This is a genomic window from Streptococcus parasanguinis (genome assembly GCF_001073155.1).
Classification (GTDB): domain Bacteria; phylum Bacillota; class Bacilli; order Lactobacillales; family Streptococcaceae; genus Streptococcus; species Streptococcus parasanguinis_D.
Window position 1 is genome coordinate 1 of the sequence record NZ_JVEE01000038.1, and the last position, 44,885, is coordinate 44,885.

General features: G+C 39.7%; 36 protein-coding genes and 2 pseudogenes. 7 read left to right on the top strand and 31 right to left on the bottom strand.

Annotation, left to right across the window (positions count from 1 at the left end; genetic code table 11):
• Positions 1-1,198 precede the first annotated feature (1,198 nt).
• The 7 genes from ADH92_RS06525 (at position 1,199) to xerS (ending at position 9,897) form a co-directional block, all read left to right on the top strand.
• The gene (locus tag ADH92_RS06525) at positions 1,199-2,467 is read left to right on the top strand and encodes a site-specific integrase (protein ID WP_049497855.1); all 1,269 of its coding nucleotides are present in this window, start codon (positions 1,199-1,201) and stop codon (positions 2,465-2,467) included.
• 3 nt (positions 2,468-2,470) lie between these two features.
• Positions 2,471-4,321 (top strand): hypothetical protein, encoded by a 1,851-nt coding sequence (locus ADH92_RS06530; protein ID WP_009731043.1) that lies wholly within the window; start codon positions 2,471-2,473, stop codon positions 4,319-4,321.
• Complete coding sequence (locus ADH92_RS06535; protein ID WP_049497856.1) at positions 4,318-5,988, top strand: hypothetical protein; 1,671 nt, start codon at positions 4,318-4,320, stop codon at positions 5,986-5,988. The genes ADH92_RS06530 and ADH92_RS06535 overlap by 4 nt, the downstream gene beginning before the upstream one ends.
• On the top strand, positions 5,981-6,694 hold the full coding sequence (locus ADH92_RS06540) for a hypothetical protein (protein WP_049497857.1): 714 nt from the start codon (positions 5,981-5,983) through the stop codon (positions 6,692-6,694). Before ADH92_RS06535 ends, ADH92_RS06540 begins: the two co-directional genes overlap by 8 nt.
• 8 nt (positions 6,695-6,702) lie before the next feature.
• Positions 6,703-7,401: a zinc-ribbon domain-containing protein gene (locus ADH92_RS11420; protein WP_239681855.1), complete on the top strand. Its 699-nt coding sequence runs from the start codon at positions 6,703-6,705 to the stop codon at positions 7,399-7,401.
• Positions 7,382-8,551: a zinc-ribbon domain-containing protein gene (locus ADH92_RS11425; RefSeq protein WP_239681856.1), complete on the top strand. Its 1,170-nt coding sequence runs from the start codon at positions 7,382-7,384 to the stop codon at positions 8,549-8,551. The genes ADH92_RS11420 and ADH92_RS11425 overlap by 20 nt, the downstream gene beginning before the upstream one ends.
• Before the next feature lie 275 nt (positions 8,552-8,826).
• Positions 8,827-9,897 (top strand): tyrosine recombinase XerS, encoded by a 1,071-nt coding sequence (gene xerS, locus ADH92_RS06550; RefSeq protein WP_003001539.1) that lies wholly within the window; start codon positions 8,827-8,829, stop codon positions 9,895-9,897.
• A gap of 87 nt (positions 9,898-9,984) precedes the next feature.
• Here the strand turns inward: xerS and ADH92_RS06555 are convergent, their stop codons facing one another.
• The 31 genes and pseudogenes from ADH92_RS06555 to ADH92_RS06700 form a co-directional block, all read right to left on the bottom strand.
• Positions 9,985-10,626, bottom strand: coding sequence for a hypothetical protein (locus ADH92_RS06555; RefSeq protein ID WP_049497858.1), 642 nt, complete (start codon positions 10,624-10,626; stop codon positions 9,985-9,987).
• Positions 10,627-10,740: 114 nt separating this feature from the next.
• Positions 10,741-11,631, bottom strand: a complete 891-nt coding sequence (locus ADH92_RS06560) for a C39 family peptidase (protein ID WP_049497859.1) — start codon at positions 11,629-11,631, stop codon at positions 10,741-10,743.
• Positions 11,632-11,645: 14 nt separating this feature from the next.
• Positions 11,646-12,776: a DUF5050 domain-containing protein gene (locus ADH92_RS06565; protein WP_239681857.1), complete on the bottom strand. Its 1,131-nt coding sequence runs from the start codon at positions 12,774-12,776 to the stop codon at positions 11,646-11,648.
• A gap of 66 nt (positions 12,777-12,842) precedes the next feature.
• Complete coding sequence (locus tag ADH92_RS06570; RefSeq protein ID WP_049497861.1) at positions 12,843-13,469, bottom strand: putative bacteriocin export ABC transporter; 627 nt, start codon at positions 13,467-13,469, stop codon at positions 12,843-12,845.
• A gap of 1 nt (position 13,470) precedes the next feature.
• The gene (locus ADH92_RS06575) at positions 13,471-15,480 is read right to left on the bottom strand and encodes a DUF1430 domain-containing protein (protein WP_049497862.1); all 2,010 of its coding nucleotides are present in this window, start codon (positions 15,478-15,480) and stop codon (positions 13,471-13,473) included.
• Positions 15,481-15,698: 218 nt separating this feature from the next.
• Complete coding sequence (lplA, locus tag ADH92_RS06580; RefSeq protein WP_014713327.1) at positions 15,699-16,688, bottom strand: lipoate--protein ligase; 990 nt, start codon at positions 16,686-16,688, stop codon at positions 15,699-15,701.
• Between the two features lie 375 nt (positions 16,689-17,063).
• Positions 17,064-18,770, bottom strand: coding sequence for a dihydrolipoyl dehydrogenase (lpdA, locus tag ADH92_RS06585; RefSeq protein ID WP_049497863.1), 1,707 nt, complete (start codon positions 18,768-18,770; stop codon positions 17,064-17,066).
• A 41-nt stretch (positions 18,771-18,811) separates the two neighbouring features.
• Entirely contained in the window at positions 18,812-19,855 is a 1,044-nt protein-coding gene (locus ADH92_RS06590; protein WP_049497864.1) for a dihydrolipoamide acetyltransferase, read from the bottom strand.
• Positions 19,856-20,074: 219 nt separating this feature from the next.
• Positions 20,075-21,067 (bottom strand): alpha-ketoacid dehydrogenase subunit beta, encoded by a 993-nt coding sequence (locus ADH92_RS06595; RefSeq protein WP_049497865.1) that lies wholly within the window; start codon positions 21,065-21,067, stop codon positions 20,075-20,077.
• A gap of 16 nt (positions 21,068-21,083) precedes the next feature.
• A complete protein-coding gene (locus ADH92_RS06600) occupies positions 21,084-22,052 on the bottom strand; it encodes a thiamine pyrophosphate-dependent dehydrogenase E1 component subunit alpha (RefSeq protein WP_049497866.1) in 969 nt (322 codons plus the stop codon).
• Positions 22,053-22,271: 219 nt separating this feature from the next.
• A complete protein-coding gene (locus tag ADH92_RS06605) occupies positions 22,272-23,438 on the bottom strand; it encodes an ATP-grasp domain-containing protein (RefSeq protein ID WP_049497867.1) in 1,167 nt (388 codons plus the stop codon).
• 21 nt (positions 23,439-23,459) lie between these two features.
• Positions 23,460-24,200 carry an esterase family protein gene (locus tag ADH92_RS06610; RefSeq protein ID WP_049497868.1) on the bottom strand — a complete coding sequence of 247 codons (741 nt, stop codon included), beginning with the start codon at positions 24,198-24,200 and terminating at the stop codon, positions 23,460-23,462.
• A 38-nt stretch (positions 24,201-24,238) separates the two neighbouring features.
• Entirely contained in the window at positions 24,239-25,066 is an 828-nt protein-coding gene (locus tag ADH92_RS06615; RefSeq protein ID WP_049497869.1) for an alpha/beta hydrolase, read from the bottom strand.
• Between the two features lie 93 nt (positions 25,067-25,159).
• Complete coding sequence (gene trmFO, locus ADH92_RS06620; RefSeq protein ID WP_049497870.1) at positions 25,160-26,494, bottom strand: methylenetetrahydrofolate--tRNA-(uracil(54)-C(5))-methyltransferase (FADH(2)-oxidizing) TrmFO; 1,335 nt, start codon at positions 26,492-26,494, stop codon at positions 25,160-25,162.
• Positions 26,495-26,663: 169 nt separating this feature from the next.
• The gene (locus ADH92_RS06625) at positions 26,664-27,371 is read right to left on the bottom strand and encodes a DUF3307 domain-containing protein (RefSeq protein WP_049497871.1); all 708 of its coding nucleotides are present in this window, start codon (positions 27,369-27,371) and stop codon (positions 26,664-26,666) included.
• The gene (locus ADH92_RS06630; RefSeq protein ID WP_049497872.1) at positions 27,355-28,032 is read right to left on the bottom strand and encodes a SatD family protein; all 678 of its coding nucleotides are present in this window, start codon (positions 28,030-28,032) and stop codon (positions 27,355-27,357) included. Before ADH92_RS06630 ends, ADH92_RS06625 begins: the two co-directional genes overlap by 17 nt.
• 106 nt (positions 28,033-28,138) lie before the next feature.
• Positions 28,139-30,220 carry a type I DNA topoisomerase gene (topA, locus tag ADH92_RS06635; RefSeq protein WP_049497873.1) on the bottom strand — a complete coding sequence of 694 codons (2,082 nt, stop codon included), beginning with the start codon at positions 30,218-30,220 and terminating at the stop codon, positions 28,139-28,141.
• Positions 30,221-30,306: 86 nt separating this feature from the next.
• Positions 30,307-31,155 (bottom strand): DNA-processing protein DprA, encoded by an 849-nt coding sequence (gene dprA, locus ADH92_RS06640; RefSeq protein ID WP_049497874.1) that lies wholly within the window; start codon positions 31,153-31,155, stop codon positions 30,307-30,309.
• Between the two features lie 60 nt (positions 31,156-31,215).
• Positions 31,216-32,145, bottom strand: a complete 930-nt coding sequence (locus ADH92_RS06645; RefSeq protein ID WP_049497875.1) for an ROK family protein — start codon at positions 32,143-32,145, stop codon at positions 31,216-31,218.
• Between the two features lie 3 nt (positions 32,146-32,148).
• Positions 32,149-32,916 (bottom strand): ribonuclease HII, encoded by a 768-nt coding sequence (locus ADH92_RS06650; protein ID WP_049497876.1) that lies wholly within the window; start codon positions 32,914-32,916, stop codon positions 32,149-32,151.
• The gene (ylqF, locus tag ADH92_RS06655) at positions 32,903-33,754 is read right to left on the bottom strand and encodes a ribosome biogenesis GTPase YlqF (RefSeq protein WP_049473186.1); all 852 of its coding nucleotides are present in this window, start codon (positions 33,752-33,754) and stop codon (positions 32,903-32,905) included. The genes ADH92_RS06650 and ylqF overlap by 14 nt, the downstream gene beginning before the upstream one ends.
• Before the next feature lie 113 nt (positions 33,755-33,867).
• Positions 33,868-34,206 (bottom strand): ATP cone domain-containing protein, encoded by a 339-nt coding sequence (locus ADH92_RS06660; protein WP_003001449.1) that lies wholly within the window; start codon positions 34,204-34,206, stop codon positions 33,868-33,870.
• 176 nt (positions 34,207-34,382) lie between these two features.
• Positions 34,383-35,318, bottom strand: coding sequence for a 4-hydroxy-tetrahydrodipicolinate synthase (gene dapA / locus ADH92_RS06665; protein ID WP_049497877.1), 936 nt, complete (start codon positions 35,316-35,318; stop codon positions 34,383-34,385).
• 252 nt (positions 35,319-35,570) lie between these two features.
• The gene (locus tag ADH92_RS06670; protein ID WP_049473189.1) at positions 35,571-36,647 is read right to left on the bottom strand and encodes an aspartate-semialdehyde dehydrogenase; all 1,077 of its coding nucleotides are present in this window, start codon (positions 36,645-36,647) and stop codon (positions 35,571-35,573) included.
• Between the two features lie 269 nt (positions 36,648-36,916).
• A complete protein-coding gene (locus ADH92_RS06675) occupies positions 36,917-37,576 on the bottom strand; it encodes a DNA alkylation repair protein (protein WP_049497878.1) in 660 nt (219 codons plus the stop codon).
• Entirely contained in the window at positions 37,566-38,096 is a 531-nt protein-coding gene (locus ADH92_RS06680) for a GNAT family N-acetyltransferase (protein ID WP_049497879.1), read from the bottom strand. Before ADH92_RS06680 ends, ADH92_RS06675 begins: the two co-directional genes overlap by 11 nt.
• A gap of 481 nt (positions 38,097-38,577) precedes the next feature.
• Positions 38,578-40,038: pseudogene (locus ADH92_RS06685) on the bottom strand (glycosyl hydrolase family 28-related protein); the annotation flags it as partial.
• 117 nt (positions 40,039-40,155) lie between these two features.
• A pseudogene (locus ADH92_RS11560) lies at positions 40,156-40,236 on the bottom strand (YSIRK-type signal peptide-containing protein); the annotation flags it as partial.
• A gap of 189 nt (positions 40,237-40,425) precedes the next feature.
• Positions 40,426-42,204, bottom strand: coding sequence for an ABC transporter ATP-binding protein (locus ADH92_RS06690; protein ID WP_049497880.1), 1,779 nt, complete (start codon positions 42,202-42,204; stop codon positions 40,426-40,428).
• A 13-nt stretch (positions 42,205-42,217) separates the two neighbouring features.
• Complete coding sequence (locus ADH92_RS06695; protein ID WP_049497882.1) at positions 42,218-43,954, bottom strand: ABC transporter ATP-binding protein; 1,737 nt, start codon at positions 43,952-43,954, stop codon at positions 42,218-42,220.
• A gap of 332 nt (positions 43,955-44,286) precedes the next feature.
• The gene (locus tag ADH92_RS06700) at positions 44,287-44,736 is read right to left on the bottom strand and encodes a hypothetical protein (protein WP_049497881.1); all 450 of its coding nucleotides are present in this window, start codon (positions 44,734-44,736) and stop codon (positions 44,287-44,289) included.
• Positions 44,737-44,885: the final 149 nt, after the last annotated feature.

The window sequence follows — 44,885 nt, forward strand, 5'->3', positions numbered from 1 at the left end:
CGAGCTATTCAATCATATTATTTAAAAAATATGTTACTATTGAAGTTTGATATTAATAAAAATTTTTTTAATAGAATTGGCAAGTAAGTGTTGCAAAAAGTTGCTGGTTATGATAGAATAATATAGTTATATTTTAGTGCCACGACGGCGTGAAATCCTTGAAAGAGGTTTTCAAAAAGTCATAAGGGGGAAGGTTAATAAACTTTCCTCCTTATTTTATTTATTTAGATAAGTTGAAAATAGTGTTGAAGATGTTTGATTTCTGAAGTACCTTGAATTGTATAGAGTTTACATGCAGTTTAGAATTTCTGATTTATTATCCAGAGGATAGAACCGCTTATTGAAGATATTTTAGAAAGTTAGTCATTACCAAAGTTAATATTTATTTCTACAGTATAATTCTAAAATCACTTTTTTTCTCTTTCGTCTATTAGTATAGAAAAAAGCTAACACTACATGTGGAGTGTGTGAGTTTGTTAGTGAAACGAAACTAATCCTCAAAAGGTTTCCCAAAACTTTTGAGTCCCACAGACGCATCATGAGGAGAAATCATGAGGGATATTATCAGTTGAATAAGTAAGAGTATAATCTACATCTCCAAAGTAGGAGTGGCTAGTTCCAGCAGAAAGACCTTCATAGGTTTTATAACTGAATAGATCGACTTACTTTGTTGTCGAATTTTTCCTGTTCTTCAAGTAATTCTGAGGAATAGACGACAACTTTAAAATCAAATAAGCTAAAAACGCTCTAAAATCATTAAATTGATATTAAAGTGTTTTTTATTGTCAAAATATACAATTGAAAAAATTTCCAGCTTTTTTAAAATCACTATCTCAGATGACAATTTAATCAAAATATGATATAATACAGAAAAAGTAAAAATAACAAAAGTAACTTACAAAAGTAAAAGAAAAAAAGTAAATAGATAGCCACGGCGGATATTCCTTTCATCGTTTAGAAGGAGTTGCTGTGGTTATCGTTGTTGCTGAGCTAATTAATTGCTCTTATTACTTTGATGAAGTTACTTTTATTATTGAATTAATTTAAATAATAATAACGATCAATGAAAGTACTCATCGATATTCCCTTTATGCAGTTTAGAGCACAAAGGAAAATGGTACTGATTTGATCGTTTTTTTGTGTATTGACATCCTAAACCCCAGTCAGAACCTTCAGTCATATTAAACAAGGAGATAACATGAGATTTGTTGTATATAAACATTCACTGGTTTTAGGTGATAACAACATCGTGACAAAGCAATTTATCGTTCTGAAACACGATGACGGCAACTTACAATTTACTGATTTTCATCGTTATGTTAAATCTACTTCAAGAATCAAGTCGATTTCAGATGATGGGAATAAACGCTTTTCTTACGTTGTTAAGTTTCTTAATTTCATATTTGGTACTCTTGGACTTAAAAGTGTAGATCAACTTACACTTGAGATGGTCAGAGAGTTTTTTACGCTTTATGGATTATCTCAGTTACCTGAAGATAGCGGGAAAAGAAAGAAAAGCACTGTTGAAAAATGCGTAAATGCAATTCTCGACTTCTTAACTCTTTATTTAAGTGAGCGAGAGGGAAAGGCTAAGTTAAAAGCAGAAGAATTGTATACTACGACAACTTTTACGAATAGTAGAGGACGGGTTATAAAGCGTAAAGAACCAAATTTTGAAATCTACGTGGATGATAGCAACACTGAGAAAGCTATTTTTCGCGATATGCCAAATAGTGCTTTTGAGATGTTATTTTCTCACATTGCACACTATCATAAGGATTTACTCATGGTTGTGGCCTTGGGGGCCTTTGTTGGCTTAAGACCATCAGAAGCATGTAACGTAAGACGTGAAGATAGTCCTCTAGGACCAGGTATTTTATTTCACCAAAGTGATGGTCAAGTATTTAAGATTGAGATCGATCTACGAAAAGAAATACCTCTTAGAAGCGATTTAAAGCCGACTGGACGGATTAAAAAGGAAAGACTTCAAGCAGTACCTTATATCTTCTTGGAGGTCTTTTTAGACACTTATAACGACTATATGAGTTATCTGGAAGGTAAGAAGTATGAGAAGGACTATGGGCCATTAAATCTTAACAGACGAGGAAAAGCATTATCATACGATGTATACTATCAACGTTTTCGTAAGATTATTCGTGAAGAGATGATCCCAATCTTCTTAAAGTCCGATGATGCAGAGGTTGTTTTCTTCGGTCAACTTTTACAGGAACATAATATTTCCCCACATATTTTCAGACACTGGTACACGACACAGTTAGTCTTATCTGGGGTTTCTGAGATTAGTGAACTCATGTCTGCAAGAGGTGATAAATCTCCTGAGAGTGCTTGGGTTTACCTGCAAAATAAAGGTGAAATCGCAAAACAATATGGTCAAGTTAACAATGGCGTTTTTGACTATATGAATTGGCAAGCAAATGAACTTTTTGGTGATAAGTTAGAAAGGTAATGTATGACTTATTCAATTAAATCTTTGATTGAAAATCTGTTAAGTGAACTCGGAAAAAACGATATACAGTATAAAGGCAAAATTAGTAAGTTTTTAGTTGATAACAATTGGTTTAACATAGAAATTGATTTGGATAACTATTCTATCTCAGATAAAGAGGCTCAATTATTAATAGAAAAAATAACCAATTATCTTCTTGGACCAACTGGTTTAGCAGGAATTCAGCCTATATTTAAACAAAAATTCCCATTAACTTACAAATATTTTCAGCAATACTCAGAAGATAGCAACTTATCTAAAGAAAACATCTTTTATGTTCAAGATTTTCTTGCTTATTATCTAAAAAGAGATTTATTCCTCTGTAATGATAATGAAATTGAATTGTTGGTTGAAGAAGCAGTATATGCACTTGAAAAGCAAAAAGGCGAAGTTTTTATTGATTTTTTAAAGTGGTTAATGAATAAAACGAGATGTAACTATCACAAAAGATATGAATTTACACCTCGATACACATTAGAACAGGAGACTAACGCTTATGAGTTAGACGAATATTTAGAATTACTGTATTTTCTTTTTAATGACGATTACATTAGAAAAGAAGATATGCTTTATAAAGCAGCAATCTCAAAAGACTACGCAGATACATGGCTATTTCTAGCACTTCATTTTATATGTGCGCTACGTGGAACAGATTTAGAACAACTTGGGCATCCACAACTTCCTAGAACACCAAAAGAAGTTCTAAAATCAGTTAGAAGTGGGGATTGGAGTAGCAGTGAGGCAAGAAGAACTCTTTTAAGTATTACAACTCGTTTAACTTATTTAAATATTACTCCAAACAAAACAAAGGGAACTAAAAATATTAGTCAGATTAAATTTCAGGTCCCTGAGAGCTGTCAGGTATTGATTGGAACGTTGTTGGCTATCTGTGAAGCTCATTATCAGTTGAATAAAGATAATAATAATGAACCTTTAATTCGACAAATAAAAGAATATAAACGAATTAGCCGATATATGGGGAAAGAAATTGGAGACTTATTTCTTGAAAGGAATTTTAGTTCTAGATCTGCAAATAAATCCTATCTTCAAACTGTTGCCATGTTAGCAGATGATGTTTTGCAAGAAAAATCTGAGTTAAATATTAAAGGCTATTTTTTAGCTGCATTAGCCCGTAGCCATAAAGGTTCATTCGATGAATTTGCTCAAACCACAACAACGTACCTAAAAGATGCCCAACTAAGTCAGCTTAAACCAGAAATGGTTGCGAGAGAACTATTTGAACGAGGTGTTTTATCTATGATTCCATCAATGCTCCTGACGATTGTTACCAGAGGAAAGTATAAAGAATTAAGTCCTAGTCAACAAACTCAGATGATTAAACAGTTAGATTTGACACCAAATGAGATCGAAAAAACATTGGCTTTAAGTATTCAGGCAGAAGTGAAATCGCAAAAGGCATTAAAGATTTTGGTAGAAGAAGAAGCAGAGCCTAATCAACTTCTTACTATTTGTCATCGTATAGGAAACGGTGAAGCCTTCTCAAAACAAGGTGAAAGCATGTGTCTTTTGTCTGCACTTGGAAAGATTTGTCCATATGACGATAGACAACATTGCATCGGTTGTCATTATGAACTACAAACTAAATCTACTTTATTGTTATTAGTAGGAGAATTCAATCGTTTGAACAAACAATACTCTAGAGTTCGAACTGATTTAGAAAAAGGTAAAATTCGGAGTATTTTAGAAGAACAAATAAAACCTTGTTTAACTGAAATGTTGCAAGCTTTATGCGAGCAATATGGGGATGACGTGTTGCATGATTACGAAGAAATAATAAAGGAGTTAATAAATTGAACAATCAAGCTAAACTTTTTAAAACTGAAAATTATTTTGAACCATTTAACTGTGATTGTGTTCTGCGAGCAAAAGAAGTTTTCGATGATTATTTTGAAAAAGGAATTATTCTAAGTTACGATTTTGATCATAAGAAATGGGAAACTACAAATGAATATGCCAATATTAGCCTGTTTTTTAACATTCCTGAGTTTCAATATAGGAGATTTTATCAATCAATTTTTCAGTTGCCTTATAAGGAATTTATCGATTACTTAAAAAGTTTTATTGTTTTCTCAATGAAACAACATGTTTTAGAAACTTTGCAGCTATTTCTAAGAGATATTAAACGTATCATTAAAAACACAACCAAAGATACGTTTTTAGATTTAGAAAATATCTCTGTAATATTTCCTGGTTTATGTATTGACTTTTTCTCAAATCTTCCCTGTTCAGATGATAGTCAACTAAATCAACTATTGGAGCAATTGGATAATATATTAACTATCAACCTTCAAAAAAGGCAGAAGTCAAAACAGCAAAGACAATTAGCGCAATTTCAATCCTATTTTACCTTTAATGACATTTTAAATGATTATTGGTCTCAAACATTATCTAAGAAAGAACGTCTATTTTATTATCCATTGTATCTCTGGTGGCAGATTACAGCGATTTTACCTTTAAGGCCAAGAGAATTTCTTTTAATACAAAGAAACTGTTTGACCGAGAAAGATGGAAAATATTTTCTTACATTAAGGAGAAATGTAATCAAAGGAAGGGATCGACTTGTTGCACATAAAATTTCTGAAGATTATATTTTGAATACTTATGAGATTACTAATTCATTAGCTTCTGAAATAAAGACTTACCTCAAACTTACTGAAAATGATCGTTCTACTAAATTAGAGACATTATTTGTGACTGATCCTCATTATAACCGTTGGGGTCGTCGAACAGGTGTTAATAACCGATTTTTAACTTACACTAATCTCAATACTATTTTGAGGTATTTTTTTAATGAGATCATTTCTCAAAAATACGGTTATCAAGTTAATTATTTTAGTTTCCCAGGTAGATTAGATGAAAACGAGATTAATTTGATTCATATTGGGGATACTAGACATATTGCAATGATCAATTTAATTGCAGAAGGGGCTAGTCCTGTTACAGCTATGCTTTTAGCTGGTCATGAAGATGTGACAACTTCATCTCACTATTTTTCAAATTTAAGCCAATTTATTGAATGTCGTAGTTATCAAATGTATCGTAAACTAACGAGTAAAAATACGAATTACGCCATTAGTAAGAGACAGCCATTTTATACAGCACAAGGACAATACATCACTTTAGAAAATAAAGGACGGTGTTACTCACCCCGCTTTGCGAAAGGTGATTATTCAGATTGTTTAAAGGTTATTAGTGAGCATGCAGAACTAGGTGCTTGTACGAGCTGCCCTTTTTACCGTAAAGCAGGCAAAGATTATTTTTCAATGGATAAAACATTTAAAAAGTCAGTTGATGAAAAAGCCATGGTTGTAAATGAAGCGATTAGAAAAGTTAGACAAGGGAAAGGTCATATTGAAGATATTGGAGAAGCTTTGTTGAAATTAAAAACAGTTAGCAATACCTATCAAGATTACTTAAATGCTAAACAACTATCTTTAGAGGAGAACAAGTCTAATGGCTAGAAAGAAATCAATTTCTGATGATGAATTGATTCATTTGTTTGAACAGTATTTAATTTCCCAGTGTTCCTGTGATTTAAGCTTGGTAAAAATTCCTCGGTTTGGTGACTATGTTAGGAATCATGGCTATCAAAATGTTGCGGATACAACCATTAGACGTAATAAAAGATTTAGGGATTTTTTAAAAGAAAGTGAAATTAAATACCAAGATGAAAATTATGAGGCTGTGATTACTTACAAGACCATAGATCCTGACAATTTTATGGCAAAAAATCGTGCTCCAGGCGCTATGAAAAGAGCATTGGTGGAAATTAGCCAATACTATAAGAAGATAGCAAACATTGCGGCTAGCTATAAACAAGAAGCAGATAAGTTACGTGGCTTAAATTCTGAACTACAGTCAACTAATGAAGATTTAAAACAGAAGCTACAAAGAGAAAATGAGTTAATTGATGAGAATCAAAAACTATTACAAATAATCAAAACAAGTGTCTATCCAGAAATTGCGAATGAGCTTTTAAAAGAAGAAGGATTGTTAAAATATTCTCAAAAGGTTATCAGTGAGGATTTCCTAGCAGACAATATCATTACCGCTGATTCAGAAATAGATTTTCATTCTGGTGGTCTTATTGAACAAGAAAACTCTCAAAAATCAACTAAAGTGGTTTCTATTAAAAACTTACTGGACAGCAAAACTAATTATAAATGAGGAAAGAAATGAACAAGAAAGTTAAAGATAATCCAGCTATTTACATGTACTGGGATCAAAAACGAAATGTTCTTGACCCAAAAAAATTTTCGTCAAATAGTTTAAAATATGCCTATTGGTCTTGCCCTTATTGTCAACACCATTGGGAAGCGAAAATCATTGATGTGCAGCTTGACAGTTATGAATATCTTAGGTGTTGCCCCCATTGTGGATTAGGTGAACGTTCCATTGATGAAAATGAGAGTGTTCTTCAGGTTTATCCTGATTTCAGAAATTATATAAACTACAGTGTTGAGCAGGATGAAGAATTAGATGAGAAACTTCTTACTTTGCCGTTCAATAGTAAAAGAAAATTCAATTTTAAATGTCCGACGTGTCAATTAAGTTGGAAAGATTCTGCGACAAATAAGAGGTTATTTCAACTAACAAGTGGGGATTTATTTCATTTTGGCTGCAATGAAACTACCTATCATTGCGATTACAAATCAGTTTATCCAAATTTAGCTAAAATCTATAGCGATCATTTAAACAAATTTAAATTTAACGAACTGAAGCTGAGTTACAATATAACAGTACCTATCCATTGGGAATGTGATAAGTGCCATTGCAAATTTGAATTATCTATTGATAGATTATTGAACCGAATTAAAAGAGGTGGTCATTACTGTTTGGAGTGTCATTCTTCATTTGAAGAAGTTGTTAGATAAAGATTACGAGGTTTCTCCTCTATCTTTTTTAAATTCTTCCATGCTCAAGGAGTGGTCTGAAAGGAACAATATTACACCTAATCAAGTTGATGCATTGTCTAATGTTCATGTGTTATGGGAATGTACGAACTGTCACGGAGAGTATTCATGCTCACCATTTGAAAAAACAGATAGATCTTGTCCATTTTGTTCAAATAGAGAAAAACTTCAAGATTTTAATACACTAAATGAAACACATCCCTATTTGAAGGAATTTTGGGACCTCAGTAATGAAAGGGATTTTTCTGAATATTGGTTTAAGTCGAAGAATGTAGTTAGTTGGGTTTGCCCTTGTTGTAAAATCAACTTTCAATGTAGCCTAGCCGAAATGATCAGTCGAACCGATTTAGAAAATCAAAACTTTCAAACATGTCCTAATCAATGTGACTGGAGGACTGAGATATTTAAAAATAATATTTTCCTTAAAGAACCAAAACTCATCAAAGAATGGAGCGCTAAAAATAAAATTCCTATTCATTTAGCTCAGACAACGATTGAGACCAAAAAATATTGGTGGGATTGTTCAAAGTGTCATGGGACATATTTATCTTCTATCCCAATTCGAAGAGAAGTTTCTCAGTGTTGTCCTTACTGTAACAACGATAAGCCTCTGAAGGGGTATAATACATTTGATTATTTGTACCCTGAACTAGCAACATTGTGGGCACCAAATAATAAAGTCTCTATGGATAGTTTTGTTCCATTATTAACTGAAAAAAGGTTTTATTTATGGCGCTGTAAAGAATGTAACTTCGAATTTCATGAGCGCTTCAGCATTATACTAAATAAGTATTTAAGTTCCGAGACAAAAGATCTTAAAGAAATGTGTCCATTTTGTGCAGAATTAAAAGAAAGACAAGATAATATCTCTTTTGAAGATTTAATGAATGAGTGGGACTACCTTAATAATCTTATTCTAGGAGATCCAGAAAGAATCACAAATAGTACGAAATTAAGATTTTGGTGGATTTGTAAGAACAATCCAGAGCATCGTTATAGAATGGCTATCGTAGATAAGATTGCAAATGTAAAACGATCTATCGAGCCATGTATGTTTTGTAAAGGCCGTAGACGAAAAAGAGAACATTTTGTTCCTTATAGGAAAATTTAAAAAACAGGTTCAAATTTGAACTTGTTTTTTTATCATAGATTTTTATAAAGTACATTATTTTAAAAGATTGTATTTTTAGTTTTCAAGTAGATAATGTACAGAATTTAAGTATGCGAAAGATTTAGTTTTCGCGGGAATAAAGTACATTTTTTGCTCAAAAAAAATTTTTGTTAAAGATATTAAACCCTATAACATCTTTCCGAAAAACTATAATTTTCTTGAAAAATATATCTGGCTATGCTATACTACTAGTATAGAAAGATTTGGAGAAAAACATGAAACGCGAGATCTTATTAGAACGGATTGATAAACTCAAACAAGTCATGCCCTGGTATGTATTGGAATATTATCAATCGAAACTGGCCGTTCCCTACAGTTTTACAACCTTGTACGAATACTTAAAGGAATACGATCGATTTTTCACCTGGGTCTTAGAATCTGGTATATCGGATGCTGACACCATGGCCGAGATCCCTTTAGACGTTCTGGAACACATGACCAAGAAAGACATGGAATCCTTTATTCTTTACTTACGCGAACGTCCTTTGCTTAATGCTAACACAACTAAAAATGGAGTTTCTCAAACGACAATAAACCGTACCCTTTCTGCACTATCTAGTCTCTATAAGTATTTGACCGAGGAGGTTGAGAATGAGCAAGGGGAACCTTATTTCTACCGTAACGTCATGAAGAAGGTTGCTACCAAGAAAAAGAAAGAAACCTTGGCTGCGCGAGCCGAAAATATCAAACAAAAACTCTTTTTAGGAGATGAAACAGAAGGTTTTCTTAACTATATCGACCAGGAGTACCCTCAAACACTCTCAAATCGCGCCCTATCCTCCTTTAATAAGAATAAAGAGCGAGATTTAGCCATTATAGCACTCCTTCTTGCTTCTGGTGTCCGTCTCTCTGAAGCCGTTAACCTAGACCTTCGTGACCTCAATCTTAAGATGATGGTGATTGACGTCACTCGAAAAGGTGGAAAACGAGACTCTGTCAATGTTGCTGCCTTTGCTAAGCCTTATCTAGAGCAATATCTTGCTATTCGAGACAAACGTTACAAGACAGAAAAGACTGATACAGCTCTATTCTTAACCTTGTATCGAGGTGTTCCAAACCGGATTGATGCTTCTAGCGTTGAAAAAATGGTGGCCAAGTATTCAGAAGACTTCAAAGTCCGCGTGACGCCCCATAAACTACGCCATACATTAGCAACGCGTCTCTATGATGCAACCAAATCACAGGTTTTGGTCAGCCACCAGCTGGGACATGCCAGCACACAAGTTACCGACTTGTATACGCATATCGTTAATGATGAACAGAAAAATGCCTTGGATAGTTTATAAAATTACATAACGTAAATTATGTAAATGATTTTTATGTTAGAAAAAGAGCGTAGATTTTTATATGGAATCTTACGCTCTTTTATTATTCTATAAAAATTCAATCCAATAATTTCTGTGTGGCTCAATTATAACTGGTTTTCCCCAAAATGATTTTAGATAAGCCAGGTTTGCAGGGGTGACAGGTCTTTTTTCACTATTATACTTTTCTGCACTTTCTTTCGTTAAAAAGCATTTAACTGCTTCATATGGTGTTCCGTCACTCGCTATTCGATCAATTCCTAAATAAGCAATTTCATCACCGGCCTTCGGAAAATCTGTAAATAGTTTACCAATAAAATAAACCGTCTTATCTTTCATTAATTCATAAGCTTTACTATTTTCCAATCTGTTATTCGCTGCAGCGTACATGATACAAAAGCTATCCACGATATCTTTCAAAGGCATTAATTCTTCTTTGCTAACGATTATTTCCTCAGGAGCAAGACCACCAATGATTAAGTTTTTATAATAAGGTTGCTGGATGACGTTATCTAAAGCCATTCCTAATGGTAGTTTGACAGCTTGATAGCCTAATGGTTCTAGCGCTTGCTTTTTCTGGTCAAGGTGTTCTTGTGTAATACTGACATACAAATCATATGGACTTGAAGATTGTTGCTTTCTAAAAAAAGCCACGACTATACGATCTAACTGTTCAAATAGACCAAGATTTTCCACTGGAACTCTCATCATCGAATATAATCCCCTTTTGTGTTCAGATTTCCTCTATATTGTACACTCATAGTTTTCGAATATCAAGAAAAGAGACCATGTCATGAACGAACTTTCGTTTTATTACGATATCATCTACCAAGCATAATTTTTCTCACCGCAGGTAGCCATGGCTGCTAATAATTCCTCTGGTGTCAGTTTCTTCAAGCCTCCATAGGTTGGATCCTGTACATGTGTATCGGGATCTAGATAATAGATTGATGAGATGTCCTTGCCATCTGCTGTCAATTCATAGCCTACTCCAATCACATTATGTTCCCCACTTTTTCCAGGATAGATTTGTGCTACATTGAAGGTGTAATAGAGAGGATATCCATCATCAATATCTTTGCGCACACGTTCTTTAAAGAGACGGATATCTTCCGAATCTGGACGTGCATCTGTTACAGTAACCAATCGATAGCCTGCTTGATTTCCACTTGGTTCCGGATAGCCAAATAGATTCTGATTCAAGACGCGAATGGCATCTCGATTATGAGTCCCATAGGGATTATAAGTCCCCATTTCCTTAGCCAATTGATGTTGAGAGACGCTAACCCCTCGACTAGCCAGCATCATATGGACTGTCGCCGGTGCACAGAAATACCATTCTTCTTGAAGCTTTAGAGGAATAGGCAATAGTTTTCGGATCCCTTGATTCACTTTACTAGATGATTCTTGCTCGGGCGATTGAGAAGGTTGCGTATTCTCTTTCATTGAAGCTTGTTCCTGTTTTGAAGATGGCAAAGTTTGCTGAGTTCCGGCTTCCGTACTGCCTTCCTTAATTTTTAATCGCTCTGCTACCTCTGCTGGCATTTGAGGATTAGGTTCTGTACGCTCCTTTGTTTTTACACTAACTGTTGTTGATGAAGAGGATGTGACCTTACGAGTGCTGGAAGAACTTGTTTGGCTTTCTTTTTGTGTCGCTGTACAGCCAGATAAACCAAGCAAAGTCAGAAGTACAAGGAATAAATGAACTTTTCTCATGATTTTTCTCCTTTCTACCATTCTTGATAGCGCATTACGGAGTTTTCATTTCGATAGATTTCACCTTTTGGAATCTCACTATCCTTCTTTTTGAATTGAACCCATAGAATCCCTTTATCCGATAGTAAAATGGGGCCATGATCATATAAATAATGAATCCGATGCCTTAAATCCCACAAATAATATTGAGATTTAACACGCTCCTCACTTCTTCTTTCTCCCATATATGTGAAATAAATATTGCGATATATGGAGGTTTCTGCCTGTGAAGTAGAAAATATCTTTTTATGGTTTTTATTTTCGAAGGTAAACGAAGCATCTTTATTATTTGCAACCAAGTATAGAAGATTGTGCCCATTCGTCATTAAATCGACATAATAGCGTTGATCATCCTTTGTTTGATCTATAACTTTTTTCTGCCCATCATTTAAGGAGTAGGCTACAATTTTTGTAGTTAAAGCTGTGTTATCAATTTGTACATAATACAAGTGATCTTTAAAGACAGTCGGAAAACCGCTATTTTCTGATTCAATCGTCTGATGAACCCCTGTTTCAAGGTCAACTTCTTCAATCTGATATAGGCTATCGCCTACTTCATAATTTATAAAGAGTTTCTGGTTGGATCGAGCTACTTGAGTAACTGGAACCGTTCCGATAGGTCTCCTATCGATCAGTGTCGTTAAAGATTTGTCCTTTATCTTCCAAAGATAGTAAATCCCTGTTTGATTGAGTTGATCATACTCTTCAAAAACAACAATATCATGATCAACATAGCTGACAGCTACATGAGTCAGATTAGATGTCTTTTCAACATCTTTTATCTTATGAAATTCCTTGGTATGTAAATTCATACTGGCAAGATAATTCTGATCATCATGTCCTTGGTCAACAGCCTCGCCATAGGCAATCCCATCATTTGACAGTGCGGTAGGTGTAAAGATTTTCCCATCTGGATAAGGGATAGAAATAGAATTTTTTAATAAATCTTCTGCCTTTCTTTCCTCGAACCCTATTTTCCTGGATACATTGGCACTACCGGATGGAGATTTTTTTTGTGGACCTACAAGTGTGCAAGCTGATAAGAGAATGATAATACCAAGGATGATAAAACTGAAAAATTTTTGTTCGAATGAATCTTTCTTCATCAGCCTATACCTCCTGAATAGCTATAAAAGATAATCTAGAAGATCCTACCATTCTTCAACCATGGACTAGTTGAGCCTTATCACTTCGTCAGCTTTTTCCCATATTACTGGATTATGGGTTGCAATAATGATTATACGCTCTTGATTCTTTAACATTAAGAGCAAGTCCATCACCTCTTGTGAGGTTTCTGGATCCAGTGCTGCAGTTAGTTCATCTGCCAAAATTAAAGGTGGATCTTTTAAAATAACTTTAGCTAATGCGACACGTTGCGCCTCTCCCCCCGATAATTCATAAATCTTTTGATCCAGAGCAAGGTAAGCCAATCCTACTTTTTTGAGCACTTCTTCCTCTTGCTGCTTCTTCTCTTTTTTCGTTAATTTTTGCCCAATCAATCCCAAATCTAAATTTGTAGCGATAGTCTCGTTTTCAAGTAGGCCAAAGTTTTGGAAGAGATAACCTAATTCACGCTTAAAGAAGTGATGCTGTTTGATTTGTTTCAGTTCTTGCCCTTGATAGTTTATACTCCCTTCTTCATAAGGCTCTATCTTCGCCAAGATATTGAGCAAGGTTGTTTTACCACACCCACTATTTCCGATCAGAGCATAGACCTTACCTTCTGTAAATTGCAAGCTCAAATCTTGAAAGACCGTTCGTTGGCCAAATGATTTGGTTAAATGTTCTACGCTAATCATATTAGGCTCCTTTCAGTACAGTGGCTAACAAGTGCTCTTCTTTATGAGACCGGTACAGGAGAATGAACCAAGCATTAGTAATAAATAGCAAGAGAGTGACAAGAGCAATCCACCAATCCGAAGTGAGAATGAATACAAGGAAGCTTCCTAATAGTAAGAGGACACTTTCTGAGAGCAAAATCGTTTGGTGAATGTTTACAAATCCCAGACCTGCAATCTTCTTCAAGAAGATTGGTCTTCTAAACTCTTCAAAATATAGGAAATTCATAGTGTTAAAAAGAAGAACAGAGGTTGCTATACCAAAGACTCCTCCTGCAATCGCCATGAGATTTTCTATTTGTATGTTTTGGGCCATTTGCTGGTAAACGTCCACTGCATAGTCGTACTGACTAACACTTTTTTCAAGATCATACTCAGCGACTAGCTTCTTACTATTCTGAAGCCCATTAAAATAAAGGTAGGAATCTAGGTGGGTGAAATATGGATTCTCATAGCCTCCAAAACTTTCAGGTTGTATAACCACTAAGACAGGATCTGTAAAGAATTGCTTATAGCTGATTGGTGTGTTGTTGTAGATAAAGCGTTTTTGATGATTCGGAATATACGTTACCTGCGCCTTCATTGATAAGGTGATATTTCCTTGATCATCTCGAGGAGATAGATAATCTTCATATCGTTTGATCATCTCCTCTTCTCGACCTTTTAATTTTTCCGGAAGTAACAGACCAAATTCCCCTGCTTGTAAGTGATTTAAGTGATCTTTTTCTTCAGGAGAAACTGGAACACCTTGGATTTCGAGGTAATTTGGAGTTACATAGAGAGTTCGTGCAAGAGGATCGTAATCTGTGATTGAAAACTCTTTACCTGTACTAGGATCCGTCATAACTCCTTTTGAACTAAAAGATACGAGATTATGATAAGCTAAAAGACCACCATTTTCAATACCAGACTCGATGAGCTTGGACCATTTCTCCCTATTTTCCTTCAGCCTCTCTTTACTGGTAATCTGATTGCCATATTCTCGACTTGTACTAATTTGGACCCAATTCGACTGTTTTGACCAAGCCTCACTTCCCTCTTGGTAGGTTTGCCAGACTGATCCATAAATACTGATTCGATGAACTGCAAGGCCAATTAGTGCCACAGCGAGAAATTGACAAATAAAGAGGAAAACCAATATGCGCTTCAATGGAACCTTCCCTTTTAAAAGGGGGACTAAATGAATCGTTTGAATACTATATGCAAAGAGGAAGGATAAGAAAACAGACAAAATTAGTAAAATCCCATTGTAAATAATACTACTGAAAATGACGATGGAATAGGAAAAAGGTGTCAATTGAAAGCAATAAATCAGAACAGCACCCATTATACTTGCGCCAATACATCCCAAAAGCAACTCTATACTATCATCTTTTAGAGAATGTCCGAAAAGTTGCAAGCGTCTCATTCCTGAAATATATCGAATCCCAGCACTTCTCATTTCTTGTGTTTTTTGAATAATCGTAAAAGAGCTAAAACTAATGATAAAAATGACTAAGGCAAGTGATTGTGAACCTGAGCCAAAAAAGGCAATAAAGGTCAGCAGAAGATTCGGTTTCTCAATAAAAGTTTGTGAGAAACCAAGAGTATGAAGCGTTTGATCCAGCTTTTCAGTTTCCAATTCACCTGTTAATACATAATAATTCGTTAGCAGGCTTTCTTTGGTAGCCAGTTCTTTCTTCTCTCTTTTAATCCCAAGAGGAAGTTTTCCCTCTCCGTAGATTTCATAGGTGAAAACAACCTGCCCCTTAGAGTCTGTTCTTTGTATCTGACGGGCAATTATACTATGATTTTCCCTTGCCAAGCGGTCTAAACTGGAAGATAAGTCTTCATATGTGACGCTCTTATCTTGTCTTACCACACCTACTACCGGAAGACTGCGGTGGATAAGCGTATTTGGAGAAATAAAGGCAATCCAAATCAAAAAGCTAGAGATGAAAAGGTTTGATAAAATAATAAAGACACGTTTCATATCATCACACTTTCTAAAGCATCAAAGGTAAATATTATTCAGCTAGTCAATCAATTTCCTTGTTTAGTGATTGCTGAGTATTTAAAATTTTATTTATACTTTTGTAAACGAATACATTTCTCCACCTTTACTATACTACAAAATCCTTAGTAAAACAATAATTTCTATGTGAAACTAGTTTCAAAAAAGAGATCCGCTACTGCGAATCTCTTTTGACTTTATTCCACCACTGCTTCAGCAATTTCCTCTGCAGTGATACCTGCAAAATAACGGCCTAGATTAATGGTTTGAAGGGCTTTGAGGACGTCTTCACGTTCGTATTTAACGCCACGAAGAACATCTTCTACTGCTGCAACATCTTCGATACCAAAGAAGTCACCGTAAATCTTGATATCTTGAATTTTTGATTCAATGACGTTGGCGAAGATTTCAACCTTACCGCTAGGGAATTTAGTGCCACGACGGACATTGTATTCAGGAGACTTCCCATAGTTCCAATCCCAAGTACCGAACTTGGTTTCCTTGATACGATTGATTTCAGCCAATTCTTCATCTGAGAAGACGTACTCCGTCATTTCAGGGTATTCTTTCTTCATGTAGTCCAAAAGTAGATCACGGAACTCTTCAACCGTGATTTTTTCTGGCAATTCATCGATGATATTGGTCACACGAGCACGGACTGATTTAACCCCTTTGGACTCAAACTTGTCTTTAGATACCTTGAGAGCATTAGCAAGGACAGACAAATCAACGTCAAAGAGAAGGCAACCATGGTGCATGATACGTCCATTGATATAAGCTTGTGCATTCCCACAGAATTTCTTACCATCAATTTCCAAATCGTTACGACCCGTAAATTCAGCCTTAACACCAAGTTGAGCCAAAGTGTTGATCACGGGAGTCGAGAAGCTCTTGAAGTCAAAGGCCTTGTTTTCATCTTCTTTTGAAATGATGGTGTAGTTAAGGTTGTTCAAATCGTGATAAACAGCCCCACCACCACTGATTCGGCGAACCACTTCAATCCCATGCTCCCGAACATAGTCACGGTTGATTTCTTCGATGGTATTTTGGTGACGACCAACGATAATCGAAGGTTTGTTAATCCAAAGAAGGAAGATTTGATCTTCATCCAAGAGGTGCTTAAAAGCATACTCTTCTAAAGCAATATTAAAAGCAGTATCATTTGAATAATTAATAATGTATTTCATAGTAATTCCAAAAATTCGTTTTATAAATCCTACTCATAGTAAGATAAGCATTAGACAGAAATAGTTGAATTTCACTTGAATTTTCTGAAGTAGTAAAAAGAAGGGAGTGGGACAGAACTTCGCTAGTAAAAAAAGTTCGTATTCCCACCCCCGCACAGTTGATTAGGTATCTTTGAAGCTTGTCCAGCGAACAAAGATACCAAACAACCACTGCGTCTGACTAATCCTTCCAAACATTTCTTCGATAAGGAAAATTATTTATTAAGCCATTTCTCGGAAAAATTGAGACAAGTGGCTCAATTTTTAGGCATGGAACTCTAAAAGAGGTCGCTGCCGTCCGTACTACTTTAAGAAAATTTAGTTGAAAGAATAATATTATTTCTTCTTAGGTGAGTGAACAGCCAAGCCAAGTACATCCGCAAAAGCTTCGTACATCACTTCTGAGAAGGTTGGGTGACCATGAATGGTCTTGAGCATTTCTTCTACAGTGATTTCCATCTCAATGATGGTTGAAGCTTCGTTGATCAATTCAGCAGCAGCTGGACCAATGATGTGAACCCCAAGAACTTCACCGTATTTCTTGTCTGCAATGACTTTAACAAATCCTTGAGCCGCATCTGATGCAATGGCACGACCGTTCGCCGCAAAGTTAAACTTACCGATTTGAACATCGTATTTCTCACGAGCTTGTTCTTCTGTCAAACCAACAGCCGCAACTTCAGGAAGGGTGTAGATGGCTGCAGGAGTCAAGTTCAATTTGGCAACAGCATGATTTCCCTTAAGAGCATTTTCAGCCGCAACTTCTCCCATACGGAAGGCAGCGTGAGCCAACATCTTGGTACCGTTGATATCGCCTGGTGCATAGATACCTGGAACAGACGTTTCCATGTATTCATTGACCTTGATCCGTCCACGATCCAATTCAAATTCAACATCTCCGATACCTTCAAGGTCTGGAACACGACCGATTGAAAGAAGGGCTTTATTCGCGATGATATCATCTTTACCTTCAACCTTGATACGGAGTTTTCCATCTTCCTCAATGATTTCTTGCAATTTCGTATCCGTCAAGATGGTCATACCCTTACGTTCAAGGATCAAACGAAGGTTCTTAGATACTTCCGCATCCATAGCTGGAACGATACGGTCCATCATTTCGATAACAGTAACTTTTGACCCAAAGGTCATGAAGGCTTGACCAAGTTCGATACCAACAACACCACCACCAATGATCACGAGGCTTTCTGGCACTTCGTTCATTTCAAGGATATCATCACTGGTCATGACAAGGGATGATTCCATACCAGGAACGTTAATCTTGCTAACTTTTGAACCACCGGCAAGGATGATTTTCTTCGTTTCAAGCAATTCAGAACCATTGACCAAGACATTCTTATCTTTGGTGATGGTACCGATTCCTTTATGAACATCCACTCCGTAGCTACGAAGAAGTCCTGCAACCCCACCAACAAGGGTATTTACGACCTTGTTCTTGGTTTCAAGAACCTTGTCCATATCCACTGTGAAGTTAGGATTTTCAATCACAATACCACGGTTAGCAGCATGACCTATATTTTCAATGATTTCAGCGTTGTGGAGGTAAGTCTTAGTTGGGATACATCCGCGGTTCAAGCACGTTCCACCAAGTTCAGATTTCTCAACGAGAGCAACCTTACCACCTAATTGAGCTGCCTTAATAGCAGATACGTAACCAGCAGGACCCCCACCGATTACTACGATATCATAAGCGTCATCGCTCTTATTGTCATCGTTTGAAGCACTTGCTGCAGCTGGTGCTGGACTCGCTTCTGGTGCTGCTGCTCCGGCTGTTGGGATATTTTCCCCTTCTTCACCAAGGTAACCGATTACTTCTGTTACAGGAACAGTTTCTCCGTCCCCTTTCAGGATAGCGATCAAGTAACCGTCTTCTTCTGCTTCCAATTCCATGCTGACTTTGTCTGTCATGATTTCAAGGAGAACTTCTCCTTCTTTTACAAATTCGCCGACTTTTTTATTCCACTGAACGATTTGTCCTTCGGTCATATCTACGCCGGCTTTTGGCATAATTACTTCTAAGGCCATTTTATTTCCCTCTTTTTCTTGTTTCTATTCTCTCTCGTTGATTAGACCAACATTGAAATCGGGTCTTCAATCAAGGCTTTCAAGTCTTTCATGAATTTGGCACCAGCCATCCCATCGACAACACGGTGGTCAATGGTCAAGCCCAAGCTCATGATTGGACGAATGACAATTTCACCATTCACAACAACTGGTTTTTCAACCGTTGCACTAACCCCTAGGATAGCAGAGTTTGGTTGGTTGATAATCGGTCCAAATGATTGAACGCCAAACATTCCTAAGTTACTGATGGTAAAGGTCGAGTTTTGCAATTCACTTGGAGCAAGCTTACCATCCAAGGTACGTCCGATAACGTCCTTGAAGGCTACGACCAACTCAGACAAGGTCATCTTTTCAGCATTGTAGACAACTGGTGTCATAAGACCATTATCCATACCAACAGCCATCGCAAGATTAACGTAGTTGTGGGTGATAATTGTTTTACCATCTTCTGTCAATGAAGCGTTGATATATGGATGTTTCATAAGAGTTTTGACAACCGCAAGTGAAAGCAAATCTGTAACAGTGATTTTCTTACCTGTTGCTTCCATAATTGGATCAAGAACTTTCTTACGAAGGGCAAGCAATTCAGACATATCTACATCGTAGTTAAGCGTGAAGGTTGGAGCAGTTAAGTATGACTCAACCATACGTTGAGCAATAACCTTACGCATTGGTGTCATCGGAATCCGCTCGATCTCACCATAAGGTGTCACATTATCTGGAGCTTCCTCCACCTTCTCGATTTGAGCAGGTGACTTAATGGTCTCATTCTCGATATTTTCAGGAAGGAAAGCAAGGACGTCCTTCTTCATGATCTTGCCACGATGACCAGTTCCTTGGATTTCTTGCCAAGCAATATTGTGTTCTAAAGCAATTCGTTTTGCAAGTGGTGAAATGCGAACCACATTTGTGTCTTTATATGTTTCCACGTCTTCTTTGTGGACACGACCGTTTGCGCCTGAACCAGAAACATCATAGAGGTTGATCCCTAGATCATCCGCCAATTTTCTAGCCGCAGGAGTCGCTCTTAGCTTATCATCAGCCATGACCTCTCCTATTCTATTATAAGATACAAAGGGCGTTTAAAAGCGACCGAAAAATAGGAAATCAACGCAGACTTAGATGAAGTCAAGGAGATTTATCTTTTTTCCGAGCTTTTAGCCCGTGTTCTAATCTAAGATATCAAGGACGCAGAGAACTTTGCATCAATAGATACAAAGTTTCCTCGTCTAATTTAATAATTGTTACATAATTTATGTTATGTATTATTCTTTGTTATACGTTTTGCGAATGGCATCTTTGATGCTTTCAACTGTTGGGATCATTGCATTTTCAAGGTTTTGTGCGTAAGGCATTGGCACATCTTCCCCCGCACAACGACGGATGGGTGCATCCAAGTAATCAAATGCTTCTGATTCAGAGATAATAGCTGAAATTTCACCGATATAGCCACTTGTTTTATGGGCGTCATTGACAAGGACGACTTTTCCTGTTTTCTTAACAGAATTAATAATAATCTCTTTATCAAGTGGAACCAAGGTACGTGGGTCTACTACTTCTACTGAAATGCCTTCTTCAGCTAATTCTTCAGCTGCTTGCATGACACGACGAAGCATTTTCCCGTAGGTTACGACAGTGACGTCAGTTCCTTCGCGTTTGATTTCTCCAACACCAAGTGGAATCGTGTAGTCTGGATCAACAGGCACTTCACCTTTTTGATTGAATTCTGATTTGTATTCAAGAATGATAACGGGGTTGTTATCACGGATAGATGACTTGAGAAGTCCTTTCATATCCGCTGGCGTACCAGGAGCAACAACTTTCAAACCAGGAATATGAGTAAACCATGATTCCAAAGATTGGGAGTGTTGGGCTGCAGATCCAACTCCGTTACCGGCAGCACAACGAATGGTCATCGGTACTTGCCCTTTTCCACCAAACATGTAGCGCGTCTTCGCAGCTTGGTTGACGATAGCATCCATGGCAATCACTGAGAAATCCATGAAGGTCATATCAACGATTGGACGAAGTCCGGTCATGGCTGCACCAGCTGCTGCACCTGAGATAGCAGCCTCCGAAATTGGACAGTCACGAACACGTTCTGGACCGAATTCCTCTAGCATCCCTACTGAAGTTCCGAAGTCTCCACCGAAAACTCCGACATCTTCCCCCATCAACAATACATTTTCGTCGCGACGCATTTCCTCAGACATAGCAAGGATAATGGTATCGCGGAAAGACATTATTTTTGTTTCCATAATTCTCTACTCCCCCTTAGTCTGCGTAAATATCTTCGAAAGCTGATTCGAGTGGAGGGAATGGGCTTTCTTCCGCAAATTTCACTGAAGCTTCTACTGCTTCTTTTACTTCTTCTTGGATCTGATCCAATTCTTCTGCGCTCGCAATCTCATTTTCAAGGAGATACTTGCGAAGGTTTTCGATTGGATCTTTCTTCTTCCACTCTTCGACTTCTTCACGAGTCCGGTATTTACCAGGGTCAGATGAAGAGTGACCAAGCCAACGATAGGTGACACTTTCAATCAAGACAGGACCTTTACCGGAACGGACGTGTTCAACAGCTTTTTGGAATCCTTCATAGACATCAATGACGTTGTTACCATCAGGAATAAACATTCCTGGAATGCCGTAAGCAGCACTACGCTCATGAATGTGCTGGATATTGGTCATTTTCTTGATGTCAGCCGAGATTCCATAACCATTATTAATACAGTAGAAAATTACTGGTAGGTTCCAGATGGAAGCCATATTGACCGCTTCGTGGAAGACACCTTCGTTGGTTGCACCGTCCCCAAAGAAGCAGACAACAATCTTGCCAGTCTTATGCATTTGTTGAGTAAGGGCTGCCCCTACGGCAATCCCCATACCACCACCGACGATACCGTTGGCACCGAGGTTACCAGCATCAAGGTCAGCGATATGCATAGAGCCTCCCTTCCCTTTACAAGTACCAGTATACTTGCCTAGGATTTCAGCCATCATGCCATTCAGGTCGATACCTTTAGCGATCGCTTGACCGTGACCACGGTGGTTAGATGTCAGCAAATCGTCATCATTTAAAGCCAGCATCGCTCCAACGTTTGCTGCCTCTTCCCCAACAGAAAAGTGCGTCATTCCTGGCACTTTCCCTTTTTTTACTAACTGTGCAATTTTTAAGTCCATGCGACGGATTTCTTCCATTTTACGGAACATTTCCAATAAGAGACTTTTATCTAATGTTGCCATCTTTTCGCCTTTCTTAACATTTATTCATACTCTTTTATTCTAGCCAAAAATGAAAGCACTGTCAAAAATAATGCTCAAATGATTTCACAAACTTTATTCCTTGGAAGAAGGTTTTATAAGCTTTTTTTAATATAAATTCAATATTTCACAAACTTATTTCTCATAGTTTTGCTATACATATAAAAAAACCGATAGGATCCTATCCTACCGGTCGGCATCTTATGATTGGCGTTGACCAAAGTCGTGAATCATTTGTTCTAACTCTTCACGACTAGGTGTTGTAAGCATATAGAGGTAATCTCCCTGAAGTTCTGCAAAGGCAGCAGGCATGTCTTTCTTCACACGGAATTGATCACTGTATTTATCCAGAACTTCTTCCTCTGAAAGGACATAAGTTGCATTGGCACGACGGGAGGTCGCCAAGCAATAAAGGGGCTCAAACACAGAAGCTGGGAAAGGTTCTCCTACTACGATGGCTGCATAACCACGGTACAAGTCGATAGAGTGAGCATAATTGTAAACATCGATGGTAAAGCCACCTGCTGGGCGATTATTGTACTCGATTGCAATATAGTCATCCCCATCACGGAAGAACTCGATATGGAAGAAACGCTCCTTCATGCCAAAGGCTTTGACAATCGCTTCCCCGTATTGACGCAATTTTGGATCCATCTCTTTGAGGACATAATAAGAGTTATCCATCTTGTAGAGCATCAAATCTAATGGCGTATAGGCATAGTCAAAAGTCGTTGAAAAGACAATATTGCCATCGCGATCAACCAGACCATCAAAGGTACAGATCTCGCTAGAAGTGACGAATTTCTCAAAGAAGTACTCCGTATGTCCATCCCATTCTGCCTTGAAATGATCTACATCTTCTGGTGTTTCAAGTTTAAAGGTCGCTGCTGCTCCTACTCCATTGTCAGGTTTGGCAATCAATGGTAACCCAATCTTCTTCACGGCCTTATCAATGTCTTTTTCTGTTTTAACCACGGCACCAGGAACGACAGGAACTCCTGCTTTCTTGAAGAGTTTCTTCATTTCTGATTTAAACTTGGTTTTCTTCAGATCTTTTGGCTTAGCTCCGAAGACATTGAATTGCTCCCGAAGCGCCGCATCTAATTCCAACCAGTACTCGTTATGGGACTCGATGCGATCGATTGGCCCGTGTTTGTAGAAGAGGAAGGCTACTGCACGCTTCACTTCATCTAAGTCTTCCATATTTTCTACACGGAAATACTCTGTCAAACTATTGCGCAAAGGCTCATCTAACTGTTCGTACGGCTCTTGACCAATACCCAAGACAGTGATTCCCTTGTTAGCTAGTTCAATGGTGAATTGTTGGAAATTTTGTGGATAATAAGGTGAAATAACAAGATAATTCATAGAGGTCTCCTCCCTTTTGACTTATAGATACATTTGTCCTAGGAAATAGGGCATTTGCTTGCGCCACCATTCCCAATCATGGGCTACGTCGTGGCCCCATTCAGCAAACCAAGCAGGAATATTTTTCTGGTCAAAGGCTTCTTTTAGTTTGTAGAAAGATGGAAGTCCGTCTTGCTCCCAAGCCCCTAAACCAGTACAAACAACGATTTCAGCCTGACGGTAACGATCGATAAACCAACCATCATTTTGGTTCCAGATATAATCAGATGGAGAGTTTTGGTAAATGGCTTCATCGCCTCCAAACTCACCAACAAAGAAACGAGCGTCATAGACACCACTCAAGGCAATCACTTTGTTGAAGACGTCTGGATGTTGCAAGAAGAAATTGAGCGCGTGGTAAGCTCCCATAGAACAGCCAGTTGTCATCATTGGGTCAAACCAGCCTGTTTTGTGTTTGATAAAAGGAATGGCTTCTTCAATCACATATCGTTCATAAGCGCGATGCATTTCAGCTCGATCGTGTGGGTTTTTCCAATCACAAAGCCAGCTTTCACTATCGACACTTGAAAGGGTGAAGAATTGAACCCGTCCTTCTTCGATGAACTGAGCACAGGCATCAATCATACCAAAGTCATAGTATTCGTTATGGCTTCCACCTGATGAAGCGAAGACCACTACAGGAATCCCTGCATGTCCATAACGGTTTAGATACATTTCGCGGTTAAGTTGGCCACTCCAGTGGCTTAGATGTTCAATATTCATAGGTTCCCTCTTTCTTTATGATAAAAATTTAAAAGCTTCTAGTCCCACTTCTCTGCTAAAAAACGAAGACATTCCGGTAAATGCTCTGCCCAGGCTTCTTCATGGTGGATAGCCCCAGATTGAATCCGAATGGCGATATTTTCTAAAGCTACTCCTTGTTGAATGACATCATGATAGTAACGAAGAGATGAGTCAATATAGGCTTGCTTGATATTCCCTGCCATCAGGGTTTTATCTGTATCATCAGCCTCTTCAGTCCCCACATAGATGTATATGCGTTGATCTGCATATAATTTTTTACGCTCGATATAATGATTGAAGGCATCTTGGTGCAGCCAGTTAGCGGATGAAAAGACCCCTAAACAACCGATTTGATCTTGGTACTCTAATCCCAAGAATTGGGTAATATTTCCACCCAAGGAAGAACCAATCATGGCTGTATGTTCTCTGTCAGCAAGCGTTCGGTATTCTTGGTCAATGAAAGGTTTGACTACTTCCATAACGAACTCTCCGTACTCAACGCCCTTGCCACCAAATTGCATTCCGGGAATATTAGATTCCTTGTATTTCCAGGCAGAGTATTCATTCATGCGTTGGAAACCATCATTATCGATAGCAACGACAATCATGCGGCTAATATCAGGATTCCGCTTAATGGCTGGAATCACCTTCCAGGAATGACCTGCAAAAGCTTCCTTGCTATAGAGAACATTCTGGCCATCATGAAAATAGACAACAGGATAGCGTCGATCAGTATCTGTTTCATAATTCTTAGGTAATAAGACTCTCACACGACGGATTTTTCCGGTATAAGGCACTTTCAATTCGTGTGTCTTCATATCTAAATAAAAATAGGATTTGTTCATTGTCAGAAAACTCTCTATATTCTAAATTTTATTCATTATACCATTTTTAGAAGAAAAAGTCTGGATTTTCTCCAAACTTTTTCCTTTCTTGGGTTATTTTTCCATAAACTGAGCCAAATCTTGCAAGGAACGTTCGGCAATTTTCTCATAACGTTCCTTTTTATCCCGAATGCGTGGACCTTCTAGCTCCTTGATAATCCCAAAGTTAACATTCATCGGTTGGAAATGTTTGCTGTCGGCATGAGTGATATAGTGGGCCAAGCTTCCGATAGCAGTTGTTTCAGGGAAAATAGCTGCTTCTTCTCCTTTAAAGAGGCGAGCTGCATTGATCCCAGCAACTAAGCCAGAAGCTGCAGATTCAACATAGCCCTCCACTCCTGTCATTTGACCTGCAAAGAAGAGGTTTGGTTGTTTCTTAGAACGGTAGGTTTGCTCGAGGAGGTTTGGCGAGTCCATGTAAGAGTTGCGGTGCATGACGCCGTAACGAACAAACTCCGCATTTTCTAAACCGGGGATCATTTGGAAGACCCGCTTTTGCTCACCCCATTTAAGGTGAGTTTGGAAGCCAACGATATTGTAGAGGCTAGCTGCCGCATTGTCTTGGCGAAGCTGAACGACTGCGTATGGCGTCTTAAATTCCCCATCACGAGGTCCTTTGTAATCATCCGGATACTCGAGTCCAACTGGCTTCATAGGACCATAGAGCATGGTTTTAATGCCTCGTTTAGCCATGACTTCAATTGGCATACAACCTTCGAAGTACTTTTCTTTTTCAAAAGAGTTAAGCGGGGCTTCTTCCGCGTTGACCAAAGCCTCATGGAAATCCATAAACTCTTGTTTGGTCATGGGGCAGTTGAGATAGGCTGCCTCGCCTTTGTCATAGCGAGACTTGAGATAAACCTTGTTCATATCGACTGTATTAACATCGATGATTGGTGCCGCTGCATCATAGAAATAGAAGCCATCTCCACCATTGAGCGCGTGGATTTTATCAGCTAAAGCATCGCTAGTTAGGGGTCCTGTTGCGACCACTGTGATAGCATCCGTCGGCAATTCAGTGATTTCATCGCGAATTACTTCAATCAGTGGGTGTTGGGACACCTTCTCGGTCACCCGACTAGCAAAGCCTTCTCGGTCCACTGCCAGCGCTCCACCAGCTGGTACCCGAGTCGCTTCTGCTGCTTCAAGAATGACCGAACCTAAGCGACGCATTTCTTCTTTGAGGAGCCCGACAGCATTGGTCAACGAATCCCCACGAAGAGAGTTGGAACAGACTAACTCAGCAAAATTGTCTGTTTTGTGTTGCGGAGTGGATTTGACTCCCCGCATTTCATAAAGCTTCACCGGGATTCCCTGTTGGGCAATCTGGAAAGCCGCTTCCGAGCCAGCAAGGCCCGCACCGATAACATTGATATAAGATTGAGACATGACACTAATACCTCTTTGGGTGAAAACTAAATCCAGATTAAAACAAGCCTCTGGACTGTTAGACACCCACAAATCTTTCTAAATTGATACTCGGTCTATTATACCAAAAAGCCAGGTAAAAAGACAGGGAGGCTTTTCCTTCCTGTCTAGACTTTAACTATTTATTTTCTTATAAACACAACCAAGCTGCTAAGAGGGCAGAGAGGATACTGAATAAGGATCCAATCAAGTAATACTCCGCAAAGGCTGGATTTTCCGAAATTTTATTGTAGCGGGCGATAGATTTGGCCGTAAAGACTAGCCCGATCGAAGCAAATTGCCCATAGACGAGACAGGCACCAATCACCAAACGCTCTAAAAAACCAATCATGGAACCAGCCCCAGTGATCGTATCCATTTTCTTCTTGCTGGTAGGTTGATACTTGGCAAACAGAATTTTAAAGGCGATATTGCTTGGTTTCCCAACTAGGAGGACATAAAAGATCAGATTTAAAGTGTCAAAGGGTAGAAGATAGGTCGTGCCATTCTTCGCTCCTAAAAGGACTAGACAGCTAATGATGGCGATATGCAAGACTTGATCCAAGGCAAAAGTCCATGCTTTTGGTAATTTCAATTGCTTCTGCACGATCGGTTTTAAGAAATCTATTCCAGCATGAGTTAGTAAAATGACCAAGCAAATCCACCATAGATCCATATGACAGAGGGAAACGACAAACAGAGGAAGAGCTACATACAGAATATGAAGGCCGAGAACCTTCTTCTCCTGATCCTTACGATCCGCCATCTTTTGGCTTTGAAAATAATAATCTGATAGTAAATGACAAATCAACAAGAGAATCAAGTATGGATTCACTACGATACTAGACAATCCGCTCATCTTTCTCTCCTTTCACTGTGCTTTGTATACTAGCCAGGGCAGCTGCTCTCCCCCGTAAATAAACACGGATACTACTACTCTTTAACCGTTTAGAGAGGGCACTTGGGTTGATAGCTAGTGATTGAGCCAAATCCTGCTGACTAAAGGACTCGCTATATACGGATCTCTTTAGAAGATTGAGCAAGATCTCTTCCTGACTATCCCGCCAACCTGAACGAATGGCTTCTCCAGAAGCGATGAGGGCGTTCACAAAAAAGTCTTGGTTTTCCTTCCCGCTTGAAAAATAAATCTGTGTACTGCCATAGTCATTTTTCTGATGAACAAAATTGATGGCTGCGCGTGCATTCCAATAAGCTGGACCATCTGCTCCAACACTTTGCAAGGGATCAATAGCTGTTACAATCTCCCCGAGGCCAATCCCAAAACGAAGTTGAGTAGGGGTCAGTTCTGAACGCAGGGTATCAATGATTTGAAAAATAGGAGCATCCACTTTTAAAAGTGCCTGAAACTCATCCCCCAAGGTCAAAGTAAAACGGGATGCCAGGTAATCTCCAAATAATTCGTTCATCTTTTGAAGCGTTTTTCCTACCTGTTTTTGCAGGTCAAGACGTTCTTGAACCATTTTGGAATCAATGACATCTGCAATCAAAGCAAGATACATAAGCCCACCTCCTTATGTCTATTATAACGAAAAAAAGCAAAAATGTCTATTATAACAGACATTTTAAAAAATTGTCGTTATAATAGACATCTAATCATTTAAAAGATTATTTCACTTTTTCTTCTTCGTAGTCCCCATTGCTACATACGACTTGTTTGCCACCGCCACGGACTTTCTTCTCAACTAAGTAATGACCACATTTTGGACAGTCACGGCCAATTGGCTTGTCCCAAGAAGTAAATTCACAGTCTGGGTAGCGATTACAGCCATAGAAAATACGATTTCGTTTGGTTTTACGCTCAATGATTTGTCCCTGGTGACAGTTTGGACACTCCACCCCGATTTCTTTGACAATGGCTTGAGTATGACGACAATCTGGGAAATTACTACAAGCATAGAACTTACCAAAACGTCCTAATTTAATCACCATCGGGCTGCCACAGACTTCACAATCAAAACCAGCTGGTTCGTCTTTGATTTGGATTTTTTCCATCTCTTCTTCAGCCTTGGCGACTTCTTTAGAGAATGGTTTGTAGAAGGCATCAATGACTTTTTGCCACTCTTCTTTTCCGAGTTCGACATCATCGAGTTTCCCTTCCATCTCCGCTGTGAAGGTCACATTAACGATATCTGGGAAAAATTCAACAATCAGTTTATTAACGATCTCCCCTAATTCCGTTGGTTCAAAGCGTTTGGCTACCAGCTTCACATAATAGCGTTTTTGAATGGTCTCAATCGTCGGAGCATAGGTTGAAGGACGACCTACTCCATTTTCCTCCAGCGTCTTAATCAAGGTCGCTTCAGAATAACGAGCCGGTGGTTGGGTAAAGTGTTGCTCAGGCTTGCTATTGACCTGCTTGACGATATCACCTTCTACCATATCCGGCAACATCTTGTTCTTATCTGAATCATTATAAATCGCCAAATAACCATCAAACTTCACCTGGCTCCCATTTGCCGTATACTGAACCCCATTTTGACCTAAACGGACATTCATAGTATCAAAGACAGCTGCCGTCATCTGGCTAGCGACAAAACGGTTCCAAATCAGGGTGTAGAGTTTCAATTGGTCTTTGTCCAAGTATTTAGCAATGCTCTCAGGAGTATTGAAAACGCTAGACGGACGAATCGCTTCATGGGCATCTTGGGCACCAGAAGCATTCTTCACACGGCTTCCATGCTTAGAATATTTCTCACCGAAGCGATCCACGATAAAGTTAGCTGCCTCATTTTGTGCAACCGGACTGATCCGTGTGGAGTCGGTACGCATATAGGTAATCAAACCTTGAACACCAGAGCCAATATTGATTCCTTCGTACAATTGCTGAGCGACCATCATGGTCTTGCGTGTACGAAAGTTGATCTTATTAGCTGCATCCATCTGCATAGAAGAGGTGGTGTAAGGAAGTGGTGCATTCCGACGACGTTCTTTCTTTTCAACTTTTTCAACGGTAAAATCTTTGCCATCTAAGCGTTCAAGAACTGCTTTCACCTCTTCATTGGTGTTGAGCTTCATCTTCTTGCCATCAATCCCATAGAAGCTAGCTTGGAATTGTTTGGTCCCTTTTTTGAAGACACCATCAATGGTCCAGTATTCTTCCGGCTTGAAATCATTGATTTCATTTTCGCGATCAATGATTAATTTGAGGGCAACAGATTGCACGCGCCCTGCAGAAAGTCCTTTTTTGACCTTTTTCCAAAGAATTGGGGAGATCGAATACCCTACAATCCGGTCCAAGACCCGACGTGCTTGTTGGGCATCGACCAAGTCCGTATCGATTTGACGCGGTTCTTTAAAGGCATTTTTGACCGCATCCTTAGTGATTTCGTTAAAGACCACACGGTTCTTTTCTTTGGCATCCAAGTTCAAAATATGAGCCAAATGCCAAGAAATAGCTTCTCCTTCTCGGTCCGGGTCACTTGCGAGAAAGACTTGTTTGGCTTTTTTAGCTTCTTTTTTCAAATCATTGATCAAGGGACCTTTTCCGCGAATATTGATATACTCCGGTTCATAGTTATTGTCGAAGTCAATCGACATGGTTGATTTTTTCAGGTCCCGAATATGGCCAACACTAGCCATGACTTTGTAGTTACGACCAAGGTATTTTTCGATTGTTTTCGCCTTGGCAGGAGACTCCACAATCACCAAATTTTTCTTGGTTGTACTGCTTTTCTTTTTTGTTACCACGTTTTATCCCTCTGTATTGTATAAATCTCATTGAGTTTAATACATTTTAAGAAAGATGTCAACTAGGAACTTCTCCTATAGGAAAATCACAATTCGTATTTAAATTCATCAAGAATGTCCTGGCCTGATGTGACAAGCTTTGCACCTTCTTGAATCAAGTGATGGCAGCCTGCAGATTTTCCATCTAAAATATCTCCTGGAATAGCAAAAACATCTCGTCCTTCCTCCATGGCACGCTCACAAGTAATTAAACTTCCTGAACGAAGTCGTGCCTCTGCCACAATCACAGCCTGACAGATTCCTGCAATGATGCGATTTCTCTCAGGAAAATGAAACTTCAAAGGAGCCTGTCCTGGTCCATACTCGCTCAAGACAAGATGATACTCGCCCATGTGCATCTGTAGTCTTTGGTTACTCTTGGGATAAAAAACATCCAGCCCCGTTCCTATCACTCCGATGGTCTTACCACCATTTCGGATACTGGCATAATGTGCAGTCGCATCAATCCCTTTTGCAAGTCCACTGACGATGACCAGTTCATTCCCAAGTTCCTTAATAATTTTCTCTACAGATCGTACCCCCTCTCGCGTTGTCTCTCGAGCTCCTACGACTGCAATCTTCGGTTTGGTTAACAGCTCCAAATCTCCTTGGTAAAAAAGGAGTGCAGGAGGATTGTAGATCTGTAGCAATTCCTCAGGGTATTCAGGATCAAAAATGGATAAAGATGGGAATCGTTCAAAGTCTTTGTGTAATTGGTCGTCATCTAGTTGCCGGTATTTGTCTACAAAATGAATTATACTGCGACAGCCAGCTATCCTTGCTATCTCTTCTAAGCTTGGCAAGATTTGATCTTTCTTACAGTAATCTAAGACTCTCAAGACTTGCTCATTTGATAAACCGGCTGCTTTTAATTTAAAGATTTCAAATTTCTCCATGGTCACCTTCTACTTCCTCTCACTTATTTATTCGAAAAAGAAAAGAAAAAAGCTCTATTTCTAGAACTTTTTTTGATTTGGTGATGAATAAAAGTAGGCTGCAGCGCCAATTAGGTTGCTCTCATTATGAAAGCGAGCCGCTTGAATGGGCAAAGCCTCAAATTGTTCGTGCCCTCTTTGAGAGAGCAGGTCATTGTATTGGTGATTGATTTCATAGATCAGTAGCGGTTGGCTACTAACGCCCCCTCCAATGGTCACCTTCTCAAGTCGCAACAAAGATTGAAGATTAAAAATCAGAATAGCAATATCATGACAATACTCCTGAAACAAGGTTGTCAGTTCCTCGTTACCCCCTTGGTCAAGAGCCTTGAATACAGCTATACCATCTGCCTTTTCTAGGTTCAAGATGTGACTAGCCTTCTCAACAAATTGAACAGCTGAACCGGTGTTTTCCAAAAGATTGGAAATGCCTTGCAAAAAGAGTTCTCGATGAAAACGACGATTTTCGGGCGTTCTTTCTGTCTTATTAATAGACCGAATGTATTCTGTCAGTTGCCATCCACTCAATAAATCACCGTTAGAAATAAGAGCAAGGCCAACTCCTGTCCCTAAGACCAAGGTCGCCCCGCACGGACAATCTTTTAGATTGCCAAGCCTTGCTTCTGCTAGACCTGCGGCTACTCCATCATTGAGAACAGTGACTGGTACTTGAAATATTTGTTGCAATCTACTAGCCAGAGGAATGTTGCGCAAATAAGGGATGAGACCGCCTCGAAAGACAAAGCCAAGTGTCTTTTGGATCTCACCAGGACAAGAAATGGCGATTCCGTCTATTTGTTCCCGAACAGGTGTAACGATTTCTTCTAATCCTTGCCAAAACTCCTCAATCGTAGGTGGCGTCGGGATCTTGTCTGTATGAACCAAGTGATAGTTCAGATCCATCAGACCGTACTTAATAAAGGTTCCCCCAATATCGATGGTAAATAGCATAGCCTAATCCTCACACATTGATTTGACAGGTTCAAATGAACGCCGGTGGATAGGAGTCACTCCCAGCTTGTGCAGACCAGCAAGGTGATTAGCCGTCCCATAGCCAGCGTTCTGCGCAAAATCATACCCCGGATATTCTAGATCAAACTCTTCCATCATCTGATCCCGAGTCACCTTGGCTACGATGGATGCTGCAGCAATGGATAAGGAATTAGCATCTCCTTTGATGATACTAGTTTGGGGAATAGGAAAATCTAACTTCATAGCATCAATCAAAAGATGCTGGGGTTGAGGCTCTAGCTGACCAATGGCTTCCATCATGGCTAGCTTCGTAGCTTCATAGATATTAACCTGGTCTATCACTTGATTATCCTTGATGCCGATTCCGATCGCAACGGCGTTTTGGAGCACAGCTTCATAGATTTCCTTATGTTTGGATTTCGGAATCTTTTTACTATCGTTGAGGCCAGAAATCTTGCAACCTTTCGGCAAGATCACGGCAGCTGCAACAACTGGTCCCGCTAATGGGCCACGTCCCACTTCGTCTACTCCTGCAATGAGCTCAATCTCACGCGCATAGCATTCTTTTTCATAGGCCAGCATTCCTTCTAAGCGCTCATCTTCATCTAAACGTTTTTGGATTTCTTTTTTTCGCTTTGCGATCGCTTGGATCACACCAGATCGGCTATCCTGTTCCAATTCAGTCAATAAAGGATCGTCTAACCGCTGAATGCTTGCTAATCGTTCTTTAATTCCCTTAATGGTTGCCATCAATTTCCCCTACTCGATCCAGCGTATACCGTCCCAATTTTCCATCGCGAACATCTTTGACAAAGAGTTGGTAAAAACGGTCGTAATCTTCACGAAATCCTAATTTCTGGGTCATCTCCATAATGATTTCAGGAGCTTCTTGTTCCAGATCCATTTGTTTAAAACGTTCCTGCAAAACTGCTGGGTAGTGCTCTTTAAAATAGTTAAGGCCAAAGATGGTCACTTCATCCATTGGAAGCAACTGGTCCTTGATGGCGCCTGTTAAGGCGAGTTTTAAGGCCACTTCTTCATCTTCAAACTTGGGCCAGAGAATCCCTGGAGTATCCAAGATTTCAAGATCCTTATTCGTTTTCAACCATTGTTGCCCCTTAGTCACGCCTGGTTTATTCCCAACAACAGCAATCTTTTTCCCCGCTAAGCGGTTCATCAGAGTTGATTTCCCAGCATTAGGAATCCCGATGATCATGGTCCGAAGGGTTTCAATCTGAATCCCTCGTTCCTTTTGACGGGCAATTTTATCGGCCATCAAACTCTTAGCAGCATCTGTGACCTTCTTAACCGTAGATTGCTCTTTGGAGTTAATGGCTAGGGTTTTGATCCCTTGTGATTCGAAATAGTCCTGCCATTCTTTTGTCGCCACAGGATCGGCCAAGTCTACCTTGTTTAAAATCATTAATTTAGGCTTATCACCAACAATTTTTGTTAACATAGGATTTTGGCTTGATAGTGGCAAACGAGCATCTACCAAAACCGTCACAAAATCCACAAATTTTAAATTTTCTTGTACTTGTCTTCTAGCTTTGGACATGTGTCCAGGAAACCATTGAATAGTTGCCATAATCTCACTTCCTTTCCAGTTCAATCTCTTCTATTATACCATGTTTTCTTGAATTCTCAGTGATTAATAAAAATACTAAAAAGAAGCCACCGAAGTAACTTCTATTTTATATTCTAGCGAATTTGTTCAAAATGCAAATGGACGGCGATGTGGTCTCCGTAGCCACTACGCTCTAAATCACGTTGCAAGCGATAAGAAATGTAGTGTTCTGCAATGGTAATATAACCTGCTCCCAGCAAGCGTTGTTCCACTAATGATTGGATCATACTGATGGTTGCACGTTCTACTTGGGCTTCATCCAAATCCATGGCAACTTTCTTCGTTACTTGAGCTAGGTTTTGTCGCAAATCATCTGTCAAAACATAGACAACTTGCGCAGCTTTCAAAATAGCTTGGTAAATTTTATCTGGGTTGAATTCAACCACTTCTCCACTACGTTTAATGACTTCCATCGGAGTCTCCTTTATTTTAAATTTTCATGAATACTCCATTTCCTTTATAAAGAAATGAAGACCTACTACTTTATTATATAATTTTTTTACAAAGAATCAAAGGTCTTTCAAAAAATAGATTCATTGATTGGGAAGTTAAGTTATTTTTATTCAAACACATTTTCTACAATAAAATATTAGTAATCTGGTCTTAAAACTCCCGTAATGATTTCTTTGGTCGCGTGGTAATCCCCATCCACTACAACCTTGATAATGCGCTTCGCTTCTTCTGCAGGTGCTGGCACCAATGGCAAACGAGTTGGTCCTGCTTCAAAGCCCATATAGTTTAAGACAGCTTTGACAGGAGCTGGACTCGGATAAGAGAAGAGAGCATTGACTTTAGGGATAAATTGACGTTGGATAGCCGCAGCCTTTTTAATATCGTTGTGTTCAATAGCTTGGAACATCTCATGCATTTCATCTCCATTTGTATGAGAAGCCACTGAGATCACTCCATCTGCACCAAGATTCATCGCATGGAAAGCATCTCCATCTTCCCCTGTATAGACGAGAAATTCTTCTGGCTTGTGTTCAATCAAATAGGCCATATTAGCAAGAGTTGTACACTCTTTGACCCCAATGATATTTGGGTGTTCTGCCAAACGAAGCATGGTTTCAGGTGTCATTTCTACTACCACGCGTCCAGGAATATTGTAGATAATAATCGGAAGATTAGATGCATCCGCAATCGCTTTAAAGTGTTGATACATTCCTTCTTGGGATGGTTTGTTGTAGTAAGGGACGATAGCCAATCCTGCTGCAAAGCCACCAAAAGCATCCACTTCTTTAACGAACTCAATCGAGTCGCGTGTTTCATTGGTTCCGACACCAGCGATCAAAGGAACTCGACCATTGACAATCTTTTGAACGGCCGCAAAGAGTTGCAATTCCTCATCGTGGGTCAGAGTTGGACTTTCTGCAGTCGTTCCAGCTAAGAGAATCCCATCTGTATGATGTGCCAAGAGGTGCTCGATCAAGGCAGGAAGAGCATCAAAATTAATGGTTCCATCTTCATGGAAGGGGGTAATAAATGCAGTGATGATTTTACAATCTTTTAAATCTTGATAAGACATAGAAAAACCTTTCTCTATATAAGAAAGAGGCTGGGGCTTGCTTGCCTTTGCCTCATGATCTGTTCATAAAACAAGTTGATTCGTTAGAAAGCTGAGGAAGAAATCAAACTCTTCGAGTTACTGATTTCTGTTTCGTGACGCAGTGGTTGATTGGAACTACTCATGTTTGCAACATTCGTACTTCCTAATCAACTGTGCGGGGGAAAAACTACGAAATCAAACTCTTCGAGTTACTGATTTCTGTTTTTCTCCCTATTTCAACTCAAATTTCAATTCAGCTGTTGGACGTACGAGTCCACGTTCGTGAAGAGTTTCTGCGATTTGGACTGAGTTCCAAGCAGCTCCTTTAAGGAGGTTATCTGAAACCACCCACATGTGGATTCCTTTTTCAGCATCCAAGTCTTTACGAATCCGTCCAACGAAAGTATCGCGTGAACCGACCGCATTAACGGCTTGTGGGTAGATTTGGTGAGCAACATCGTCTTCAAGGACTGCACCTGGGAATTCTGCAATAGCAGCTTTCACTTCGTCAATTGGTGCCACTTCTTTTGTTTCAATGTAGACTGACTCTGAGTGAGCTGACAAGACTGGAATCCGCACACATGTTGCTGAAACGGCAATGCTATCATCTTCCATGATTTTCTTGGTTTCGTTTGTCATCTTCATTTCTTCGTAAGTATAGTCGTTTTCTGTGAAGACATCGATTTGTGGAAGAGCGTTAAAGGCAATTGGGTAGTGTTTCTTATCACCACCACATGGCAAGATTTCAGCTTTGACATCGCGTGGGTTAACGCCGTCATTCAAGACTTCTTTCAACTCACGTTGGGTTTCAAGAATAGCTCCCATACCAGCACCTGAAACAGCTTGGTAAGTAGACACGATGATACGGTCCAAGCCCCATTTTTGACGAACGGGCTCAAGCGCTACCATCATTTGAATGGTTGAACAGTTTGGACAAGAGATGATTCCGTTGTGAGCATCAAGCGCATGTGCATTCACTTCAGGAACAACCAATGGGACATCCGGATTTTGACGGAAATAAGAAGTGTTATCAACCACTACTGCGCCTGCTTTCACCGCATAAGGTGCATATTTGGCAGATGTTGAACCACCAGCTGAGAAGAGAGCAATATCAACCCCTTCGAAAGCATCTTCAGTCGTTTCCTCAATGGTCACGTCTTGCCCTTTAAATTGCAAGACTTTTCCTGCAGAACGTGCTGACGCAAGGTAGCGAATTTTATCGATTGGAAGAGTAGATTCTTCCAACATTTTGATCATTTGAGCACCAACGGCACCTGTAGCACCGACAACAGCAACTGTGTATCCCATAGTAAATCCTCTTTCAAAATTTTCTAAAAATTGAGTATTTGTACTATTATACAATTTTTTGACATAAATGAAAAGTCCTGAAGGCACAAAAAATCCTGATCCGAAGATCAGGATTCGAGGCACCTTTCGGTGAGAACAGCCGGTTCACACAACTGTTCAAGGTCCGCTCCTGCGTTACAATTGAATGTAGACCTCCTCAGCGCAAAAGGCTCCTAAGAGCCAATCGACTCATCGCATAAATCTAGTTTACCATGAACATCCACAAACTGTCAAGAAGGTAGGTACTTGCTTCCTTCTCGAATGCTTAAAGGAGATAACTGTTCTCGATAGCGGTCGATAAAGGCCTCTACCCAATCTGGATTAACCTTGGAATAATTGCGTAAACTCCAGCCGATTGCCTTATTTATAAAGAACTCGCTTTGACCTAGATTATTGAGGATCACTTTTTCTAACAAATCCGTATCTGTTTTTTCTTTCCTCATAAGCTGGTGATCAATGGCAATCCGCCTCAACCAAAAGTCCCGATCCTTACTCCAATCCAGCATAATCTGCTTGGTTTCTGGATAGGTGAAAGTAATCTCTCCGATAATGCGGTCCAACTGATCAATACTATCCCACCATGATTTGGTTTGAGCCAATTTCTTTAGCTTTGGAAAATCTTCGGGCTTCAAGTTCTTTTTCACTCGATCTAAATAATCCATGGCTACATACTGAAACTCCCGATAGGGTTGTGTCCAACAGGCTTCAACAAAGTGCCAATCGACTGTTTTTCCTATGTGGCCTTTAAAAAATCCTTTCTCAATCCTACGTAAGGTAGGCTTTTGAATACCAAGAAATTTGAAATGCCCCTTCATATAAGCTTCCATATCAGGGACCTTTTCAGGAACTGTTGCTGCTTCTAAAATGGGAATCAAGTCTTCAATCTTCATCTTCTTCCTCACATTTCAAGAGTGTTACTGGCCCTTCGATCGTCTTTTGCATCCAGACGATATCATGCCATTTGTTAAACTTATAGCCAATCTTTGGGAAATGAGCGACTTGAACATAGCCCCGCTTTTCATGCATGGAAATGCTGGCCTCGTTCGGAACTGCGATACAGGCCAGAAAGCGTAAGTAGCCTCGTGCTTGCAACTCCTCTTCTAGGGCAGTATAAAGAGCCGATCCAATCCCTTGTCCACGAGCTTCTTTTGCTACATAAATAGACAATTCAGTGGTCCAATCATAGGCAGCGCGTGCATAATAGGTCGAGGCATAGGCATACCCCACCACTTTCCCATCAACTTCTGCGACCAAATAAGGAAATTGAGTCAGCGTTTTTGTGATGCGTCTTTCAAATTCCTGGACAGTCGGAACATCGACCTCAAAGGTAATGGCTGTCTCTGTCACATAAGGTTGGTAAATCGCTCGGATAGCTGCTGCATCGCTAAGCTGAACGGATCGAATCATCATGGTGGCCTCCTAATTAGATTATACCTAGTATACCGATATGCCTTCTCACTGTCAATGAAGGACTAGCAGCAAGCAAAAAATCCTGGAATTATATCCAGGATTTCCATCCTTCTTAAACCGTTTGACGTAACCCCGTCATCCGGTAAAGGAATAAAGCACTCGGAGCTTTCAAAAAGCTCTTTTGCTTGGAATTTGTTGCTTTCAAGACATAGTTAGGTTTGACTGTTTTGGTGACTGTCTTTGCTTGTTTAAGATTCAGACCGGTTTGTTTTTTAGACAGTTGAACTTTCGAAGGTTGAAGGGAAGCTTTCACTGCACCTACTTGAAGTGGTTTTTCTTTCACTTTCAAGACTTGTCCAACTGGTTTTGAAGCGGAGGCAGACACTCCTCCTTCAGTCGCTTGAGTGAGTTGCGCTATTGTCTGATTGTTTCTAACTTCTACACGGTTTAGGATACCTCCATTTGGATTGAGGTGATCGGTCACACCTGTATCAAATGGCGCTATAAATACATTGTCCTCAATGGTGACATTTTTAATATCTCCATAGCGCGTTTCAACATCAATTGATCCACGATGCTTGTTGTAGATATCACTCTTCGTTCCTGTACGCTCCAAGAGATTGTGGTGAACCCGAATTCCTTCTTCATTCAAATCAAAGTTATGGCCCTTAAAGACAGTTGTCAAGCGAATTCCGGAATCCCCGATATTGTCTTTAATCCGATTGTAGGCAATTTCATGACCTTTTCCACCAAAGATTCCAACACCCCCAGCGCGCCAACCGAGTTCAATTGTATTGTACAAGAATTTATTATTTTCTGCTACTGCCGATTCTGTCCCATCCGCAATACTTGACCAGCTGGCTAGTCCATCATCTCCATTTCCACGAATACTAGAATTGCGGACAATCGAATTCTTAGTCCCTTGGGCAAAGTTGACTCCGTCAGCCAGGTTGTTTCGCAAACGAACATTTTCTACTACTAGACCATCTGTGTACTTCATATCGTTTTTGCCAGCATAATCGCCAATCCACATGCCAACTTCAAAATGCTCGGCCCAAATATCGTGAATGTGAGAGTTCTTCCCTGGCGTTCCAGAAATGGCCTTGTACTGAGCTTTTTCACCATAGCGTGAACGAAGGTTGGAGGACAGATAGACATCGCTAAATTCAACATGGTTGTCTTGGTGAAGGAAGTCAAAACCACCGCCCCCAGCTTGGTCGCTAGTGAAATGCAGTTGGGTATGCCAGATACCAGCTCCTGAAATCTTCATATCAGAAGCATCGATACCGACTTTTCGATTGAGATTAAATCGCCCGGCTGGGATATAGACATTCTTTCCGGTTTGTTTAGCTTCATAAATCGCATCATAGAGGGCCTGGCTGTCATCAGTATCATCGTTTGGCGTTGCCCCTTTAGAAATGATATTGACGGCATTATCTCCCTGAGCAATCGGATCTGGAGCCTGCTCAAATTCCACAAAGTCAAGACCGTAATGGACGTCGTCTGCTTTGTTTTTTACGAGTGAAACCACATCTCCTTTTTGAAGCTGAAGTCCTGGAAGGAGACTGTGTACTTCATCAAATTGGAACCGAGCGCGTGTATCAGCCTGTGCACTATCGTGTACACCTTTGTCATTCAAGTACTGCCAGTTTGACGTAGATGAAAGATCCAATTGTTGAACACTGTGACCATTCACCTGAACATCGAGTTGTCCACTGGCTCCATCTGGTACTGTGTAGCGTACGGTTAAGGCATTGGCTGGTTCATTGACCTTAAAGGAGACACCATCTCCCTTTTCTTTTAAAGCGACATAGGTCTGTTCAGAAGCTTCAATAGCTGTTGAGTGAGTGTCTTGAGACTGCTCTACCTCTGCCTTTCCAAGGAGGTTCCCTTTGTCTGCCTCATAACGGGTGTAAGGCATAGATGCTCCATATTGGCTGGTATCTACTTGGGAGCTTGCGGGATCAGAGGTTGTCGCTTCTTGCCCTTGTGTTTGGACTTGTGCCTGCTCTCCAGCTTGATCAGCTGCCACAGATTTTCCAGTCAAAAAACAAGCCCCCATGATCGCAATCACGACAGAAAAGACTCCAAGCTTAGACTTGCGAATGCCAAAAATGATATCTTTGTTTAAATGACTCATCACACATTTCTCCTTTTATTTTTTACAACGATTCTATCCTAATAAAAATTATCATGACAAACAAGGTGAATTGTGTGAAAATTCTGTATCAATTTGTTGCAGAAATGTTAACCTTTTTATGTAGTAATAAAAGTGAGTAAGAAAAAGAGGCTGAGAATGCTTTCTCAAACCTCTTTTGATAACACGAGCTTATTCCGCTTTTTTATTTGAAAATTGGCTATTGTAGAGCTCATAGTAGAATCCTTTATCTGCTAACAAGGATTGGTGATTTCCTTGCTCGATGATTTGCCCATCTTTGAGGACAAGGATTTTATCTGCTTCTTGAATGGTAGACAGGCGGTGAGCAATGACAAAGCTAGTCCGCCCTTTCATCAAATTCTTCATAGCTTTTTGAATCAAGAGCTCTAAACGCGTATCGACAGAAGACGTCGCTTCATCCAAAATCAAGATTTTAGGATTAGCCAGGAGCGCACGCGCAATGGTTAGGAGTTGCTTTTGCCCTAGAGAAATATTGCTAGACTCCTGGTTCATTTCCATATTGTAACCACCAGGAAGCGTCCTGATAAAGTGATCGACATTGGCTGCCTTTGCAGCTTCAACAATTTCTTCATCCGTTGCTTCGAGATTACCAAAGCGAAGGTTTTCTTTGATGGTTCCTTCATATAACCAAGCATCCTGAAGCACCATTCCGAATTGTTTGCGGTAATCTTGGCGAGATAGATGACGAATATCATGACCATCGACTGTAATCGATCCTGCAGTCACATCGTAAAAGCGCATGAGCAAATTAATCAGGGTTGTTTTTCCTGCTCCAGTCGGTCCGACAATGGCCACCATTTCACCTGGTTTGACTTCTAGGTTGAAATCACGAATCAATGGTTTGTCTGCTACATATTGGAAATCTACGTTTTTAAAGCTAACCTGACCTGTCAAATCTCCAGAGAGGGTTTCTGTCACATCTGCTACTTCATCTGGTTCATCCATGACTTGGAAAATCCGGTCTAGAGACGATTTGGCACTTTGTAGCTGTCCTGCCAATTGGGTCAAGTTTTGAATCGGTTGGTTGATCTGCCAAACATATTGAACGAAGGCCTGCATATTCCCGACAGTCAAACGACCTGCTAACACTTGCAAACCACCCATCAAAGCGATAATAAGGTAAGTCAAATCAGAAATTCCATTTAAAATCGGCATCATTAAGCCAGAAATGAAATTAGCCTTGAACCCTACTTTTTGAAGGTGATGGGTAATATCATGAAACTCTTCCTGGGAAGATTTTTCCCGAACGTAGAGCTTAAGGACATTAAAGCCTGTTAAATTTTCTTGCACAAAGCCGTTCATTGCCCCCAAAACATCTGCCTGCTCTTTAAAGTAAGGCTGAGATTTTTTCATGATAAATCGAGCACTGAAATAAGTGATTGGAATGGACAGGATGACCACTAGACCCAGCTGGATATTTAAGTATAAGACCATGCTGATGACAAAAAGCAAGGTAAAGATGGCATTAACGATTTGTAAGAAGGACTGTTGCAAGGCATTCGAGACTGTTTCGACATCGCTAGTAAAACGTCCTAACAAATCACCAAACTGATGCCGGTCAAAATAGGAAACCGGAATGTGATTGATTTTATGAGACAAATCATTTCTCATGTCCTGAACGGTCTTTTGAACAGCATTGGTCATGAAATAGTTGGAATAATAAGATCCCAACTCATAGAGAACCCCACGGAATAGATAGAGCGTCATAATGATCGCGATATAGGAGGTGTTAAGACCAGCCCCTGCAAGGCCTTTTGCCATATCCATGAGATTTTTTGTCAACTCAGTAATCGCAAGCCCCAAAACAAAGGGTTCGACAACACTCATGATGACACTCAGGATTTTCAAGAAAATGGACAAGCAAACTTCCAAGCGATAGGCTCTCAAGTAAGTCCATAGTCTAGAAAAACTGTTTTGTTCTTGTTTCATCTGCTTCTCCTTTCTATTCCTCTGTTAATGATGGACTATCGAGCTGCGAATTAGCAATTTCACGATAGATCTCATTGCTTTCCATCAATTCATCGTGGGTTCCTCGACCGACGATTTCCCCTTGGTCCAAGACAATAATTTGATCCGCATCCATAATGGTTCCCACGCGTTGCGCTACGATCAAGACGGTCGCATCTCCTGTAACTTCTTTGAGACGCTTCCGCAAAGTGGCATCCGTCTTGTAGTCTAAGGCAGAGAAGGAATCATCAAAAATAAAGACATCTGGATCTTTGACAACGGCACGAGCGATGGACAAGCGTTGTTTTTGACCACCTGAAAGGTTGCTACCACCTTCTGCCAAATGCGTATCAAAGCGTTCCTCACGGCTGTCGATAAATTCCTTGGCTTGGGAAATTTCAGCCGCTTGTTCTAGCTCTTGTACAGAGGCATCTTCTTTTCCATAACGAAGGTTCTCAGCAATGGTTCCTGTAAAAAGCAATGCCTTTTGCGGAATAAAACCAATCTTTTGGCGAAGGGCTTTCAGATTGTAGTCACGGACATCCACACCATCCACCAAAATCTTCCCTAGGGTGACATCATAGAATCGAGGAATCAACTGCACAAGTGAAGATTTCCCAGAACCGGTCGAGCCGATAAAGGCAATCGTTTCTCCAGGTTTGGCCTGAAAGGAAATGTTGTGGAGAACCGGACTCTCTGTCTCACCTGGATAAGCAAAGGTGACATTGTCAAATTCCAAATAGCCACGAGATGCTGTTTCTGTTACACCATTCTCATTTGGATCGATCGAAATGTGCATGTCCATGATTTTCTTGAGCCGACGACTAGAAACCGCAGTCCGAGGATACATGGTAAAGAGATTGGCTAAAAAGAGGAAAGATAAGAGAGCGTGGAAGCTATATTCAATAAAGGCAACCAGATCCCCAATTTTCAAACTACCGTCATGAAGAGGATCCAAAGCAAACCAGACAATCGCCACAATCATAGCAATGATGATCTGCACAAATAGGGGTTCTGTCAAACCAGTTAGTTTGAACAATTTATTCGAGTTTTCTGCGTAGACTTCATTTTCAGCCGCAAATTTATCCTCTTGGAATTCTTCGCGGGCAAAGGCACGAATCACACGAAGTCCAGTCAAATTTTCACGTGCAAATTGATTAAGATGGTCGAGTGTCTTTTGTTGCTTCTCGGAAAGTGGACGTGTCTTAACTGCTACATACCAAACGACGACAGCAAGAAATGGTACTGATACCGCTACAATCCACGCTAAAGAAGGACTGGTCGTCAGAATCAAGAGAACACTGGAAACCATCATCAAGGGTGTGATGACCCCCATCTTCAACATAGAATCCGCAAACTGCATCAAAACAAAGGCATCAGAAGTCAAGCGAGTGACCAATGACGATACCCCGATTTGCTCATACTCGTGATGCGAGTACTCCTGTAACTTAGCATAGAGGTCATTGCGCATATCTCGGACCATGGTGGTCGTTAGCTGACCAACCGCGTAAGACAAGATAATCCGCCCCACAATCCCAAGCAAGATAATCGCAAACATGACCCAGCCCCAGAAATAAAGCCGATCCACATCACGTGGGTTAATCCCCTCATCAATCATGCGAGCTAGAATCGTTGGCAAGCCCAAATTGACAATAACAAACAGGACCGCCGAAAATAGATTCAGGGCTAGCCACTTGGGATACTTTTTCAAGTAGGACCAAATATAAAGCATAGATGATTCTCCTTTTCCATAAATAATAACCTTGATCACACAGAAAAGAGGGAGCGAGACGAAATCATTTTCAAAGAAAATCATTCCTGCCCCAGTCCCATCTGTAGTCTCATTCATTATACCAAACCAGTCATAAAAGTAAAGCAAAGAGAGTGGGACAGAAATCGGTAATTCGTTAGAATTCGATTTCGTCGTCCTACCTCCGCAAAGTTGAGTAGGGCTGTAAAAGATGATGAAATCAGCGTAGTAGAGCCCACTCAACCACTGCGTCTTGCTCGACAATCCAAAAACAATTGAGAGGCTAAGACTTTTGTCCCAGCCTCTCAGTCGCTTTATTTTGTACGTTTGAATTTAGCATTTTTAAGAATCATAAGATCCCCTTGGTTGCTATTACTTAACTTAGAAAGATCAAATGTCAAATAGTCACCATCGACCTTGTATGTAATCTTTTCTCCACCACCATCTTTTGACTCGATTGTTTTCTCTTTTTGATTGATTTTGACATCATAAGATCGCTCATTCTTTTGACCAGCGACTTCACCCGCGATGCTGAGGGTTCCTTTTGATTCTTTGATCTTAATAGAAACTTCAAAATTAATAACGTCTCCAATAGACTCTAATTGACTACCTGATAAGCCTTGCTCCTCAAGAATTTTCTTGAGTTCAGTTTTTGATGGTTTGTAGACATAAGTCCCGTTATCACTTTTGCCACCACATGCCACCAATAGGACTGCTGCAAAAACAGCTACTACAGCCAAAAGAATACGTTTTATATTTTTCATAAACAATCTCCTAATGTATTTTATAATCAGATTTTACCACTATTTTAATACCGATTTAAGATGTTTTAAAGAAGAAAAAGAGCAGGTTTTGTATTGACCCCAAAAAGTTAGACAATTAATTTATCAAAGGATTTAGTTCTGTATTGCAC

Coding starts and splice junctions, on each gene's coding strand:
- ADH92_RS06675 (WP_049497878.1), bottom strand. CDS start 37,576: ATGAAGATTGAAGACTTGATTCCCATTTTAGAAGCAGCAACAGTTCCT.
- ADH92_RS06645 (WP_049497875.1), bottom strand. CDS start 32,145: ATGCTATTTACCATCGATATTGGGGGAACCTTTATTAAGTACGGTCTG.
- ADH92_RS06670 (WP_049473189.1), bottom strand. CDS start 36,647: ATGGGATACACAGTTGCTGTTGTCGGTGCTACAGGTGCCGTTGGTGCT.
- ADH92_RS06625 (WP_049497871.1), bottom strand. CDS start 27,371: ATGAGCGGATTGTCTAGTATCGTAGTGAATCCATACTTGATTCTCTTG.
- ADH92_RS06680 (WP_049497879.1), bottom strand. CDS start 38,096: ATGATGATTCGATCCGTTCAGCTTAGCGATGCAGCAGCTATCCGAGCG.
- ylqF (WP_049473186.1), bottom strand. CDS start 33,754: ATGGCAACTATTCAATGGTTTCCTGGACACATGTCCAAAGCTAGAAGA.
- ADH92_RS06555 (WP_049497858.1), bottom strand. CDS start 10,626: ATGATGAGAGTTCCAGTGGAAAATCTTGGTCTATTTGAACAGTTAGAT.
- trmFO (WP_049497870.1), bottom strand. CDS start 26,494: ATGTCTCAATCTTATATCAATGTTATCGGTGCGGGCCTTGCTGGCTCG.
- ADH92_RS11420 (WP_239681855.1), top strand. CDS start 6,703: ATGAACAAGAAAGTTAAAGATAATCCAGCTATTTACATGTACTGGGAT.
- dprA (WP_049497874.1), bottom strand. CDS start 31,155: ATGGAGAAATTTGAAATCTTTAAATTAAAAGCAGCCGGTTTATCAAAT.
- lpdA (WP_049497863.1), bottom strand. CDS start 18,770: ATGGCCTTAGAAGTAATTATGCCAAAAGCCGGCGTAGATATGACCGAA.
- xerS (WP_003001539.1), top strand. CDS start 8,827: ATGAAACGCGAGATCTTATTAGAACGGATTGATAAACTCAAACAAGTC.
- ADH92_RS06570 (WP_049497861.1), bottom strand. CDS start 13,469: ATGATTAGCGTAGAACATTTAACCAAATCATTTGGCCAACGAACGGTC.
- ADH92_RS06575 (WP_049497862.1), bottom strand. CDS start 15,480: ATGAAACGTGTCTTTATTATTTTATCAAACCTTTTCATCTCTAGCTTT.
- ADH92_RS06530 (WP_009731043.1), top strand. CDS start 2,471: ATGACTTATTCAATTAAATCTTTGATTGAAAATCTGTTAAGTGAACTC.
- ADH92_RS06650 (WP_049497876.1), bottom strand. CDS start 32,916: ATGGCAACCATTAAGGGAATTAAAGAACGATTAGCAAGCATTCAGCGG.
- ADH92_RS06560 (WP_049497859.1), bottom strand. CDS start 11,631: ATGAGAAAAGTTCATTTATTCCTTGTACTTCTGACTTTGCTTGGTTTA.
- ADH92_RS06540 (WP_049497857.1), top strand. CDS start 5,981: ATGGCTAGAAAGAAATCAATTTCTGATGATGAATTGATTCATTTGTTT.
- ADH92_RS06595 (WP_049497865.1), bottom strand. CDS start 21,067: ATGGAAACAAAAATAATGTCTTTCCGCGATACCATTATCCTTGCTATG.
- ADH92_RS06600 (WP_049497866.1), bottom strand. CDS start 22,052: ATGGCAACATTAGATAAAAGTCTCTTATTGGAAATGTTCCGTAAAATG.
- ADH92_RS06630 (WP_049497872.1), bottom strand. CDS start 28,032: ATGTATCTTGCTTTGATTGCAGATGTCATTGATTCCAAAATGGTTCAA.
- ADH92_RS06700 (WP_049497881.1), bottom strand. CDS start 44,736: ATGAAAAATATAAAACGTATTCTTTTGGCTGTAGTAGCTGTTTTTGCA.
- ADH92_RS06695 (WP_049497882.1), bottom strand. CDS start 43,954: ATGCTTTATATTTGGTCCTACTTGAAAAAGTATCCCAAGTGGCTAGCC.
- ADH92_RS06590 (WP_049497864.1), bottom strand. CDS start 19,855: ATGGCTGATGATAAGCTAAGAGCGACTCCTGCGGCTAGAAAATTGGCG.
- ADH92_RS06610 (WP_049497868.1), bottom strand. CDS start 24,200: ATGAATATTGAACATCTAAGCCACTGGAGTGGCCAACTTAACCGCGAA.
- ADH92_RS06565 (WP_239681857.1), bottom strand. CDS start 12,776: ATGAAGAAAGATTCATTCGAACAAAAATTTTTCAGTTTTATCATCCTT.
- dapA (WP_049497877.1), bottom strand. CDS start 35,318: ATGTCTTATCAAGATTTAAAAGATTGTAAAATCATCACTGCATTTATT.
- ADH92_RS06605 (WP_049497867.1), bottom strand. CDS start 23,438: ATGAATTATCTTGTTATTTCACCTTATTATCCACAAAATTTCCAACAA.
- ADH92_RS06660 (WP_003001449.1), bottom strand. CDS start 34,206: ATGGAAGTCATTAAACGTAGTGGAGAAGTGGTTGAATTCAACCCAGAT.
- lplA (WP_014713327.1), bottom strand. CDS start 16,688: ATGAAATACATTATTAATTATTCAAATGATACTGCTTTTAATATTGCT.
- ADH92_RS06615 (WP_049497869.1), bottom strand. CDS start 25,066: ATGAACAAATCCTATTTTTATTTAGATATGAAGACACACGAATTGAAA.
- ADH92_RS06525 (WP_049497855.1), top strand. CDS start 1,199: ATGAGATTTGTTGTATATAAACATTCACTGGTTTTAGGTGATAACAAC.
- ADH92_RS06690 (WP_049497880.1), bottom strand. CDS start 42,204: ATGAAACAAGAACAAAACAGTTTTTCTAGACTATGGACTTACTTGAGA.